This is a genomic window from Exiguobacterium sp. S22-S28 (assembly GCF_043359615.1).
Classification (GTDB): Bacteria; Bacillota; Bacilli; order Exiguobacteriales; family Exiguobacteriaceae; genus Exiguobacterium_A.
The window spans coordinates 1-57,671 of the sequence record NZ_JBHFFC010000018.1; the positions used below are offsets into that span (position 1 = coordinate 1).

52 protein-coding genes and 2 riboswitches (1 of these 54 running past the window's edge) are annotated in these 57,671 nt (G+C 48.9%); of the genes, 45 read left to right on the plus strand and 7 right to left on the minus strand.

Features of this window, described 5'->3' with window-relative positions:
- Nucleotides 1-94 precede the first annotated feature (94 nt).
- The 20 genes from ACHA8N_RS04805 (at nucleotide 95) to ligA (ending at nucleotide 22,338) form a co-directional block, all read left to right on the plus strand.
- Nucleotides 95-301 carry an NETI motif-containing protein gene (locus tag ACHA8N_RS04805; RefSeq protein WP_026833974.1) on the plus strand — a complete coding sequence of 69 codons (207 nt, stop codon included), beginning with the start codon at nucleotides 95-97 and terminating at the stop codon, nucleotides 299-301.
- Between the two features lie 224 nt (nucleotides 302-525).
- Nucleotides 526-627, plus strand: a riboswitch (purine riboswitch).
- Nucleotides 628-716: 89 nt separating this feature from the next.
- Nucleotides 717-1,208 (plus strand): 5-(carboxyamino)imidazole ribonucleotide mutase, encoded by a 492-nt coding sequence (gene purE / locus ACHA8N_RS04810; RefSeq protein WP_393964909.1) that lies wholly within the window; start codon nucleotides 717-719, stop codon nucleotides 1,206-1,208.
- On the plus strand, nucleotides 1,205-2,308 hold the full coding sequence (purK, locus tag ACHA8N_RS04815) for a 5-(carboxyamino)imidazole ribonucleotide synthase (protein ID WP_393964910.1): 1,104 nt from the start codon (nucleotides 1,205-1,207) through the stop codon (nucleotides 2,306-2,308). Before purE ends, purK begins: the two co-directional genes overlap by 4 nt.
- Nucleotides 2,305-3,600: an adenylosuccinate lyase gene (gene purB, locus ACHA8N_RS04820; protein WP_026830835.1), complete on the plus strand. Its 1,296-nt coding sequence runs from the start codon at nucleotides 2,305-2,307 to the stop codon at nucleotides 3,598-3,600. Before purK ends, purB begins: the two co-directional genes overlap by 4 nt.
- A 60-nt stretch (nucleotides 3,601-3,660) precedes the next feature.
- A complete protein-coding gene (gene purC, locus ACHA8N_RS04825) occupies nucleotides 3,661-4,368 on the plus strand; it encodes a phosphoribosylaminoimidazolesuccinocarboxamide synthase (RefSeq protein WP_393964911.1) in 708 nt (235 codons plus the stop codon).
- On the plus strand, nucleotides 4,365-4,613 hold the full coding sequence (gene purS, locus ACHA8N_RS04830) for a phosphoribosylformylglycinamidine synthase subunit PurS (protein WP_393964912.1): 249 nt from the start codon (nucleotides 4,365-4,367) through the stop codon (nucleotides 4,611-4,613). Before purC ends, purS begins: the two co-directional genes overlap by 4 nt.
- Nucleotides 4,610-5,293, plus strand: coding sequence for a phosphoribosylformylglycinamidine synthase subunit PurQ (purQ, locus tag ACHA8N_RS04835; RefSeq protein WP_393964913.1), 684 nt, complete (start codon nucleotides 4,610-4,612; stop codon nucleotides 5,291-5,293). Before purS ends, purQ begins: the two co-directional genes overlap by 4 nt.
- Nucleotides 5,274-7,493: a phosphoribosylformylglycinamidine synthase subunit PurL gene (gene purL, locus ACHA8N_RS04840; RefSeq protein WP_393964914.1), complete on the plus strand. Its 2,220-nt coding sequence runs from the start codon at nucleotides 5,274-5,276 to the stop codon at nucleotides 7,491-7,493. The genes purQ and purL overlap by 20 nt, the downstream gene beginning before the upstream one ends.
- Nucleotides 7,469-8,878 carry an amidophosphoribosyltransferase gene (purF, locus tag ACHA8N_RS04845; protein ID WP_026833967.1) on the plus strand — a complete coding sequence of 470 codons (1,410 nt, stop codon included), beginning with the start codon at nucleotides 7,469-7,471 and terminating at the stop codon, nucleotides 8,876-8,878. Before purL ends, purF begins: the two co-directional genes overlap by 25 nt.
- Before the next feature lie 19 nt (nucleotides 8,879-8,897).
- Complete coding sequence (purM, locus tag ACHA8N_RS04850) at nucleotides 8,898-9,932, plus strand: phosphoribosylformylglycinamidine cyclo-ligase (protein ID WP_028106992.1); 1,035 nt, start codon at nucleotides 8,898-8,900, stop codon at nucleotides 9,930-9,932.
- Entirely contained in the window at nucleotides 9,929-10,504 is a 576-nt protein-coding gene (gene purN / locus ACHA8N_RS04855) for a phosphoribosylglycinamide formyltransferase (RefSeq protein ID WP_393964915.1), read from the plus strand. Before purM ends, purN begins: the two co-directional genes overlap by 4 nt.
- Nucleotides 10,501-12,021, plus strand: coding sequence for a bifunctional phosphoribosylaminoimidazolecarboxamide formyltransferase/IMP cyclohydrolase (gene purH / locus ACHA8N_RS04860; RefSeq protein WP_393964916.1), 1,521 nt, complete (start codon nucleotides 10,501-10,503; stop codon nucleotides 12,019-12,021). Before purN ends, purH begins: the two co-directional genes overlap by 4 nt.
- Nucleotides 12,022-12,036: 15 nt before the next feature.
- A complete protein-coding gene (gene purD, locus ACHA8N_RS04865; protein WP_393964917.1) occupies nucleotides 12,037-13,293 on the plus strand; it encodes a phosphoribosylamine--glycine ligase in 1,257 nt (418 codons plus the stop codon).
- A 220-nt stretch (nucleotides 13,294-13,513) separates the two neighbouring features.
- A complete protein-coding gene (locus ACHA8N_RS04870) occupies nucleotides 13,514-15,253 on the plus strand; it encodes an adenine deaminase C-terminal domain-containing protein (RefSeq protein ID WP_393964918.1) in 1,740 nt (579 codons plus the stop codon).
- Nucleotides 15,254-15,320: 67 nt separating this feature from the next.
- The gene (locus tag ACHA8N_RS04875; protein ID WP_012369366.1) at nucleotides 15,321-15,635 is read left to right on the plus strand and encodes a YerC/YecD family TrpR-related protein; all 315 of its coding nucleotides are present in this window, start codon (nucleotides 15,321-15,323) and stop codon (nucleotides 15,633-15,635) included.
- 39 nt (nucleotides 15,636-15,674) lie between these two features.
- A complete protein-coding gene (locus ACHA8N_RS04880; protein WP_147512322.1) occupies nucleotides 15,675-17,054 on the plus strand; it encodes a TrkH family potassium uptake protein in 1,380 nt (459 codons plus the stop codon).
- A 12-nt stretch (nucleotides 17,055-17,066) separates the two neighbouring features.
- The gene (locus ACHA8N_RS04885) at nucleotides 17,067-17,291 is read left to right on the plus strand and encodes a hypothetical protein (protein ID WP_393964919.1); all 225 of its coding nucleotides are present in this window, start codon (nucleotides 17,067-17,069) and stop codon (nucleotides 17,289-17,291) included.
- Between the two features lie 84 nt (nucleotides 17,292-17,375).
- Entirely contained in the window at nucleotides 17,376-18,059 is a 684-nt protein-coding gene (pcrB, locus tag ACHA8N_RS04890; protein WP_393964920.1) for a heptaprenylglyceryl phosphate synthase, read from the plus strand.
- Between the two features lie 44 nt (nucleotides 18,060-18,103).
- Nucleotides 18,104-20,329 (plus strand): DNA helicase PcrA, encoded by a 2,226-nt coding sequence (gene pcrA / locus ACHA8N_RS04895; RefSeq protein WP_393964921.1) that lies wholly within the window; start codon nucleotides 18,104-18,106, stop codon nucleotides 20,327-20,329.
- A gap of 14 nt (nucleotides 20,330-20,343) precedes the next feature.
- Nucleotides 20,344-22,338 carry an NAD-dependent DNA ligase LigA gene (gene ligA, locus ACHA8N_RS04900; RefSeq protein WP_393964922.1) on the plus strand — a complete coding sequence of 665 codons (1,995 nt, stop codon included), beginning with the start codon at nucleotides 20,344-20,346 and terminating at the stop codon, nucleotides 22,336-22,338.
- Nucleotides 22,339-22,426: 88 nt separating this feature from the next.
- Here ligA and ACHA8N_RS04905 read toward each other — a convergent pair whose 3' ends face one another.
- Nucleotides 22,427-23,002 carry a class D sortase gene (locus tag ACHA8N_RS04905; protein ID WP_393964923.1) on the minus strand — a complete coding sequence of 192 codons (576 nt, stop codon included), beginning with the start codon at nucleotides 23,000-23,002 and terminating at the stop codon, nucleotides 22,427-22,429.
- A gap of 134 nt (nucleotides 23,003-23,136) precedes the next feature.
- Between ACHA8N_RS04905 and ACHA8N_RS04910 the strand changes: the two genes are divergently transcribed.
- The 3 genes from ACHA8N_RS04910 (at nucleotide 23,137) to ACHA8N_RS04920 (ending at nucleotide 26,533) form a co-directional block, all read left to right on the plus strand.
- Nucleotides 23,137-24,315 (plus strand): CamS family sex pheromone protein, encoded by a 1,179-nt coding sequence (locus ACHA8N_RS04910; protein ID WP_393964924.1) that lies wholly within the window; start codon nucleotides 23,137-23,139, stop codon nucleotides 24,313-24,315.
- Between the two features lie 175 nt (nucleotides 24,316-24,490).
- Entirely contained in the window at nucleotides 24,491-25,345 is an 855-nt protein-coding gene (locus ACHA8N_RS04915) for a MurR/RpiR family transcriptional regulator (protein ID WP_147512315.1), read from the plus strand.
- Between the two features lie 12 nt (nucleotides 25,346-25,357).
- Nucleotides 25,358-26,533, plus strand: coding sequence for an amidohydrolase (locus tag ACHA8N_RS04920; RefSeq protein ID WP_393964925.1), 1,176 nt, complete (start codon nucleotides 25,358-25,360; stop codon nucleotides 26,531-26,533).
- A gap of 61 nt (nucleotides 26,534-26,594) precedes the next feature.
- Here ACHA8N_RS04920 and ACHA8N_RS04925 read toward each other — a convergent pair whose 3' ends face one another.
- Complete coding sequence (locus ACHA8N_RS04925; protein WP_012369376.1) at nucleotides 26,595-26,786, minus strand: YwbE family protein; 192 nt, start codon at nucleotides 26,784-26,786, stop codon at nucleotides 26,595-26,597.
- Nucleotides 26,787-26,972: 186 nt separating this feature from the next.
- Here ACHA8N_RS04925 and ACHA8N_RS04930 point away from each other — a divergent pair, with 186 nt between their 5' ends.
- The 3 genes from ACHA8N_RS04930 to glsA all read left to right on the plus strand — a co-directional run bounded on the left by ACHA8N_RS04930 (nucleotide 26,973) and on the right by glsA (nucleotide 31,492).
- Nucleotides 26,973-27,833, plus strand: coding sequence for a DnaJ C-terminal domain-containing protein (locus ACHA8N_RS04930; RefSeq protein ID WP_393964953.1), 861 nt, complete (start codon nucleotides 26,973-26,975; stop codon nucleotides 27,831-27,833).
- Nucleotides 27,834-27,840: 7 nt separating this feature from the next.
- The gene (gene clpB / locus ACHA8N_RS04935; protein WP_393964926.1) at nucleotides 27,841-30,414 is read left to right on the plus strand and encodes an ATP-dependent chaperone ClpB; all 2,574 of its coding nucleotides are present in this window, start codon (nucleotides 27,841-27,843) and stop codon (nucleotides 30,412-30,414) included.
- 145 nt (nucleotides 30,415-30,559) lie between these two features.
- Nucleotides 30,560-31,492: a glutaminase A gene (gene glsA / locus ACHA8N_RS04940; RefSeq protein ID WP_147512311.1), complete on the plus strand. Its 933-nt coding sequence runs from the start codon at nucleotides 30,560-30,562 to the stop codon at nucleotides 31,490-31,492.
- Here glsA and ACHA8N_RS04945 read toward each other — a convergent pair.
- A complete protein-coding gene (locus ACHA8N_RS04945) occupies nucleotides 31,489-32,271 on the minus strand; it encodes a CHAD domain-containing protein (RefSeq protein WP_147512310.1) in 783 nt (260 codons plus the stop codon). The two genes, glsA and ACHA8N_RS04945, sit on opposite strands and share 4 nt — an antisense overlap.
- A 97-nt stretch (nucleotides 32,272-32,368) precedes the next feature.
- Here ACHA8N_RS04945 and ACHA8N_RS04950 point away from each other — a divergent pair, with 97 nt between their 5' ends.
- The 5 genes from ACHA8N_RS04950 to ACHA8N_RS04970 all read left to right on the plus strand — a co-directional run bounded on the left by ACHA8N_RS04950 (nucleotide 32,369) and on the right by ACHA8N_RS04970 (nucleotide 39,656).
- Nucleotides 32,369-33,724 carry an MATE family efflux transporter gene (locus ACHA8N_RS04950; protein WP_393964927.1) on the plus strand — a complete coding sequence of 452 codons (1,356 nt, stop codon included), beginning with the start codon at nucleotides 32,369-32,371 and terminating at the stop codon, nucleotides 33,722-33,724.
- Nucleotides 33,721-36,279 carry a bifunctional lysylphosphatidylglycerol flippase/synthetase MprF gene (gene mprF, locus ACHA8N_RS04955; protein WP_393964928.1) on the plus strand — a complete coding sequence of 853 codons (2,559 nt, stop codon included), beginning with the start codon at nucleotides 33,721-33,723 and terminating at the stop codon, nucleotides 36,277-36,279. The genes ACHA8N_RS04950 and mprF overlap by 4 nt, the downstream gene beginning before the upstream one ends.
- Nucleotides 36,280-36,430: 151 nt before the next feature.
- Nucleotides 36,431-37,576 carry an N-acetylglucosamine-6-phosphate deacetylase gene (gene nagA, locus ACHA8N_RS04960; protein WP_393964929.1) on the plus strand — a complete coding sequence of 382 codons (1,146 nt, stop codon included), beginning with the start codon at nucleotides 36,431-36,433 and terminating at the stop codon, nucleotides 37,574-37,576.
- A 6-nt stretch (nucleotides 37,577-37,582) separates the two neighbouring features.
- A complete protein-coding gene (gene nagB / locus ACHA8N_RS04965) occupies nucleotides 37,583-38,341 on the plus strand; it encodes a glucosamine-6-phosphate deaminase (RefSeq protein ID WP_147512306.1) in 759 nt (252 codons plus the stop codon).
- 214 nt (nucleotides 38,342-38,555) lie between these two features.
- Nucleotides 38,556-39,656 carry an LCP family protein gene (locus tag ACHA8N_RS04970; protein WP_147512305.1) on the plus strand — a complete coding sequence of 367 codons (1,101 nt, stop codon included), beginning with the start codon at nucleotides 38,556-38,558 and terminating at the stop codon, nucleotides 39,654-39,656.
- Nucleotides 39,657-39,784: 128 nt separating this feature from the next.
- Here ACHA8N_RS04970 and phnF read toward each other — a convergent pair whose 3' ends face one another.
- Nucleotides 39,785-40,519 carry a phosphonate metabolism transcriptional regulator PhnF gene (phnF, locus tag ACHA8N_RS04975; RefSeq protein ID WP_393964930.1) on the minus strand — a complete coding sequence of 245 codons (735 nt, stop codon included), beginning with the start codon at nucleotides 40,517-40,519 and terminating at the stop codon, nucleotides 39,785-39,787.
- 128 nt (nucleotides 40,520-40,647) lie between these two features.
- Here phnF and ACHA8N_RS04980 point away from each other — a divergent pair, with 128 nt between their 5' ends.
- The 12 genes from ACHA8N_RS04980 (at nucleotide 40,648) to lysA (ending at nucleotide 53,163) form a co-directional block, all read left to right on the plus strand.
- A complete protein-coding gene (locus ACHA8N_RS04980) occupies nucleotides 40,648-41,799 on the plus strand; it encodes an alanyl-tRNA editing protein (RefSeq protein ID WP_393964931.1) in 1,152 nt (383 codons plus the stop codon).
- Nucleotides 41,796-42,224 (plus strand): GNAT family N-acetyltransferase, encoded by a 429-nt coding sequence (locus ACHA8N_RS04985; RefSeq protein WP_393964932.1) that lies wholly within the window; start codon nucleotides 41,796-41,798, stop codon nucleotides 42,222-42,224. Before ACHA8N_RS04980 ends, ACHA8N_RS04985 begins: the two co-directional genes overlap by 4 nt.
- A 119-nt stretch (nucleotides 42,225-42,343) precedes the next feature.
- A complete protein-coding gene (locus ACHA8N_RS04990) occupies nucleotides 42,344-43,549 on the plus strand; it encodes an argininosuccinate synthase (RefSeq protein WP_393964933.1) in 1,206 nt (401 codons plus the stop codon).
- The gene (gene argH / locus ACHA8N_RS04995; protein WP_393964934.1) at nucleotides 43,546-44,919 is read left to right on the plus strand and encodes an argininosuccinate lyase; all 1,374 of its coding nucleotides are present in this window, start codon (nucleotides 43,546-43,548) and stop codon (nucleotides 44,917-44,919) included. The genes ACHA8N_RS04990 and argH overlap by 4 nt, the downstream gene beginning before the upstream one ends.
- 67 nt (nucleotides 44,920-44,986) lie before the next feature.
- Nucleotides 44,987-45,164: riboswitch (Lysine riboswitch) on the plus strand.
- Between the two features lie 113 nt (nucleotides 45,165-45,277).
- Nucleotides 45,278-46,477, plus strand: coding sequence for an aspartate kinase (locus ACHA8N_RS05000; protein WP_393964935.1), 1,200 nt, complete (start codon nucleotides 45,278-45,280; stop codon nucleotides 46,475-46,477).
- Between the two features lie 12 nt (nucleotides 46,478-46,489).
- Nucleotides 46,490-47,482: an aspartate-semialdehyde dehydrogenase gene (locus ACHA8N_RS05005; RefSeq protein WP_393964936.1), complete on the plus strand. Its 993-nt coding sequence runs from the start codon at nucleotides 46,490-46,492 to the stop codon at nucleotides 47,480-47,482.
- 20 nt (nucleotides 47,483-47,502) lie between these two features.
- Nucleotides 47,503-48,384 (plus strand): 4-hydroxy-tetrahydrodipicolinate synthase, encoded by an 882-nt coding sequence (gene dapA / locus ACHA8N_RS05010; protein WP_119923669.1) that lies wholly within the window; start codon nucleotides 47,503-47,505, stop codon nucleotides 48,382-48,384.
- Entirely contained in the window at nucleotides 48,381-49,127 is a 747-nt protein-coding gene (gene dapB / locus ACHA8N_RS05015; RefSeq protein ID WP_393964937.1) for a 4-hydroxy-tetrahydrodipicolinate reductase, read from the plus strand. Before dapA ends, dapB begins: the two co-directional genes overlap by 4 nt.
- Entirely contained in the window at nucleotides 49,114-49,821 is a 708-nt protein-coding gene (gene dapD / locus ACHA8N_RS05020; protein WP_147512297.1) for a 2,3,4,5-tetrahydropyridine-2,6-dicarboxylate N-acetyltransferase, read from the plus strand. The genes dapB and dapD overlap by 14 nt, the downstream gene beginning before the upstream one ends.
- 25 nt (nucleotides 49,822-49,846) lie before the next feature.
- Nucleotides 49,847-50,779 (plus strand): branched-chain amino acid transaminase, encoded by a 933-nt coding sequence (locus tag ACHA8N_RS05025; protein ID WP_147512296.1) that lies wholly within the window; start codon nucleotides 49,847-49,849, stop codon nucleotides 50,777-50,779.
- A complete protein-coding gene (gene alr / locus ACHA8N_RS05030) occupies nucleotides 50,779-51,837 on the plus strand; it encodes an alanine racemase (RefSeq protein WP_393964938.1) in 1,059 nt (352 codons plus the stop codon). Before ACHA8N_RS05025 ends, alr begins: the two co-directional genes overlap by 1 nt.
- Before the next feature lie 12 nt (nucleotides 51,838-51,849).
- Complete coding sequence (gene lysA, locus ACHA8N_RS05035; protein ID WP_393964939.1) at nucleotides 51,850-53,163, plus strand: diaminopimelate decarboxylase; 1,314 nt, start codon at nucleotides 51,850-51,852, stop codon at nucleotides 53,161-53,163.
- Nucleotides 53,164-53,209: 46 nt separating this feature from the next.
- On the opposite strand, the gene ACHA8N_RS05040 is transcribed toward lysA, so the two are convergent.
- The gene (locus ACHA8N_RS05040) at nucleotides 53,210-54,229 is read right to left on the minus strand and encodes a LysM peptidoglycan-binding domain-containing protein (protein ID WP_393964940.1); all 1,020 of its coding nucleotides are present in this window, start codon (nucleotides 54,227-54,229) and stop codon (nucleotides 53,210-53,212) included.
- Nucleotides 54,230-54,433: 204 nt separating this feature from the next.
- On the opposite strand from ACHA8N_RS05040, the gene ACHA8N_RS05045 reads away from it, so the two are divergent.
- Both ACHA8N_RS05045 and ACHA8N_RS05050 read left to right on the plus strand, forming a co-directional pair.
- On the plus strand, nucleotides 54,434-55,561 hold the full coding sequence (locus ACHA8N_RS05045; RefSeq protein ID WP_147512292.1) for an ABC transporter ATP-binding protein: 1,128 nt from the start codon (nucleotides 54,434-54,436) through the stop codon (nucleotides 55,559-55,561).
- Nucleotides 55,558-57,141, plus strand: a complete 1,584-nt coding sequence (locus ACHA8N_RS05050; RefSeq protein WP_147512291.1) for an ABC transporter permease/substrate-binding protein — start codon at nucleotides 55,558-55,560, stop codon at nucleotides 57,139-57,141. Before ACHA8N_RS05045 ends, ACHA8N_RS05050 begins: the two co-directional genes overlap by 4 nt.
- A 146-nt stretch (nucleotides 57,142-57,287) precedes the next feature.
- Here ACHA8N_RS05050 and ACHA8N_RS05055 read toward each other — a convergent pair whose 3' ends face one another.
- Together ACHA8N_RS05055 and ACHA8N_RS05060 are read right to left on the minus strand one after the other, a co-directional pair.
- Nucleotides 57,288-57,485 (minus strand): hypothetical protein, encoded by a 198-nt coding sequence (locus ACHA8N_RS05055; protein WP_147512290.1) that lies wholly within the window; start codon nucleotides 57,483-57,485, stop codon nucleotides 57,288-57,290.
- Nucleotides 57,486-57,593: 108 nt separating this feature from the next.
- On the minus strand, nucleotides 57,594-57,671 hold the 3' end of the coding sequence (locus tag ACHA8N_RS05060; protein WP_147512289.1) for a gamma carbonic anhydrase family protein. It continues 462 nt past the right edge of the window; the window shows 78 of its 540 coding nt (coding positions 463-540); its start codon lies off the right edge, out of view; its stop codon occupies nucleotides 57,594-57,596.

Here is a 57,671-nt window from a genome sequence, read left to right on the forward strand (position 1 = left end):
CGGTGGTTCTGGAGCATACGCTCAAGGGCCGCCGCTTTTTTATGGACTTTTTTTGGTTTTTTCATATATACAATAAGGAAGGAATGTGAGACTCATGGCAAAAAAACAAAAAATGCGCGTTGCCGTAGAAGAAAATGAAACAATCAGCGAGTGCATTGATCGGATTGATGCCATGGGTTATCGTCCGACCGTTCGACGGGAAGAACCGATTTTTGGACTTGATGCCAACGGAGAACCGTACCCTATCCGCCAACAAATCATCTTTGACTGTAAGCCGAAACTCGAATCTGAGAACGCATGAATCGAATTGTTTTTTCGCAAAGACCATCCTTTCTTTTATGAGAGGATGGTCTTTTTTAGTAGTTTTTCTTTCTGTCAGGTTGACAGCAGTTTAAATTTCCGAATGGAAAACTAACCGAATGGGAGAAATTAAGTATAAAACCGAACGATGAATTTTCAGATAATTAAATTGTTCGCCTTTGGTTGACGAATCGAGTTCAGTCTTGTTAAGATGAAGGCGTGATAGGAAGATTGAATATAACACCTCGTATAATAGCAGGGATATGGCTTGCAAGTTTCTACCCGACGACCCTAAATCGTTGGACTATGGGGTATATGGATGTTCGTCGATCGTTTTTTGGCGTACCTTTTTATACCCTAAGCCACCCTTTTAGACGTGGTTTGGGCTTTTTTTATGCAAAAAGGAGGAAACGAAGATGAGTAAGGTGGAAATCGGAGTCATCATGGGCAGTCAATCGGATTGGGTGACCATGCAGAAAACGTGTGACGTACTGGATCAATTGGACATTGCATACGAAAAGAAAGTGGTCTCCGCACACCGGACACCGGACTTAATGTTTCGTTATGCGGAATCGGCTCGGGAACGAGGATTAAAAGTCATCATTGCCGGTGCAGGTGGGGCAGCCCACCTGCCGGGAATGGTGGCAGCGAAAACAACGCTTCCCGTGATTGGTGTCCCGATTCAGAGCAAAGCACTCCAAGGCATCGATTCCTTACTCTCGATCGTTCAGATGCCAGGTGGTGTTCCGGTCGCGACCGTTGCGATTGGAGATGCTGGAGCGAAAAATGCCGGTTTGCTTGCAGCTCAGGTTCTTGCGACCGTCGATGAACGGATTGCCCGGGCTTTGGATCATATGCGGGTCGAACTGGAAGGGGATGTCATCGCTTCAGAGGTGCATCTGACATGAAACGAATCGGAATCTTAGGCGGAGGACAATTGGGGCGGATGATGGCTTTATCTGCACGCCAAATGGGATATTCGCTCATCACGCTTGATCCGACGGAGAATGCACCGTGTGCGCAAGTGGCCGATCAACAGATTCAGGCACCGTTCACGGATGTCGAGGCAGCAAAACGACTGGCTGACGCCTCGGATGTCGTAACGTATGAGTTTGAAAACATCTCACACGAAGTAGCGGAAGCCATCGGCGGTAAATTGATCCACGGTACCGAACTTCTGTTTCGGACCCAACACCGGATTCGCGAGAAGGAACTGATGGAACAGCTCGGTTACCAGGTGGCACCATATCAGGCAGTTCAGACGACCGATGATCTTCTCGAAGCGAAACGGCAGTTAGGTCTTCCCTTCGTCTTAAAAACAGCCCGGTTTGGGTATGACGGCAAAGGGCAGACGGTCATTCGAACAGAACTGGATCTAGAAACGGCCGTCGCCCGTTTTGAACCGACAGCATACGTCGCCGAAAAGTGGTTGCCGTTTGACCAAGAGATTTCCGTCATCGTCACGCGAAGCGAGCGGGAAACAAAAGTCTTCCCGGTCAGTGAAAATATCCATCAAGACAACATCCTGCATCTGTCGATCGTTCCCGCCCGCATCTCAAGCGACTTGGAGCAACAAGCGATTGACCTGGCAACGCGTCTCGCGAACGATGTCGATTTGATCGGAACACTGGCAATCGAACTGTTCGTCGTCGGTTCCGAACTGATCGTCAACGAACTGGCGCCGCGTCCGCACAACTCGGGTCATTATTCGATTGATGCGTGCGAGACGTCACAGTTCGAGCAACACATACGAGCCATCTGCGGACTGCCGCTTGGTGATACCCGCTTGACGACACCGGTCGTCATGGCGAACATCCTAGGTCAACATATCACAGCATTAGACGAGGCATTACCGATGTTATCCTCGCGGACGAAAGTCCATTTATACGGAAAACAGGACGCAAAACAGGGCCGGAAGATGGGGCATCTGAACATCTTGGCTGATTCGGTCGAAGAAGCGTTAGCCGAAGTTGCGCGCCTGCAGATATGGAAGGAGACGGTTAGATGATCGAACGCTATACACGTCCTGAAATGAAAGCGATCTGGACAGAACAGAACAAATTCGAAGCCTGGTTGAAAGTTGAGATTTTAGCATGTGAAGCCTGGAGTGAGCTTGGCGTGATTCCAAAAGAAGACGTCCAGTTGCTGTGGGAAAATGCTTCCTTTGATGTCAATCGGATCAATGAAATCGAGCAAGAGACACGACACGACGTCATCGCCTTCACACGTGCCGTATCGGAGACGCTGGGCGAAGAACGCAAATGGGTCCATTACGGACTGACATCAACGGACGTCGTTGATACGGCGTTATCGTATCTGTTGAAACAAGCCAATGATATCTTGGCGGCCGATCTTGATCGTTTCATTGAAATCTTGAAGGTCAAAGCCAACGAACATAAATATACGGTCATGATGGGACGTACACACGGCGTACACGCTGAGCCGACGACGTTTGGTCTGAAGCTCGCCCTTTGGTACGAAGAAATGAAACGCAATAAAGTCCGGTTCGAGGCAGCACGGGAAACAGTCGAATACGGCAAGATGTCGGGGGCGGTCGGAACGTTTGCGAACATCGACCCGTTCATCGAAAAATATGTCTGTGAGAAGCTTGGCACGAAACCAGCACCGGTCTCGACGCAAACCTTGCAACGTGATCGTCATGCCCATTACATGTCGACGATTGCCTTAATCGCGACATCGATTGAAAAGATGGCGACAGAAATTCGTGGTCTTCAAAAAACGGAGACCCGTGAAGTCGAAGAATTCTTCGCTAAAGGTCAAAAGGGATCATCGGCGATGCCGCACAAACGGAATCCGATCGGTTCGGAGAACATGACGGGTCTTGCCCGTGTCATCCGCGGCCATATGGTGACAGCGTACGAAAACGTCTCACTGTGGCATGAACGGGATATCTCCCACTCGTCTGCGGAACGGATCATTTTGCCGGATGCGACGGGATTACTCAACTACATGTTGAACCGGTTCGGTAACATCATCAAAAATCTGACGGTATTCCCGGAAAACATGAAACGCAACATGGACCGGACGTTTGGTGTCATCTTCTCCGGTCACGTCTTACTCGCTTTGATCGAAAAAGGTTGGTCACGTGAAGCGGCCTACGACTTCGTTCAACCGCGGGCGATGCAGGCATGGGAAGAACAAATCATGTTCCGCGATGTCTTATGGCAGGAAGCGGACATTCAACAACTCTTTACAGAAGAAGAACTCGATGCTTGTTTTGATCCAACGTATCATACGAGCCGAGTCGATGAAATCTTTGAACGGTGTGGCTTGAACTAATCAACCTGGGACGGGAGCTCGGCTCCCGTCTACATCTTAGGATCATGGGGGACGAAATCGATGCAACCACTTTATGAAGGCAAGGCGAAACGGTTATACACGACGCAGGAGCAGGATGTGCTCCGCATCGTCTACAAAGACGAGGCAACAGCATTTAATGGAGAGAAGAAGGCAGAGTTTGCCGGTAAAGGAGAATTAAACAACCGATTGACGAGCCACTTTTTTGAGGTCCTCGCAGCGGCGGGAATTCCGACCCACTTCATTGAACGGACATCGGAGCGCGAACAGCTCGTACGTCGTGTCACCATCATTCCACTTGAGGTCGTCGTGCGAAACGTCGTCGCCGGCAGCCTCAGTAAACGGCTAGGCATCGAAGAAGGAACGGTGCTCGAGACGCCGATCGTCGAGTTTTATTATAAAGATGACAGCTTAGGTGATCCGCTTGTCACACCGGCACACATTAATTTACTGAAGATTGCGACTACAAAAGAGCTTTTACGGCTTGAACAGGAAGCACATCGTGTCAATGACGTCTTGCGTCCCTACTTTGATAACAAGGGCATCACACTCGTTGATTTTAAACTGGAATACGGTAAAACACCGGCCGGCGAAGTTCTGCTGGCAGACGAAATCTCACCGGACACATGCCGGTTGTGGGATAAGGAAACGGGCGAACACCTCGACAAAGATGTTTTTCGCCGCAATATCGGATCACTCATCGACACATACCAAACACTATTCAATCGCCTAGGGGGAAACGGACAATGAAAAAGGTTACAGTAGCGGTCGCATTACGAGAAAGTATTTTAGATCCACAAGGTGTCGCGGTCAAAGGCGGTCTTAGCCAGCTTGGTTTTGTGGGGGTCGAAGAAGTTCGGATCGGCAAGCGGATTGAGTTGCTCGTTTCAGATGAGACAACAGACGCGATGATTCATGAGATGTGTCAGAAACTGCTCGTTAACACTGTGATGGAAGATTATCGTTTTGATGTAGAAGAGGTGACGACCGTATGAAGTTTGCCGTCATCGTTTTTCCCGGATCGAACTGTGATCTAGATATGTATCATGCTGTCAAAGACGCACTCGGTGAAGAAGCGGACTACGTCTTCCATACAGAAACGTCCCTTGAAGGATACGACGGCGTCCTGTTACCGGGCGGCTTCTCCTACGGTGACTATCTCCGGTGTGGCGCGATCGCTCAATTCTCACCGATCATGGAGGAAGTGAAACGATTTGCGGCAGAAGGCAAAACGGTCCTCGGCGTCTGCAACGGATTCCAAATTCTTGTTGAAGCCGGGCTTCTCCCGGGTGTCTTACACCGCAATACGGGACTGAAGTTCATGTGCCGGACGGTTGAACTGAAGGTCGAAAACAATGAGACGCGTTTTACGTCGGATTATACAGCGCAAGAAACGATTACGATTCCGATCGCACACGGAGAAGGCAACTACTACTGTGACGATGCGACGTATGCGATGTTACAGACGAACCGACAAATTGCCTTTACGTATGCCGATAACCCGAACGGATCACGCGGCGATATCGCCGGCATCACGAATAAAGCGGGGAACGTTCTCGGCATGATGCCACACCCGGAACGGGCAGTTGAGCTGCTGACCGGCGGAACCGATGGACTTAAGTTATTCACTTCACTCGTCAAACAGGGGGCACATCATGTTAAAACAACAGTCTGAACCAACGATGGAGCAAATTCAGGAACAACGAATCTACGCAACGATGGGACTGAGCGACGCGGAATATGAGATGGTCGTCAACTTACTTGGACGCCAACCGAACTACACAGAAATCGGATTGTTTTCCGTCATGTGGTCGGAGCACTGTTCGTACAAGACGTCGAAGCCGGTGTTACGTCAGTTTCCGACGACAGGTCCACGCGTCCTGCAAGGTCCGGGTGAAGGAGCCGGTGTCGTCGACATCGGGGACAATCAAGCCGTCGTCTTTAAAATCGAGAGTCACAACCATCCGTCAGCCGTCGAACCGTACCAAGGGGCAGCGACCGGTGTCGGTGGGATCATCCGCGATATCTTTTCGATGGGAGCCCGTCCGGTCGCCTTGATGAACTCGCTTCGGTTCGGTCACCTCGGTACACCGCGTGTCAATCAACTGTTTGAACAAGTGGTCGCTGGAATTGCCGGATACGGGAACTGTGTCGGGATTCCGACAATCGGAGGAGAAGTCGGCTTTGATCATTCGTATGAGGGCAATCCGCTTGTCAATGCGATGTGTATCGGCTTGATCAACCATGAAGACATTCAAAAGGGTCTCGCCAAAGGGGCGGGGAACTCGGTCATGTACGTCGGAGCCGCAACCGGACGCGACGGGATTCACGGGGCGACCTTTGCTTCAGAAGATCTTGGGGAAGATACGGAAGCAAAACGTCCGGCCGTTCAGGTCGGGGATCCGTTCATGGAGAAACTCTTGATCGAAGCCTGTCTTGAAATCGTTGGTCATCCGGCGCTTGTCGGCATGCAGGATATGGGAGCCGCCGGACTGACATCGTCGTCAGCCGAGATGGCTTCGAAAGCCGGTATGGGCATCGAGATGCATCTGGATGATGTACCGCAACGGGAAACAGGCATGACAGCTTATGAAATGATGTTATCGGAATCACAAGAACGGATGTTGCTGGTCGTTGAACGCGGACGCGAATCGGAAATCGAAGCGATCGTCAGCAAATGGGGACTTCATGCGGTGCACGTCGGAGAAGTCATCGACGAAAAAGTCCTTCGTTTGGTCCACCACGGCAAGATCGTCGCTGAAGTACCGGTTGATGCGCTCGCGGAAGAAGCACCGGTCTATAACAAACCATCCCGTGTCCCGGCATATTATGAAGAGTTCCAAACGATGGAGGAAACGTTACCAGTCGTTGACGATGTGGTCGAGACATGGCGTGCCTTGCTCAAACAGCCGACGATTGCTTCAAAACGTTGGGTCTACGACCAATACGATCATATGGTTCAAACGTCAACGGTCGTCGCACCGGGTTCCGATGCAGCCGTCATCCGGGTTCGCGGAACGAACAAAGCACTCGCGATGACGACAGACTGCAACAGCCGTTTCGTTTACCTCGATCCATTCGTCGGCGGACAGATTGCTGTCGCCGAAGCAGCCCGCAACATCGTTGCCAGCGGTGCGACACCGCTGGCGATCACCGACTGCCTGAACTTCGGGAATCCGGATAAACCGGAAGGCTTCTGGCAACTACAGCAAGCGACGGCCGGAATGGCAGAAGCGTGCCGCGTGCTCGAGACGCCGGTCATCGGCGGGAATGTCTCTTTATACAATGAATCTGCTGGCAAAGCAGTCCATCCGACGCCGGTCGTCGGGATGGTCGGTCTTCACGAACAGACTGAATGGATTACGACACAACACGTCAAGCAAGCAGGCGACGCTGTTTACCTGCTCGGAGAAACGACAGCAGAATTCGGCGGCAGTGAACTGCAATACCTGCAATTCGAAAAATCATTCGGGAAAGCACCGCAGATTGACTTAGCCGTCGAACAAGAGCGGTTACTGGCCTTGCAAGCGGCGGTTCAAGCGGGACAAGTCACAGCAATCCATGACGTGGCAGAAGGTGGTCTCGCCGTTGCCTTAGCCGAGATGACATTCGGGACGACGCTTGGTCTTGACGTGACATTTGACGGTCCGGCACTAAATCTATTCAGTGAATCGCAATCACGTTTCGTCGTGACGGTGAAGCCGGAACAGGAAGCCGCCTTCGTCCAACAGACGGGTGCTCACAAATTGGGAACAGTCACGGATCAAGACGTCCTGCAAATCAAGACAAGCGATACACTCATCGAAGCGACACGTTCAACACTGCAAGCCGACTGGGAAGGGGCGATCGCGTGTTATATGACATCAAAGGATTAAATGAAGAGTGTGGGGTGTTCGGGATTTTCGGACAACCGGAAGCGGCGCAACTTGCCTATTACGGTCTCCACAGCCTGCAACACCGGGGACAGGAAGGAGCGGGAATCGTCGCAAGCGACGGCAAACTGCTTCTGCCGCACCGCGGACAAGGACTCGTCACGGAAGTTTTTTCGCAAGAAACACTGGATTCTTTATCCGGGCACCATGCCATCGGACATGTCCGCTATTCGACGGCTGGGGGAAATACGCTTGAGAATACACAACCGCTCCATTTTAAATCACGGACGGGCGACCTGGCGCTTGCGCACAACGGGAACCTCGTCAATGCCGATTCGTTAAAACACTTACTTGAAGCAGAGGGAGCGATTTTCCAAACAACGAGTGATACGGAAGTTGTCGCCCACCTCGTCAAACGGAGTAAGTTGCCGACGCTTGAAGACCGGATTGCCGATAGTCTGGCCCGACTCGTCGGCGCGTTCGCGTTCTTGTTCTTAACGGAAGATACGTTGTACGTCGCCGTTGATCCACACGGTCTGCGGCCGTTGTCGCTCGGGAAAACACCGGACGGCGGAATCGTCTTTTCGTCCGAGACATGTGCGTTTGACATCGTCGGCGCCGAGTTCATTCGGGATATCGAGCCTGGGGAGCTCGTGACCATCACAACGTCCGGCATGTCATCGCGTCAGTATATGGAACCACATGAGCGGGCGATGTGTTCGATGGAATACATCTACTTTTCCCGTCCCGATTCGATGATTGATGGGGTCAACGTCCATACGGCACGAAAAGCACTTGGCAAAAAGATGTTCGAAGAAGCACCGGTCGAGGCAGACGTCGTCACCGGAGTCCCGGATTCAAGTATTTCCGCTGCCATCGGGTATGCGGAAGCGAGCGGCATTCCGTATGAAATGGGATTGATCAAAAACCGTTATGTCGGTCGGACGTTCATTCAGCCGTCACAAGAACTCCGCGAGCGCGGCGTCAAAATGAAGTTATCGGCGCTGCGGGGTGTCGTCAACGGCAAACGGGTCATCATGGTTGATGATTCAATCGTTCGCGGGACGACAAGTCGCCGCATCGTCGGACTGTTACGGGAAGCCGGGGCAACCGAAGTCCATGTCCGCATCACGGCACCACCGATCACCAATCCGTGTTATTACGGGATCGATACGTCCTCAAAAGATGAACTGATTTCCGCCCGCTTGACACCAAGTGAAATTTGCCGGGAAATCGGAGCCGATTCGCTTGAGTTTCTGACGGTCAACGGAATGGTCAATGCAATCGACCGCCCGTTCGATGGTCCGTTAAAAGGTCAATGTACGGCTTGTTTCACAGGCGAATATCCAACACCAATCGGTGCATTAGAACTAGAAGCCAAACTTTGAACAGATGGGGGAACAAAGCATGAGTAAACAATACGAAGCAGCAGGTGTCAGCCTGACGGCAGGATACGAATCCGTTTCTCGAATGAAAAAACACGTGGCCCGCTCGATGCGCAAAGAAGTCATGACGGGACTCGGCAGTTTCGGTGCAATGTTCGACCTCAGTCAATTGAATCTGAAAGAACCGGTCCTCGTCAGCGGCACGGACGGCGTCGGAACGAAGCTGAAGCTTGCCTTCGCCCTCGATCAGCACGATACGATCGGAATTGATTGTGTTGCGATGTGTGTCAATGACATCATCGTCCAAGGTGCGGAACCGCTCTATTTCCTCGATTACATCGCTCTCGGGAAAGCGGTTCCCGCTAAAATCGAGCGGATCGTCGCCGGTGTCGCCGAAGGTTGTGTCCAGTCCGGTTGTACATTGATCGGCGGGGAAACGGCAGAAATGCCGGGGATGTATGCAGACGGTGAATACGATATCGCCGGATTCGCGGTCGGTGCCGTCGAAAAACAAAAATTGATCACAGGAGAACACGTTCAACCGGGAGACGTCATCTTAGGTCTCGCTTCGTCGGGCGTTCACTCGAACGGCTTTTCACTTGTCCGGAAGATCGTCGCCGAAAGCGGTCTGCGGTACGAAGATGAGTTGATGATGTTCGGCAGTACGATCGGCAATACGTTGCTGATGCCGACGCGGATTTACGTCGAAGCGGTCAAAGCGGCCCTCGAAACAGAAAAAATTCAGGCGATGGTCCATATTACCGGCGGCGGTTTTTATGAAAACGTTCCACGTGTTCTTCCTGAAGGATGCGGTGCGACGTTTGATCCGAAAAAATGGCCGACATTGCCGGTCTTCGATTGGCTCGAACAAGCCGGAAACGTGCCACGTCACGATATGTACAATGTCTTCAACATGGGCATCGGTTACATGATGATCGTTAAACCGGAAGATGTCGATGCCGTCACGGCACGCCTTGCCCGTGAAAATGAGACGGTCTATACGATTGGAACAGTCACGGATGAACCGGGTGTCCGTATTCATGGAGTCGATCAATGAAAATCGCCTGTTTTGCCTCGGGAAGTGGCAGTAATGTCGAAGCATTGTTTGAAGCGATTGACCAAGGACGTCTGCAGGCTACGATTGAACTCGTCGTCTGTGATCAAAAACAAGCAAAAGTGATTGAGCGGGCGCGCGCACGCGGTTGTGATGTCTTTGTCTTCACGGCCAAAGACTATCCGGATAAACGGTCGTTCGAGCGCGAAATCGTCGCTGAACTAGAGCGACGAGACGTGGAACGGATTATCTTAGCCGGCTATATGCGGTTGATCGGGGATGTCCTGCTGTTGCATTATGCGGGGCGAATCGTCAACATCCACCCATCTCTGCTTCCGGCTTTTCCGGGAAAAGATGCAATCGGGCAAGCATTTCGTGGCGGAGTCAAAATCACAGGTGTTACAATTCATATAGTCGATGAAGGCATGGATACAGGACCGATCATGGCACAAGAAGCAGTTCGGATTACAGAGAATATGACACGGGAAACGCTCCAACAAGCGATTCAGCAGGTGGAGCACAGATTGTATCCGCAAGTCATCGAAGAGTGGATGAAAGAGGAGGCAAACGTATGAGAGCGTTAATCAGCGTATCAGACAAAACAGGTATCGTCGAACTGGGGCAGGCGATGCATGAAGCCGGGATCGAATTGATTTCGACAGGCGGGACACATCAAGTCCTTGAAGCAGCAGGACTTCCGGTCATTGGTATCAGTGAAGTCACACAATTCCCGGAGATGCTGGATGGTCGGGTCAAAACCCTTCATCCGATGGTCCATGGTGGATTGCTCGGACGTCGTGATCTTGAAAGCCACCGCGAACAGATGGCCGAGCAACAAATCAAACCGATTGATTTTGTTGTCGTCAATCTGTATCCGTTTAAAGAAACAGTCATGAATGAGGATGTCTCTTATGCGGATGCGATCGAGAATATTGATATCGGTGGACCGAGCATGATTCGTTCTGCCGCAAAAAATCATGCCGCCGTGACGGTCATCGTTGATCCGGCAGATTACGCAGATGTCATCAACGAGATTCATCTTGGTGGAACGACGTTCGAAACACGCCAAAAGCTGGCAGCAAAAGCATTCCGCCATACAGCGGCTTACGATGCCTTGATTGCGGACTACTTCTTGACGCAGACAGGCGAAAAGTTCCCGGATCAGTTGACGATCACGCTAGAGAAGGTTCAGGATCTGCGCTATGGAGAAAATCCACACCAGGAAGCCGCCTTTTACAAAACGCCGATTTACCGCGGGGCATCACTCGCTTCGGCGAAGCAACTCCACGGCAAAGAATTGTCCTACAACAATATTCAGGATGCCAATGCAGCGCTTGAGATTCTCGATGAGTTCCGCGAAGCGGCAGCCGTCGTCGTCAAACACATGAATCCATGTGGCGTCGCGGTTGGTCCGACAATCGACGAAGCCTTCCGCCGGGCGCATGCAGCCGATCCTATCTCCATCTTCGGTGGGATTGTGGCCTTAAACCGTGAAGTCGATCTCGAAACAGCAGAACAATTAAGTGGAATCTTCCTCGAAATCATCATCGCTCCTTCCTTTACGGAAGACGCGTTTACGTTGCTTGCAGCGAAGAAAAATCTTCGGTTACTCGAACTGGATGTCAAACGTGTCCAAGCGATTCGTTATACGGCAGTCGCCGGTGGCATGCTAGTGCAAGACAGTGACGATGAGACACTCGATGATGCGTCAGCACGTGTTGTAACGGACCGGAAACCGACGGCAGCTGAATGGGAAGACTTAAAACTCGCTTGGCGTGCGGTCAAACACGTCAAATCGAACGCAATCGTCATTGCGAAAGACGAAGTGACGGTCGGCGTCGGCGCCGGACAGATGAACCGTGTTGGTTCAGCAAATATTGCGATTACACAAGCCGGCGATAAAGCGATTGGTGCCGCAATGGGCTCGGATGCATTCTTCCCGATGGGGGATACGGTCGAGGCAGCGGCAGCAGCAGGAATTACAGCGATCATTCAACCGGGCGGTTCGATTCGCGACCAAGAATCGATTGATGCGTGTAACAAACACGGCATCACGATGATCTTTACGAACGTTCGTCATTTTAAACACTAAGCGGAGGCGGTCCGAGTGAAAGTATTAGTAGTCGGTAAAGGTGGACGCGAGCATGCACTCGTATGGAAATTGGCACAGGATGTCCGGATCGAGACGATTTATGCAGCACCCGGAAACGTCGGAATGACGGAAGCGGTCTGTGTGCCGATCCGGGAAGACGCAATTGAAGAATTGGTTCGGTTCGCGCGGGATGAGCAGATTGACTGGACGATTGTTGGACCAGAGGGACCGCTTGTGCTCGGAATCGTCAATGCGTTTCAAGCAGCTGGACTAAAGATTTTTGGACCGTCACGCGAAGCGGCGGCGATTGAAGGCAGTAAACAATTCGCTAAAGCCTTGATGGACCGGGCCGGTATTCCGACGGCCGACTATGCCGTCTTTACATCAGCGGTGGAAGCAAATGCCTACATCCGCAAGCAGGGGGCGCCGATCGTCATCAAAGCCGACGGCCTCGCGGCAGGGAAAGGTGTAACGGTTGCAACAACGACGGATCAGGCGATTCAGGCAGTCGATGAGATTTTTGCCGGTGACTTTGGTCAGCAGAGCAGTGTCGTCATTGAAGAATGTCTCGTCGGCGAAGAATGTTCACTGATGGCATTCGTACACGAAGAAACCGTCATTCCGATGGTGTTGTCGCAAGATCATAAACGGGCCTTTGACGGGGATACCGGTCCGAATACAGGCGGAATGGGGGCGTACAGTCCCTTGCCACAATTTGACGAACAAGCTGTGACGGAAGAAGCGATGCAACGTGTCATCCGTCCGCTCGTCGAGCAGATGGCAAGCGAAGGGATTCCGTTTACCGGCTTTTTATATGCGGGTCTGATGTTGACGAGTCGCGGACCATCCGTCATTGAGTTCAACGCCCGTTTCGGTGATCCGGAAACAGAAGTGATTCTGCCACGGCTCGAGACGGAGTTGCTTGACGTCATCATGCCATTGATGCAAGGTGACATTCCAGAAGTCGTCTGGTCGGATGAAGCGGTCGTCGGTGTTGTCATCGCGGCAAACGGTTATCCGGAACAACCGATTACGGGGCATCCTATTCACACGTCGACGATCGGCTCTGATGTTCTCATTTTCCATGCAGGAACGGTCGCAGGCGATGATGAGGTCATCTTATCAGCCGGAGGACGCGTCCTTGTCTGTGTGGCTAAAGCAAAAGACATGAAGCAAGCCGTATCGACCGTTTACCGCGGACTCGATTCGTTTGACCGGACCGGCTTCTTTTACCGGACGGATATCGCCAAAAAAGCATTTCGTACGACATGATTTGTTAACTGCAACAAGCCGGTTCCTCTCACATCATTGAGGGAGGACCGGTCTTTTTTTTGAACAACACGGCGAACGCTACTTGTCTTCCGTGGCAGTTTTGTGTTAATTTGGCGAAATGAATCGAATTGACGACGAATAAGCTTGAAACTTTTCCGGTAACATTTTAGTATAAGAACTATAAGAAAGCGTTTTCATATAAAAAGGAGGTCGAGCTTTCATGAAAAAAAATTGTGGACGGTCCCCATGGACGAAAACAGAAGTCCGCACGCATCAAGCGGTCATCAACGGAAAGCTTGCACCTACACTCGTGATTGAAAATGCGACGTACTTAAATCAAGGACTCAAAGCATGGCGGACGGCTAACATTTGGATCAGCGGCGACCGAATCATCTACGTCGGACCGGACATGCCGGAAACGGCAGATGAAGTCTACGATGCGACGGGCAAATTCATCGTCCCCGGTTACATCGAACCGCATGCCCATCCGTTTCAGTTGTACAATCCGGCGACTCTCGCAAAATTTGCGGCAGAACGCGGCACGACGACACTCGTCAACGATAATATGCTGCTTTTATTAGAACCGACGGAGCAAGCGTTTGCGCAGGTTGACGCACTGGCAGACCTGCCGACATCGATGTACTGGTGGGCACGACTCGACGCTCAAACGGAACTGGATGCCGACAGCATCACGATTGATAACCGACGGATTCAAGCATGGCTGAAGCATCCCCAAGTCATCCAAGCCGGTGAATTAACAGGGTGGCCGCGTTTGTCGCAAGGCGATGACGAGCTGTTGCAATGGATGCAGGATGCGATGAAGCTCGGCAAGCCGATTGAAGGACATTTTCCGGGTGCTTCTGCCAAGACATTGACGAAAATGGCTCTGTTCGGTGTCACAAGTGACCATGAAGCGATGACGGTCGAAGAAGCGCTGACCCGTCTTGAACTCGGCTACACGACGACGATCCGGTATTCGTCGATTCGTCCCGACTTACCGGATATTTTTGCGGGACTCGTTGAAGCGGGATTACAGAACTATGAGAAGGTGCTCGTGACGACAGATGGATCGACTCCATCCTTTTATAAAGCCGGACTGATGGACGAGACCATCCGATTGATGCTTGCCGCGGGGATTGCTCCGGAGGAAGCGTACCGGATTGCTTCGTATAACGCAGCGCGTCACTTTAACCTTGACCATCTGCTTGGCAGTATCGCACCCGGACGGATTGCGCATTTAAACATCCTTGAGGCAAAAGAGAATCCGACGCCGGTCGATGTCGTAGCCCGCGGCACCTGGGTCCGGAAAAACGATATTCCGTGTTATCCGGTCGAAGCATTGGATCGGGCAATCGATTTGATGCCGGCCTCACAGGTGGGAATTGATTTGACGGAACAAGACTTTTCCTTCAGCATGCCGGTTGGTCTTGAAATGGTCAATTCGGTCATCATGAAGCTGTATCAAGTCGAACATGATACAAGCATGCAGGTATTACCCGCCGGATGTGATGAGTCATTTTTGATGCTCATCGACCGCGAAGGCAAATGGCGTCTGAATACGGTCTTAAAAAACTTTGCGACGCATGTCGGCGGACTTGTCAGTTCGTATTCGATCAGCGGCGATATCTTATTGATCGGAAAATCGAAACGAGACATGCAGATTGCCTTTGAACGGATGAAGTCATTCGGCGGCGGTGTCGTCCTTGTCGATGAGGGGGAAGTAATCGCAGAAGTTCCATTGACCTTGATGGGGCAAACGTCCGATTTACCGCTCGAAGATTTGATTGTGCAGGAAACGGCACTTCGGGAAGCTTTGTTTGCACGCGGCTATCAGTATGAAGATCCCATTTATACACTCTTGTTCTTGGCGTCGACGCACCTGCCGTATGTCCGGATTACGCCGCAAGGAATTTATGAAGTGTTACGGAAAAAAGTACTTTTCCCGGCAATTTTGCGCTGACGCTTGAAATTTAAAACGTCGCACTTTAAACTGTTAAAGAGCAACACATGGGAAAGGGAGTTAGACGATGCAACTCGATAAATTGCGTGGAAAAGAACTCGATCAATTATTTACAGCCATCATGAAGATGGATTCATTAGAAGATTGTTATACCCTGTTTGAAGACTTAGCGACGGTCAATGAGATTCAGGCATTGGCACAACGTCTCGAAGTCGCCCGTCAGTTACGTGAAGGTAACACGTACCATAAAATCGAAAAGGCGACAGGGGCTTCGACAGCCACGATTTCGCGTGTGAAACGGTGTCTGAATTATGGTTCCGGCGGCTACGATTTGGCGCTCGCACGATTAGGTCTCGTAGAGGAGGAAGTAGCGGATAACTAACCGGTTATCCGCTATTTCTGTGAAGGAGGACGAAGCCGGATGGATTTAGCGTATCAACAAAAATTGCAACACTTCATTCGAAAACTGACGCCGATCCAGTCACTCGTCATTATTTATTTTATCGCCGTTATCATTGGCGTCATTTTACTTGGGTTGCCCTGGTCGACACAGGGAAATTACAACTGGGATTTCACGGATCTTGTCTTCATGGCGGTCAGTTGTGTCAGCGTGACGGGATTGACGACAGTCTCTGTCTCGGACACGTTCACGACATTCGGTTACTTCATGATCATGATTCTCGTGCAGGTCAGCGGAATCGGATTGATGTCGTTGCATATCGCGATGTGGGTTATCCTCGGCAAACGGATCGGTTTTCGGGAACGGCAACTCGTTGTCCGTGACCAAAACCAGACGACGATGCAAGGAGTCGTCAAATACATTCGCGAAGTCATTCTGATCATCCTATCGATTGAAATCATTGGAGCTTTGATTTTAGGCTTATATTATACGAAGTACTTTCCGACGCTGGGTGAAGCGATGTTACAAGGATTGTTTGGTTCTGTCAGTGCGACGACCAATGCCGGGTTTGATATTACCGGAGAATCGTTATTGCCGTTTCGCGGGGACTTATTTGTCGTGTTCATGCAGATTCTGTTATTGACGCTCGGGGCGATTGGTTTCCCGGTCTTGGTTGAAGTCCGGCGCTATATCTCTTACCGGGCGACACGCCAATCAACGCGTCAACCGTATCATTTTTCATTATTCACGAAATTAACGGCTTCGACGTTCTTTATTTTGGTCCTGTTCGGAACAGCCAGCCTGCTGCTGTTTGAATGGAATCAATCCTTTAAAGGGTTGCCGGTCGGTGAAAAGCTGGTTGATGCCTTGTTCCAATCCGTGACGACCCGAAACGGCGGGCTGACGACGGTCGATATCACGACCTTCTCGCAAGCCTCGATTTTCGTTTTATCGATTCTGATGTTTATCGGGGCGTCGCCCTCCTCCGTCGGGGGAGGGATTCGGACGACGACGTTTGCCGTCGCCGTGCTCAGCGTCGTTGCCTTTATCCGCGGGGAGTATGGGATTAAAATTTTTGGACGTGAGATCGGACAGTCCGATATTTGGAAAGCGTTTGTCGTCATCGTCGTCTCGACCGGCGTGACGATGATCGGGTTGATTGTCTTATTGATCTTTGAAGATGCTCCGTTCCTGGTCTTGTTTTTTGAAGCCTGTTCGGCGTTTGGAACAACTGGATTGTCACTTGGGATTACGAGTGAGTTATCCGATGTCGGCAAATGGACCTTATCGGTCTTGATGTTCATCGGACGAATCGGTGTCATTTCCTTTGTGCTATTGCTCAAAGCCAACCAGCCGAAACGGAATTACAATTATCCAAAAGAATCGGTCATCATCGGTTAAGGAGGTTGCGTCATGCAACGTGCATTTTGGATCAACTTTGGTTATATCTTCATGGTTCCGGCTTTGCCGTTTCTGGCGATCGTCAACGGACGGGCGCTCTGTTCGCCGGACTCACCGTTACTGGATGTGCCGGTGCTTGGTTTTTTCTTGGCTGAACCATGGGCGTTTGCCGTCCTCTATGCCTTTGTCGCGCTGGGTCTTGCCGCGTTGTTGACGAAACGCCAAGTCCGGACTTGAAAGGCTTATCCCATCCCGCTCTGCGCGAGATGGGATTTTGTTTTATACTGGGTACAGAGAATGAGAAGAGAGGATGGAACGAACATGTTGTTACCCTATAATGAATGGCGTCATGTCTTTAAACTCGATCCGGCAAAGGAGATTGAAGAAGAGATTCTTCAGGCGATTGCGACTTCAGGAACCGACGCTATCATCGTCGGAGGAACTGATGACATCACACTCGATGCGACACTTGATTTACTGATGCGATTGCGTCGTTATCCGGTGGCTGTTGCCCTGGAAGTATCAGAGCTCGAAGCGGCGACGATGGGGTTCGATACGTATTTGACACCAAGCGTCCTCAACAGCGGAACGCTTGAGCACGTCATCGAAAAACAAGTCGAGGCGCTGGAAGAAGTCGGTCACATGCTCGCGCATCAAGATCTCGTCGGGGAAGGGTATATCGTTCTGAATCCTGATGCCAAGGTCGCTTGCGTCACGCAGGCCAAAGAGCTCACGGATGATCAAGTGGTCGCTTACGCGCAACTGGCGGACAGCGTCTTCCGGATGCCAATCATTTATTTGGAGTACAGCGGAATCTATGGAGATCCGTCGTTGGTCGCCTCGGTCAAACGTGTCTTGAAGCAAGGCCGTCTGTTCTATGGCGGGGGAATCGATTCCGTCGAACGGGCGCAGGAAATGTTGGCACATGCGGATACAATCATCGTCGGCAACATCATCTATGAGAATTTAGAAGCAGCACTTGCGACAGTCACGGCAACACGATAAAATATAAGAACAAAAGTTCGGAATATAGAAATGAGGCTATTTAGATGTTTAATTTAAGTGAACAGCTTGTCAGCGGTCTGAATCCGGAGCAAGCAAAAGCGGTCAAACATACGGACGGACCCCTGCTGATCATGGCAGGAGCAGGATCAGGAAAAACACGTGTTTTGACACATCGCGTCGCCTATTTGATGGCTGCGAAACAAGTCGCCCCGTGGAACATCTTGGCGATCACGTTTACGAACAAAGCGGCACGCGAGATGCGTGACCGGATTTCCCGGCTCGTCGGCGGTGTCGCCAATGACATCTGGGTATCGACCTTCCACTCGATGTGTGTCCGGATGTTACGCCGGGACATCGAAAAAATCGGCTACAACCGGAACTTCACGATTCTTGATTCGAGTGACCAGCAGTCGGCGCTTAAACTTGTCTTAAAAGAACAAAACCTCGATCCGAAGAAATGGGATCCACGGTCGATGTTGTCGATCATCTCGAGTCAAAAAAACGAATTACGGAGCGCGGAGTTTTACGCCTCAATCGTCACGAACCCGTACGAAAAAACCGTTGCTGAAATCTACAAAGGGTACGAAGCCGTCTTACGCCGCAACAACGCGTTGGATTTTGACGACTTGATCGGGAAGACGACCGAGTTGTTCAAACAAAATCCGGATGTCCTGGCGTTTTACCAACGTAAGTTCCAATACATCCATGTCGATGAGTACCAAGATACGAACAAAGCCCAATATGATCTTGTCAATCTGCTCGCAGCGGCGCACCAAAATTTATGTGTCGTCGGAGACTCGGATCAATCGATTTACCGTTGGCGTGGGGCAGATATCGCCAATATCTTGTCGTTTGAGGAAGATTATCCGACAGCGAAAGTGATTCTGCTTGAACAAAACTACCGGTCTTCGAAACGCATTTTGGACGCAGCGAACCACGTCATTCAAAACAACAGCACCCGTAAAGATAAAAAACTGTGGACGGAAAACGCGGAAGGCGAAAAACTGGTGATCCATACAGCAGAAAACGAACGGGAAGAAGCGTTCTATATCGTCCAGGAAATCCGCAATGCCTTGCGTTACGGAATGAAATTAAACGATGTCGCGATTCTGTACCGGACCAATGCCCAGTCACGGGCGATTGAGGAAACGTTACTCAAATCCAATGTTCCGTACAAGATGATTGGCGGAACGAAGTTCTACGACCGGAAAGAAATCAAGGACGTCTTGGCTTACCTGCGTCTGATTTCCAATCCGAACGAAGATTTATCGTTTGCCCGCATCGTCAATGAACCGAAGCGTGGAATCGGCGCGACGACGATCGATAAATTACGTGATTTCGCGGACTTGCAGGGGGTTTCCCTGATGGAAGCGATCCGTGACATCGAATTGTCGAGCATCGCCCCGAAAACGGCAGCAAAACTGACGGACTTCCGGACGATGATTCTTGGTCTGCAACAGATGCAAGAGTTCATCAGCTTATCCGAGCTGGTGGAAGAAGTGCTTGAGAAGAGCGGCTACCGTCAAGTCTTAAAAGAAGACAAGACACTCGAAGCACAAAGCCGTCTTGAGAACATTAACGAGTTCATCACAGTTGCGCAAAACTTTGAAAAAGAAACGGCAAACGCGGATCCAGAAGAACAGACGATCATTGCCTTCCTGACCGATCTGACGTTGGTCGCCGATGTTGATTCCCTGGATGAAAGTGATCCGGGTGAACAAGTGACGTTGATGACGTTGCACTCAGCGAAGGGACTGGAATTCCCAATCGTCTTCTTGATCGGAATGGAAGAAGGATTGTTCCCGCACAGCCGTTCGCTGCAGGATGAAGATGAGATGGAAGAAGAGCGCCGTCTCGCCTATGTCGGCATTACACGCGCTGAAAAACGATTGTATCTCTCACACGCGCGAATGCGTTCGCTGTACGGTCGGACGAATGCCAATCTCGAATCCCGTTTCCTCGCCGAATTACCGGAGGAAGTGCTCGAGCGGACCGGCAAAAAACCAAAACCGTTGCCGTGGGAAGATCGTCCTGTTCCTCAAGGAAAGGCCGTCATCGGTCGGTCGGTCACGAAACCGACGGCCATGAAGACGTCCGGTGCTGAATCACTCGGCTGGAACGTTGGGGACAAAGCAGAACATGGGAAATGGGGACGCGGAACAGTCGTTCAGACACGCGGATCAGGCGACAGCTTAGAAATCGATATCGCCTTCCCGGAAGTCGGCGTCAAACGATTGCTTGCGAAATTCGCACCGATCAAAAAGGTATGAGTGGAGGCACCAAGATGACAGGACAAGTACGAATCGATGAATTGCGCCAGAAACTGAACCAGTATAGTTATGAATATTACGTCCAAGATCAGCCGACGGTACCGGACAGCACATACGATCAACTGTTGCGTGAACTGACGGAGCTTGAAACTGAAAACCCGGAGCTGATCACACCGGACTCCCCGACGCAACGTGTCGGGGCGGCTCCGCTCGACGCGTTCGAGAAGGTGACACATGACTTACCGATGTTGTCGCTCGGGAACGTATTTGATGAGACGGAGATTCGTGAGTGGGTCGCCCGGATTGAACGATCGCTCGGTCGTTCGACGACATATGTCGCCGAATTAAAGTTTGATGGTCTGGCGATTTCCTTAAAGTACGAAGACGGAAGTCTCGTCCGCGGCGCGACACGCGGCGACGGAACCGTCGGCGAGAACATCACGCAAAATCTGCGGACGATTAAAGCCTTGCCGCTGCGGTTACGTCAAAATGAAACGGTCGAGGTCCGGGGTGAAGCCTATATGCCTAAACAATCGTTCGAACGCCTAAATCAAGATCGGGCGGAACGAGAAGAGGCCTTGTTCGCCAACCCGCGGAATGCGGCAGCCGGAAGTTTGCGCCAGCTCGACTCGTCAATTACGGCGTCCCGTAATCTGTCGCTGTTCGTCTACGGTGTTGGTGTCAATACTCTGAGTGCCCGTTCGCACAGCGAAGCGATGCAACAACTGGCTGAACTCGGATTACCAACAAACAAAGAAATGAAGACGTGTGAAACGGTCGAAGAAATTTTAGCCTACATTGCTCACTGGACATTGGAACGTTCAAATCTGCCGTACGAAATCGATGGCATCGTCCTGAAAGTTGATCGTTATGACGATCAGGAAGAACTCGGTTTCACGGCGAAAAGTCCCCGCTTTGCAACAGCTTATAAATTTGCTGCGGAAGAAGTCATGACGACGGTCGAAGAAGTTGATTTCAGTGTCGGACGAACCGGGAAAGTCACGCCGCGTGCACGCTTTGCTCCAGTCGTCGTCGCGGGATCAACCGTCAGTTATGCGACACTCCACAACGCTGATTTCATTACGGAAAAAGACATTCGTCTGCACGATCAAGTCATCATCAAAAAAGCCGGCGATGTCATTCCTGCGGTCGTCAGCGTCGTCGTCTCGGAACGGACGGGGAACGAACAGCCGATTGAATTTCCGGTCCATTGTCCGGCCTGTCAATCCGAACTCGTTCGATTGGAAGGGGAGGCGGATATCCGGTGTGTCAGTCCCGAATGTCCGGCACAACTTGTGGAAGGCATCATCCATTTTGTATCGCGTCAAGCGATGAACATCGACGGTCTCGGCGAAAAAGTTGTTCGTCAATTGTATGAACACCAAGCAATCCGGACACTCGCCGATTTATACCGCCTCGATCGGGATGAATTGTTGACGTATGAACGGATGGGTGAAACGTCGGTCGACAATCTCCTGAACGCCATTGAAGCCTCGAAGCAGAACTCCTTGGAACGACTGATGTTTGGTCTCGGGATTCGATTGGTTGGTCAAAAAGCAGCTTTCTTGCTTGCAGAGCGGTTTGATTCACTGGATGGGATTGCGCAAGCAGAGTATGAAGAAATTTTAGCGATTGATGGGATTGGCAGTAAAATTGCAGACTCCGTCACGAAGTACTTTGAACATCCGGAAGCGAAAGGCTTAATCAAGGACTTAGCAGAACTCGGACTGAATCAACAATTTCTCGGACAACGGATCGATCAATCGAACGCACCGCTCGCCGGGAAAACGATTGTATTGACCGGAACACTCGAAACACTGAAACGTTCAGAAGCCGGCAAACGGCTGGAGTTGCTCGGGGCGGACGTGACCGGCAGCGTCAGTAAAAAGACGGATATTTTAGTAGCCGGAGAAAAAGCCGGTTCGAAGTTAACGAAAGCTGAGTCGCTTGGGATTGAGATTTGGAATGAAGCCCAATTGCTTGAAGAGTTGGCAAAATACGAAGGATAATATAAAACCCGTCAAACGGCTGGTTTGGATAGAAAAGGGAAGGCGACAGATTCATGCGCCTTCCCTTTTCGTATACGTATACAGTGAATCAGAGCGATTCTGTTTTGATCAAAATTCCTTGTTTAATCAAACGATTGGTCGCTGTTTCCGGAGGATCACATGTGATGAGAGTGATGGTTGCTTGCTTGACGTCTTGATTCAAGACGGAGACATCAGTTGGTTGGACAAGTTTTGAGGTCTTCATTTGGTACGTATAACGGTGACTGGTTGTCGTCACGAAGACAAGCGCGCCTGTCTTCAATTCCGGAAGGCGGTTAAAATGCAATCCTTTCGTGAAACTGCGGTGTCCCGCCAAGGCATAGTTCCCTTTTCCAGGAGCACCGGTCGCTTTGAGATGACCAATGCTTTGATCGAGAGTAGTCGTCGAAGCTCCTTCTAAGATGACCTGCTCAAAATCAAGCGACGGAATTGTCAGTAATCCGCTACCGTTCGTTGCTACAGGCTTCTTCGTTTCTTTGGCATCGACCGCTTGTAAATTTTGTGTCCACTGTTGTTTTAGTTCTTCAGCAGCCCGCGATTTTTGGTGATTGGTATAGAGCGGCCAAAGAATGAGCAGGATGCCGGCAATCAAGAGCATGAGACCTAGAAATCGTTGTCGTTTCATAAAAAAATCCTTTCATCTGCTGAAAAGCAGTGTATACTTTTTTGAAAATCAGGGGAAAACTACAGCTTCCCCGATGGAAAACTATTCTGTTATGATAGAGAGAACGATTTTAAAAACATGGGGTGCGAAAACAGATGAAATCTAAAAAAATAGTAGCGTTGACATTGACGAGTACATTATTTCTCGGCGCGTGTTCGTTTGATTTATCACAGAAAAGCGATACAAAAGAAGTTATTACAGAGAGCCAACAAGGAAAAGAAGTCCAGGCCGTCGTTAGTCCGGCGATTGATACGACTGATTCCTATTACCGGACCGTCTTACCGTTCCGGCCGAGTGTCGCCCGCGGGATGACACAAAAGCGAGTCAGTTCGCGTCTGGAGCTTGACGAAATCGAGACAGGATTGATGCGTCACTCCACTCAATTTTTTGCACCAGATAAATATTATTATCAGGAAGGACAATTGCTGGAAGCCGATCAAATTGCGCAGTGGCTTTTGCGAAAAGGGAAATCCGGCGATGGTGTCAGTGATCCGAACGGCTTGAACCCTGCGTATACGACCGGAAAATCTTACAAAGAAAAAAACCAAAAGTCTCCTTTGATTCTATCGCACATCTTGGAACAGGACTATATGTTGGAAGAAGATAAAAAACTCGAACTGGGTGGTACATCCGTTGCTTTGGTGTTAAACAGCGAATATGTTTTCCAAGACGAAAACTATGGTCCGACTTATACCGTAAAACTCGACGAGAAAAAAGTCATCGCCCAAGGCAAAAAGTTGGCAAACGAGCTGGTCAAGAAAATGCGGAAAACAGAAGGAGTAAAAACAACGCCGATTCACGTTGCTCTGTATCTTCAGGAAAGTGAAGGGTCACCGGTCTCCGGGCATTATGTCACATCCGCCTTCATCGGTCGCGGAAATCAAATCAGCGGCAATGACTGGAAAAATTACGACGAGAAATACTACTACTATCCGTCCAGTGCAGCGACAAAGGATGTTCGGGATGATGCGGCGAAATTCGATTTGTTCAAAGATCGTTTGGAAGATTACTTCCCGAACTACACCGGAATGATGGGGGAAGGTTTTTATCAGGGCGAGGAACTGAAAAAACTCGAAATTAAAATTCCCGTTCAATTTTATGGAAAAGCAGAACTTGTAGCGTTTATTCAATACGTGACCTACTTGCTCGAAAACCGTTGGGAATACAGTCGGAACGTCCCGACGACCATTACCGTCACAAATTTAAACGGGGATACGGAAGCGATGTTGTTCATCGAGCCGGACACGAAAAAGCCAATCGTTAAAATCCGTTAATGTTACGGAAGAAACAGATCTTTGCACAAGCAGGATCTGTTTTTTTGTATTGTCAGATTTCTTTGGATTTACGAAAGTCGTCTTGAGAGCGCATAATAGAGAAGAAGCATAATGCGGATCGGGCGGATTGACGCTGCGTTCGCCTGTTTTAATTCATGGTAAGGGAGCGAGTCGGATGAAAGGTGGTATTTTTTCACAAATTAGTGCCGTCCACGAAGAGTTGCCGTCTTCGTCACGGAAAGTCGCAGATTTTGTTTTAGCGCATATGAATGAGATTGCAGGAATGACGATTCATCATTTGGCAGAAGAATCGGGAACGAGTGCAGCAGCCGTGGTTCGGTTTTGCCGGGCACTCGGTTTAAAAGGATATCCGGAACTCCGGATGCGGATTTCAGCGGATACAGCACGGACAGATTTAAAAGGATACCATGATATCGAAAAAAACGAGCGCCCTGCCGATTTAGTAGAAAAGACGGTCAGCAACAGCATTCAAGCGTTACAGGATACGGCGAAACAATTGAGTGAAGTGCGGATTGCAGAAGCGACACAGGTTTTAGATCACGCACGGGCGATTTATTTTTACGGAATCGGTGCATCAAACGTCGTTGCGCTGGATGCCGCTCAAAAATGGACACGTGTCGGGAAGCTGACGATTCAGGAATCCGATCAACATCTCGTTGCGACGATACTCGCAAACGCAAGTCCGGACGATGTCTTTTTTGCGATTTCTTACAGCGGGGAGACCGAAGAAGTCGTGGAACTGATCCGCCTGGCGAAGATTCGGGGGCTGAAAATCATCAGTTTAACTCGTTTCGGAGATAATCGGATCAGTCAGCTGGCAGATATCGCACTCTGGACGTCACGTGCTCCGGAAGCTCCATTACGCAGCGCGGCTTTGAGCTCACGCCTCGCTCAGCTGTTTGCGATTGATGTGTTGTTTTTATCCTACGCGGCTGTCCATTATGATGATACGATCGAACGGCTACAGTATACACGGGAAAGTGTCAAAATGTTGCACAGTAAAAAATAAGGGGTGTACATAATGAAACAGACAGTGAAAGAGATGGTGGAGCAGTTATTTCCAGTGATGGTCGAACGGCGGCGGTATTTACATCAACATCCGGAATTGTCGTTTCATGAAGTCGATACCCCAAAATTCATTGCGGATCGATTGACGGAGCTTGGTATCGAAGTCCGGACCGGAGTCGGCGGGCGGGGTGTAGTCGGAACCATTCGCGGGGGAAAACCGGGAAAAACAGTCGCCCTGCGTGCAGACTTCGATGCGTTGCCGATTCAGGATGAAAAAGAAGTGGATTACCGATCGACCGTGCCAGGCGTCATGCATGCATGCGGACATGACGGGCACACAGCGACGTTGCTTGCGGTCGCAGAAATCCTTGCCGGTCAGAAAGAACAGTTGGCGGGAAACGTTGTCTTGATTCACCAACATGCGGAAGAAGTGGTTCCGGGCGGCGCACGGGATATGGTTGCTGACGGATGTCTGGACGGCGTCGACGTCATATTCGGAACACATCTGTGGTCGACGACGAAACTCGGAACAATCGGTTACCGGGTGGGTCCGGTCATGGCGGCGGCAGACAAGTTCGAGCTGACGTTGTTCGGACGCGGAGGACACGGCGCGAAGCCGCACGAAACGATTGATGCCGTCGTACTTGGGGCAACCGTCGTCAAGGAGCTGCAAAGTATTGTCAGCCGGCGAATCGATCCGCTTCAGCCGGCGGTCTTGACGATTGGAACACTGCATGCCGGGAATACGTTTAATGTCATTGCCGACAGTGCGGAACTGACAGGTACGGTTCGTACGTTTGATCCTGAAGTCGCCGGACAAATCGTCCATGAAATGGAACGGACCATCAAGGGGATCTGTGATGCGGCGGGGGCGACCTATTCGTTTGCGTACGAAAAAGGATATCCGGCGGTCGTCAACTATCCGGAAGAAACCAATTTATTGCGGACCGTCGCATCAGACATCATGGGTGGGGATCACGTCTTTGAAATCGCACCGACGATGGGCGGCGAAGACTTTGCTTATTATTTGCAACAAGTGCCGGGCACCTTCTTCTTTACGGGAGCAGGAGACGAAACATTTTATCCACATCATCATCCGAAGTTCGACTTTGAAGAACAGGCGATGCAGCATGCGGCTCGTATTTTAGTCGAAGTGACATTACGTTACCTCGAACACTCCGCTAATTGACGAAAAGGCACCCGCTCTCCGGCAGTTGACCGGAAAGCGAGTGCCTTTTTTGATTAAGGGGTTATAAGATTTCCTGAACCCGACCGACTTGACCATCTTCGAGACGGACTTTGATGCCGTGGGGGTGATTCGGCGACTTGGTTAACAAGTCTTTGACGATTCCTTCCGTCCGTTTGCCTGTCCGCTGATCTTGTTTTAACACGATACTGACGTGTTGTCCGATTTTGACATCGGCTCGTTTTTTTCCATCCATGTCTTGATCGCTCCTTTTTCCTAATGCTAGTTGTCAGTATATCATGGTTTTCTGAAACGAAACTTGTTTGAGGAAAATGCGTAAAGTGAAAAGAACAAAGCAACTGTTTAAAAAAAGTTTGACTATATTTGACCAATTGAGCGATCAATTTTATAATTAATGTACAGGATGAAAGTTAAGGGAGTGATGGAAGTGGCGAAAGATTATTATAAAACGCTTGGGATCGAAAAAACGGCATCGAACCAAGACATCAAACGGGCGTACCGGAAGCTTGCGAAGCAGTACCATCCGGATGTCAACCAAGAAGCAAGCGCGGACAAGCGCTTCAAAGAGATTCAAGAAGCGTTTGATATTCTTGGAGATGAAGAAAAACGGACACAGTACGACCGGTACGGCAGTGATTTTGACCGCATGAGCGGAGCCGGTCAGACAGCCGATTATGACGATTTATTCCGTCAGTTCAACGGGCGGCAGACACGTACGGGATCAGCGGGTCAATCGTTCGGGTTTGAAGACATGTTTGGTTCTTTCTTTAATCAAGAAGAAGAAACCGATGAAGAACTGGAACTGACTGTCCCGTTAAGTCACCTCAGTACGAATGAAAAGGTGACGATCAGACTGGCGACAGGCGCCATTCAAATGAGTCTTCCGACAGACGTGTATGACGGGAAAAAAGTCCGTTTGCGCGGTAAAAGCTCGTTGCGAAACCGACAAGGAGTGGCAGGCGATGTGTATGTCACGATTCATTTAAAGGATGATGACCGTTTCCGTCGTCATGAGACGGACGTTATCTCGACGATTCGTGTCTATCCGACGTTACTCGTCTTGGGCGGGGAAGTCGTCGCGGATACACTCGAAGGAAAACGGGTCAAACTGAAGATTAAACCCGGCACGAAACCGGGTTCCCGTCTCCGGATTCCTAATCGGGGACTCAGCAACCGGGAAGGACACCGCGGTGCCTTATTGGTTCAACTGGAGGTCAAACTACCGGAAATGGATTCAGCATTTTACGAAGAGTGGGAAAATCGTTTATCTGTGAAGGAGTGACGGAAAAATGGATTTTGAAAAATTAACCGATCGGGCACACGAAGCCATTGTGTCGGCACAAGCCATTGCTAAGCAACGCCGCCACAGCGAAATCACAGAATGGCATCTGTTGCTCGCGTTGATTTCGCAGGACGAAGGAATCGCCCGAATCGTCTTTGAAAAATTAGATCAACGATTGGATCAACTGGAAGCCGCTGTCAATGATGCAATCGGCCGGTTACCGGCATTGAGTCAATCATCGACGCCGCGCATCAGCAACTCGCTTCTGCAAGTATTGACAGAAGCGGAAACTGAGGCGCGACTCATGCAGGACGATTACGTGTCGGTCGAACATTTACTGCTCGGTCTCGTGAAACAATCGAGTCCTGCGACGCAATACTTGCGGAGTCAAAAAATCACAGAAGACGTATTGCGTGCAGCGATCGTCGAGATGCGGGGAAACCGGAAAGTGACGACTAAAAATCCGGAAGCGACGTTTGATGTCTTGAAAAAATACGGACGGGATCTGGTCGCGGATTTCCGATCCGGCAAAACTGATCCGGTCATCGGTCGTGATGATGAAATCCGTCGGGTCATTCGCATCCTCAGCCGGAAGACAAAAAACAATCCGGTCTTGATCGGTGAACCGGGGGTCGGTAAAACAGCGATCGTCGAAGGATTGGCACAACGGATTGTCCGCGGAGATGTACCGGAAAGTCTGAAAAATAAGCAGTTGTTCAGCCTTGATATGAGTACACTTGTCGCGGGAGCCAAATACCGCGGAGAGTTTGAAGAACGGCTTCAAGCCGTCTTGAATGAAGTTAAGGAAGCGGAAGGACAGATTTTATTATTCATCGATGAATTGCATACGATTGTCGGTGCCGGAAAAACGGACGGGGCGATGGATGCCGGAAACATGCTCAAACCGATGTTGGCCCGCGGTGAATTGCATTGTATCGGAGCGACGACGCTCGACGAATACCGGAAGTACATCGAAAAAGATCCGGCACTTGAACGTCGGTTCCAACAAGTCCTCGTCGCGGAACCGGATGTCGAAGATACGATTTCGATTCTACGTGGCCTGAAAGAACGGTTTGAGATTCATCATGGTGTCCGCATTCACGATAATGCGCTTGTCGCGGCAGCGACCCTGTCAGACCGGTATATTACGGATCGATTTATGCCCGATAAAGCAATCGATTTAGTCGATGAAGCATGTGCGATGATTCGAACGGATATGGAATCGATGCCGGCCGAATTGGATTCGTTGGTCCGGCGGGTCATGCAGCTTGAAATCGAGGAAGCAGCTTTGAAAAAAGAAACCGATGAAGCTTCACGAAAGCGACTGGATATCTTGCAACAGGAACTGAGTTCGGTCCGCGAAGATGAAAGTGCCTTACGGACCCGGTGGCAACGTGAGAAAGACAGCTCGCAAAACGTCCAACAATTACGGGCAGATCTTGAAAAGGCGAAGTTGGCTTTACAGGAAGCAGAAGGTCGGTACGATTTGAATACAGCATCCGAAATCAAGTACGGTCAGATACCGGCACTTGAAAATCAGTTGAAAGTAGCGGAAGAATCAGCGGAACACGTAGCGCATGAATTGGTTCGTGAAGCCGTGACTGACGAAGAGATCGCGGATATCGTCTCGAAGTGGACAGGGATTCCGGTCAGTCGGCTTGCCCAAGGAGAGCGGGAAAAATTATTGTATCTTGAAGATACCTTGCATCAACGGGTGTTCGGTCAAGAAGAGGCGGTTCGTCTGGTTTCGGATGCTGTCATCCGGGCACGGGCCGGCATCAAGGATCCGAACCGTCCGATCGGTTCGTTCTTATTCCTCGGACCGACGGGTGTTGGAAAAACAGAGCTTGCCAAAGCACTTGCAGCGGCGATGTTCGACAGTGAAGAACACATCGTACGGATTGATATGTCAGAGTATATGGAAAAGCATAACGTATCGCGTCTGGTAGGAGCGCCTCCCGGTTATGTCGGGTATGAAGAAGGAGGGCAGTTGACGGAAGCAGTCCGTCGGAGTCCGTATTCGGTCCTCTTGTTTGACGAAATCGAGAAGGCACACGGGGATGTTTTTAATATCCTTTTGCAAGTCTTGGACGACGGACGTTTAACAGATGCCCAGGGACGAGTGGTTGATTTTAAAAATACGATTGTCATCATGACGTCAAACATCGGCTCGAACATCCTGCTTGAAGCAGCAAAAGACGGTCACATCGATGCAGGGGAAGAAGAAGCGGTCATGAACGAATTGAAAAATCATTTCCGACCCGAGTTCTTGAACCGGATTGATGATACGATTTTGTTCCATCCATTGCAACGGGCGGAAATCGAGCGGATCATCGATAAAGCAGTCAGCAAAATGGCTGACCGTCTGTCTGGTCGTGAGATTACGATTGATGTAACGGACGCCGCGAAGACGTTGATTTTTAATGAAGCGTTTGAACCGCAGTACGGGGCACGCCCAATTAACCGGTATATTCAACGGACGATTGAAACGAAGCTTGCACGTGCTTTGATCAGTGGAGCTATCCAAGACGGCTCCCATGTTGCGATTGACACGGATGGGTTTGAGTTAGTCATTCGATGAAGAAATAAGAAAAGGTCGCCTCCTCCTTTAACGATTAAAGGAGAGGCGACCTTTTTAACGGGATGAAACAGGAAACCGAAGAACAGCATATCTCGTTTCTGTAAAGCATGATAAGCTATTAAAAACGACAGGAAGAGGGACTTCAATGAATGTAACGCAACAACAACTCGAAGAATTAATCGCTGAATGCCGTCCGTATACAGTCCTCGGACAGGTGGCCAGTTATATACCGGAACTTGCCAAATCGGAACCGACACAGCTTGGTATTGCCGTCTGTAATGCAGATGGCAGTTTTGTTTCGGCGGGAGACGCCGAAACGATGTTCACTTTACAAAGTGTATCGAAAATCATTACGTTGGCATTTGTCCTCGAGACATTTGGTGAAGACTATGTTTTCTCGAAAGTCGGAATGGAGCCGACGGGTGATGCCTTCAACTCGATTGCGAAACTGGAAGAGACGATTCCGACAAAACCGCTGAATCCGATGATCAATGCCGGTGCGCTGGCTGTTACGAGCATGTTGCCTGGAGAAAATGCTGCAGATAAATTGGACCGGTTACGTCAATTCATTGCCGATTTACTCGATATTGATTTCGAAATGGTCAAATATGATGCCGAAGTCGCCAAATCCGAATTTGAGACGACGGATTTGAATCGTGCCTTACTCTATTTCATGCGGTATCATGGGGTCATTGAAGGAAACGTCGAAGAAATCATCGATGTCTATACGAAACAGTGTGCGATTTTAACCAATTGTAAAGGACTCGCGATGATGGGGAAAATTTTAAGTCAGTCCGGTAAAACTCCTTCCGGCCATCAAGTCATTTCCCGACGTAATGCCCGAATCATCCGGGCAATCATGACGACATGCGGCATGTATGATGCGTCCGGTGAATTTTCTGTTCAAGTCGGATTACCGGGGAAAAGTGGTGTGTCCGGAGCCATCGTCGCGTGCGGTCGAAGCGATTTTGATATGGCGGATCTTGGTATCGGTATTTTTGGACCGGCACTGGATTTAAAAGGCAATTCGATTGCCGGAACAAAGATGCTTGAATTACTTGTCCAGCGCCATCCTTAACTAAAGGAGAGCTGATCGAGCCGTTTTGACAGTTTTTTCTCCAAGCGGTCGATTTCTTTTTGTTGCTCGATCCGTTGAGCAGCTGGAACGGTAAAAATTCGCCAACGTTCGAGACGATTATACGTGTCGTTGATATCGCCGAGCTGTGTTTGAATACGCTTCAGTCGATCGACGGAAGATTTGGGGACATCTGTGTACGGACGTAAATACTCGACTGTATAGCGGTAAAATTTTGTCGCGAGCCGAAGTTCATGCATCATGTGGATTCGTTTACGGCCTTCCTGATGTTGAACTTTTTCGTAGTGAAGCTTTTTTTTGTCAAATCGTTTTTCAGCCGTTTGCAACAACTCTTGTTCATCCATTCGTTTTAATTGTTTGGTCAAGCGGCCGGCCAAAAATCGCCGGACGGACCGGTCGAGCTCATCGGAAATCAGCAGGTGCATCGTTTCAAGCAACGTAGCCCGCTTGCCTTGAAGTTGAAGCGCCAAATGCTCGGCAAATAACTGTTCAATGGGAGAATCGACGGGTTGTTGACTCAGTTGGACGTCCAAATCCCGGACTTGACCAAAAGCAGCCATCAAACGTTTCCAAATCAAATAAATCGGTTCTTCCGTTTGATCCAACAGTTTAGCGAAAGTAATCAGCTTACGTAAACGGATCCGTGCCTGATGAACATCTTCCGGATTGTTAAACGTTTGCGCCTCTTTGGCATAATGATTAAACGTTGACCATGTTTCAAGTAACTCAAACGTCAAATTTTCAGCATCACGATGCTTCATATGAATCCCTCCTTCAATCATTTACGTAGAATAAAAAATAAACCTGAACAGTTTAATAAAAAATAGGGTGTCTATTGCCCCGAAATGTGGTGGAACAATGTTAGAAACAACTACGCTGTCGGGAAAGATTCAACAATTCATGAAGATTTTCTTTCCCATCCTGGTCACACAGGTAGCGTTTTACTTAATTAGTTTTTTTGATACGGTCATGGCAGGTCGATATGGTTCAGCAGATTTAGCCGGAGTCGGAGTCGGAGCCAGTTTATGGGCGCCGGTCTATACGGGATTGACAGGGATATTACTCGCAGTCGCTCCGCTTGTTTCGCAAGCGATGGGAGCGAGAAAAGAACGGGAAGTCAAACGAATCGTGATTCAGGCTCTATATGTGTCCGTCGCTATCATCGTACTGACACTTCTGCTTGGACTGGTGTTCGTTAATCCGATTTTGCATCAAATGGAATTATCGGATGAGGCGCGTCACGTCGCCCGCGTCTATCTCATCATGTTGGGTTTTGGTATCATTCCGATGTTCGTTTTCTTCGTCCTGCGCACTTTAATTGATTCGCTGGGCAAATCGAACATCACGATGACATTATTATTATTCTCTTTACCCGTTAATGTCGCTTTCAATTATCTGTTTATCTTCGGAAAGTTTGGTTTTCCGGAACTTGGTGGAATCGGAGCCGGTGTTGCGACAGCAATCACGTATTGGATTTTATGTATCGCAGTTGTCGGTGTCGTTTTAAAAGGTGAACTTTTTCAACGGCTTGGGATTCTCAGACGCTTTTATAAGCCAGATGTCAGCCGGATCAAAGAACTGGTTCTGCTGGGTGCTCCGATTGGCTTAGCTATTTTTTCCGAAGTCAGTATCTTTTCAGCCGTCACGTTGTTACTTGGTGCCTACGGCGATGTCGTCATTGGCGCGTATCAAGCAGCGATTAATTTTGCTTCGTTTGTGTACATGATTCCACTCTCGGCAGCGTCGGCCTTAACGATTACCGTCGGATTTGAGATGGGGGCGAAACGGGTCAAAGACGCCGTCCAGTATGTGTGGATCGGTTTATTGCTGTGTTTGGTCGTGTCGTTGTTTTCCGGTGGATTGCTGTATGTGCAAAACGAACAAATCGCAGCGCTTTACAGCAATGATCCTGCTGTCATCAAAATGGCGGCACATTTCATGATTTTAGCGATATTCTTTCAGTTGTCTGATGCGGTTGCCGCGCCGACACAAGGCGCTCTTCGCGGATTCAAGGATGTAAACGTCACGTTTATTTTAACCATTACAGCGTACTGGGTTATCGGTCTTCCGCTTGGCTTTTACTTCGAGCGGTTTACAGCACTCGGACCAGACGGATATTGGTGGGGATTGATCATCGGACTCGCTGTCGGAGCAAGTCTCCTCTTGCTCCGCTTGATGCATCTGGTCAGAAAATCAAAGGAGGTCGTAAAATGAGATTCAATAAACAACGTCTGTTGACGGTGGCGAAAATCATTTTGCCGATTATCTTGATTGCCTTCATTTTTTATCAAGGACAAAATGAATTGAAAAGCTTATCGTTAAAAGAATCGATTCGGGCGATTCAGCAAATTCCATCCTGGGAATTTATTCTGTTGATTTTGGCGGGACTGGCTGCCGTCGCAACGATGTTCTTTTATGATTATTTTTTATTGCGCTCTCTCCAAGTGAAAGTTCCGCTTGGCTTGATTTTTCGGGCGTCCTGGATTGCCAACTCGTTTAACGGTATTATCGGCTTTGGCGGACTGGCGGGAATAGGGGTCCGGACGGCGCTTTACCGTCCGTTCGTAGAAGGAAGCCGGTTACTCAAAGCCATTGGTTGGATGGCTCCGACTTTAATCAGCGGGTTGTCGATTTTATCGGCTTTGTCGTTAGTGAATGTCTTTCCGGCATTTGAAGTATTGGAACTGAAGAAATGGCTTTGGCCGGTTATTATCGGTGTTGCCTTCTTTTTCCCGGTCTATCTGTTGTTTACGTTCCGACGGGGAAGCAGCAGTATCCGACCGTCATCGATTGCCCTGTATTCCCTTGTTTCGCTCGCGGAATGGTTCAGTGCCGGTGTGGTTGTTTATTTCATCTTAGCGGCACTTGGAACAGACGTCAGTTTCTCAAAAGTCATCGGTGTCTTCATCATCGCTGCGACAGCCGGTTTGATTTCGATGGTTCCGGGGGGATTCGGCTCGTTTGACCTTGTCTTTTTGATTGGTATGCAGCGTGCAGGTGTCGAAGAAGGTATCGTGTTGACCGGTTTATTGATTTATCGTCTGGTCTATTACTTGATTCCGTTCGTCATCGGTGTCATCTTCTCGGCCCGCGAATTCAGCGGACCCGTCGTCAAGATGATCGAAGATAAACCGATTGTTGGTCCGTCCGTCGAGGTCGGCGGTGTCATTTGGCGTCTTCAGTTACGGTTTTTAAGTAAGGTGCGGCACTTTACGTTAGCCTTGATTACCTTACTCGCAGGCATCACGATTTGGGGTCTTGCCATCCTGCCGCCGAATTCCACGCAGTATGAGTATCTGGAAGGACGTTTGCCCCACGAATTGTTGCTGCTTGCGAACAGTTTCTTTCTGATGGCCGGCTTATTGTATGTCTTGCTTGCCCCGTCTCTGTACCGACGGACGAAACGATCACTTTATATGGTCTATGGAGTCTCCGTTTTCGCTTTAATCGGAATGGCGTTGCGTGGATTTAATTTAATCTCCTTATCCGTCGTTCTGATTGTCTTGGTGTTGGTCACAATGTCAAGAAACGCTTTTCATCGTGAACGGACGTTGATTACGACGACACGTTTAATTCGGTCGGCAGGGGCATGGGTATTATACATCGGCGGGTTCGTCTTTTTCGGATACGCTTTTTATACACTTGGTTCGGCGGACGGAACGAAAGTATATCCGGCACACGAAATCTTTATGTTTGCAGTGAGTGCGACGATTTTTGCACTGGTTTACTTGCTCGTCTTTATCCGTTTATTCAACACATTCAACCAACCGATTCTCGGGGAAAAATTGGATTTACAAAAAGTAAGGAATGTCCTGATGGAAGAAGGCGGAAACTACTTAAGTCATCTCGCTTTTTTAGGTGATAAACGCTTTTTCTTCTCGGAGTCCGGACGTTCGTTCATTCAGTTCAGTCAAACCGGCAACCGGATCATGATGCTTGGCGATCCGAGTGGGAATTCTGAGGAACACTCGCAATTGATTGCTTGTTTTTTGCGACGTGTCGAGGACCTTGGATACATTCCGAATATCTATCAGATTCAAGCACAAAACATGTCGCTGTATCATGATTTCGGCTTTAATTTCTTTAAGCTTGGAGAAGAAGCGATAGTCGACATGACGACATTTACGGTTTCCGGAAAAAAACGGGCTGGCTTACGATCCATTAAAAACCGATTTGAGCGTGAAGGGATGACGTTTGAAGTGCTCTCTCCTCCGTTCAGTGAATCTTTGATTCAGCAACTGCAGGAGGTTTCAGATGAATGGCTCGGCAGTAAATCTGAAAAAGGATTCTCCCTCGGTTATTTCGATGTGTCTTATCTGAATCAAGCCCCAATCGGTATTATGCGCGATGCAGGAAACGAGATGCTTGGTTTCATGACGTTCATGCCGGCTTATCAAGAAGGTGTCCTGTCGATTGATTTGATGCGTTTTCGCCCGGAAGGTCCAAACGGAATCATGGATGCGATGTTTATCCGTCTGTTTGATTATGCGACGGAGCAGGGCTATCATACGTTTAACATGGGAATGGCTCCGTTGTCTTCGGTTGGTGAAGACGAGACATCTTTTTGGCAGGAACGGGTGGCAGCCGATGTCTTCAATAATATTCGTTACATGTACAGTTTCACCGGCTTAAGACGTTATAAAGAGAAGTACGATCCAAAATGGGAAGGTCGTTATCTTGCGTATCGGAAACGTCAGTCCTTGACGCTTGCTATTTTGAAAGCGACCCGTTTGATTTCAAAGAAGAAAGATCGCATTTTATTACCGTAATGAGCAGAAGATTCCGATGGTCACGTCGGAGTCTTCTTTTTTGAATAATCATTTAAATGTATAAAGGTCTATACAACTAGAATAAATGGCAGTATACTGGACATGCAGAAGTTGAAAGTAGCGGAATTCAGAGAAGAAAGGAAGAATACCTATGACAAGTATCATCCATGCAGAAATTTATACAGGACAAACTGTCATTCAAAGTGGGTTTATCCGGTTTTGTCAAACGATTCAAGAAATCGGAGCGATGACCGACTATACGGCACAGGATGAAGAGGTTATTGATCTCAAAGGAAAACGAATCATTCCGGGAATGATCGATGTGCACATTCACGGTGGATATGATGTCGACACGATGGACGGGGACCGAGAGGCTTTAGTCCGTTTGAGTGAGGCGATGCTCGCAGAGGGTGTGACGTCATTTTTTGCAACGACGATTACACAAGACTGGGAACAAATCACGTGCGCTCTTCAAGCAGCGCGGGACGTCATTGAGACCCGTCAAACGACCATTGAAGGCATTCATCTCGAAGGACCTTTCATTAATCCTGATTATGCAGGGGCACAACCTCTTGCATTCATCGTCGAACCGGACGTCGAACAGTTTTTAAAATGGCAACAGGCTTCCGGGAATCACATTAAGCTCGTGACCTATGCTCCAGAACGTTCCGGGGCACGTGCTTTCGAAACCGCAGTTCGAGAAACGGGAGCGGTTCCGTCGGCCGGACATACCGATGCGACCTTTGAGGAAAATCGTACAGGCAATGTAACGCACGGAACGCATCTCTATAACCAGATGCGTGCCCTGCACCACCGGGAACCGGGGACGGTCGGCTATTGTTTGTTGGAACGGACAGTATTTGCAGAAATCATTCCGGATGGAATTCACAGTTCGAAAGAAATGGTGGAATTCGCTTACCGGATGAAGGGACCGGAGCGGTTGACGATCATCACAGATGCGATGCGGGCGAAAGGACTATCTGACGGAGCGTATGAACTGGGCGGGCAGGCGGTAGAGGTAAAAGAGGGGGCAGCTCGGTTGATGAACGGAAGCTTGGCGGGAAGCGTCTTGACGATGGATCAAGCTTTACGGAATATCATCGCTTTTACCGGTTGTTCACTGGAACAAGCGGTACAGATGACATCAGTCAATCAAGCAGAAGAGTTCGGATTAACGCAAAAAGGACGGCTTGAGCAAGGGAAAGATGCCGATTTTGTTGTACTCGATACCGATCTGAACGTCGAACAAACGATACATCGTGGGATAATCCATCATTTCCAAAAACGAGAGGGGTAAAGATAAATGAAATGGATGATAGTAGAAAAAGGCGAGGAACTGGCGAACGTTTCTTATCAACTGATTAAACAAGAAATAATGAGACATCCGGAAGGACTGACGATTGGTCTTGCGACCGGAAGCTCTCCACTCGGTGTATATGAAGAATGGCGCAAAGACCAGCCGGACTGCCGGCACGTAACGACCGTCAACTTGGATGAATACGTCGGACTGGCACCGGATCATCCGCACAGTTACCATACGTTCATGAACGAACACCTGTTTAACAGCATATCGTTTAAACAATCCCACCTTCCAATCGGGAATACAGTGGATCCGGTTCAGGAAAGTGAACGATACGAACAGCTTGTCCGAAAGCTCGGAATTGATTTACAACTGCTCGGTATTGGATCAAACGGTCACATCGCCTTTAACGAACCCGGAACACCGTTTGATGCCAAAACACATGTCACGGAATTGACGGAATCGACCCGACAAGCCAACCAACGATTTTTTGATGAACTGAAAGATGTCCCGGTGAAAGCCATCACGATGGGAATCGGAACCATCATGGAAGCGAAAAAAATTCTGCTTGTTGCGTCAAGCGCACGGAAAGCGGAAGCTGTACGCGATATGATGGAAGGACCGGCAACGACTGAATGCCCGGCTACCATTTTGCAACGTCATGCGGATGTCATGGTCGTTTTGGACGAAGAAGCAGCCGGTCTGTTGTCGGAAGAAGCAAAACGAACCGGACGTGCAGCGTATATGAATTTTATGAAATGAATCGAACAGATCAACTCGTCTTTGATGAGAGCGGACTTAAAAAAACCGCTTTTATGAAGGACGGGTTTTCTTGTGTTGACTCTTAAATCGTGTGATAGGGCAATGGTGAATCACATGATTTTAACGGAAACGTAAATTGACTTTTTAATAAAAGTACGGATAATGGAGAATAGTGAACTTTACAGAAAATTTACATGAAAATGAGGGCTTACGGATGCAGACGAGATCAGCAAGAAAGAAGCAACCGAGTGCTGGCAAGATGTTCATCAAAGTGATTGCGGCCTTGGTATTACTTTTGACTGTTATCGGTTCCGGTTACGCGGGAGCGGTTTTCATAAAAACGCAGGAAACATTGGCACGTACACAAATCAAGATTCCGGGATCAAAAGTCAGTTCAAAATACGACGATGTTCCATCCGAATCGTTTTTGATTTTAGGGACGGATGAAACAAAAGCAAGTAAATCAAGAAAGGAGCCGGCACGGTCGGACGTCATGATTGTCGGGGTCTTGAATAAAAAGACCGAGCAATTGGTGCTAACCAGCATTCCACGGGATTCGCTCGTCAATATCGATTATTCGAAATACGACGTCCCTTACGGAAAGACCGGTATTGAACAAGACAAGATTACGCACGCCCATTATTTCGGTTCGATGGATCAATCGAGCTCATATAATGGAATTAAGCTGGCACGCGAGACGACTGAAAATTTACTTGGTATTGACATCAATCATGTTGTTAAAGTGAATTTCCAAGGGTTTGTTCAGTTGATTGATGCCTTAAATGGTGTGGACGTGGATGTCCGCTACGCCTTCAAAGAACAGGATTCAGCCCGTAAGGCAGGAACGATTACGGTCGATAAAGGTATGCAACATCTGACAGGGGAACAAGCATTGGCGTATGTACGAAATCGTCATGATGATCCGCTCGGAGACATCGGTCGGGGACAAAAGCAGATGCAGGTCATTCAAGCGGTAGCGAAAGAAGCAGCAAGCTTCCGTTCGCTTGGCGCCTACCGTGACATCTTAGATGCTGTTGGAGACAACGTCGAAACAAACTTAGGACCAAACGATTACCTTCGTTTAGTAGATTTTACAACTGCGTTACGCAATACGACCGAGTATCAGCTCGCGGGTGAAGGATATATTGGAATCAGCGGCAAATGGGAGTACCATTTGGATCCGAATCAACTCGACCGCGTCAAATCAAACTTGATGAAGGCGATGCAAGGACAGGAAGTATATCCAATCAAGGATGAGACGGAAACGCCGGTAGACACAGATTCGACGACAGTAGAGCCAACAACCATTCAATAACTGTTTAAAACAGACAGTTCTCAAAAGCACACGTTTCAGATACTTTCTTGGAAAGCATCCTGAAACGTGTGCTTTTTTTATTCAAAAACAGGAGAGGAATTGAATCCCCTCCTGTTTTCAGATAAGAATCAGCGTTGTCGTTCCATTTCGACCGTAAACGTATACCGGTCACCACGGTATGCTGAGATGACATATTCAAACGGTTGATTGGTCGCAAGGAAAGTTAACTGTTCGACGGACAAAACCGGAGAATTGACGGATAATCCCAAGTGCTGGGCTTCTTCCTTTGTCGCAAGACGTGATTCAAAAGTCTGGCTGGCACGACCGAGATTAAGCCCGCTTGCCTCGGCAAAGGCATAAAGGGAAGTGATGGCGACTTCTTGGTTTAAACCCGGCAACAACTGTTCCGGAATATACACGGTCTCTAGTGCAAGCGGCTGATTGTTTGCAATCCGTAACCGTTTCAACTCGTATACGTTCGCGCCTTCACGGATACCGAGTTTATTGGCAATCGTCATTTCAGCGGCGATCATTTGATACGACAACAGTTCACTCGTCGGCTCCAATCCAAGATGCTCCATCTCTTCTGAAAAACTGGTCAACCCAGACAATTGCATGACGATTTTTTTATTGGCGACGAACGTGCCGCGCCCTTTTTGACGGATCAGATAGCCGGCATTCACTAAATTCGAAATCGCTTGACGGACCGTCATTCGGCTGATTTGATGGGCCTCTGCGAATTCACGTTCGGACGGAATTAAATCACCTGGCTGTAACAGACCGTTCTCGATTTGTTGTTTTAAAGCAGCTTCGATTTGGTAGTAGATTGGAAGTGGTGAATTTTTATTGATATGCTGAATCACGGCATTTCGTCCCTTCGCGGTCGATAGTCTTTCATCTAGTGTACTAGGAAATAGACATGTCGACAAACGATTGCACGTGATTTGTGGCATAATAGAAGCAAATTCAGTGTAAAAAAGGTGGAATGAAGATGCGTTCTGAACAAATTTATCCAGACGTCCGGACTTTCGAATCGATCGTGACGGGTACAAAAGAAGAACAAGGATATTGGGTGACATTAGAACAAAGTTACTTTTATCCGGAAAGTGGGGGACAGCCTGCCGATCGGGGCACGCTAAACGGTATTCCTGTTTTGGATGTCCAGATTAAAGAGGGATACGTTTGGCATCGTCTGGCAAGTCCACTCCTTGAAACCGAAGTGCAAGGTGAAGTCGATGATGACATTCGAACGGATCATGCGGCGCAGCATACGGCGCAACATGTCATTTCCGCAATTCTTCAAGACGAATTCCAAATCAAGACGGTCAGTTTCCGGACCGGCACGGAAGAATCGACTCTTGATCTCGATCTCGATACCTGGGACGACACACTTCAAAATCGTCTGGAAGAACGGTTACGGATGGTGATTCAAGCTAAACTGCCGATCACGGCAACAGAGTATACAGAAGAAGCGGCACTCCAGTTACCCTTACGAAAAACACCACAGGTCACAGGCGAAATTCGAGTCGTTCAGATCGGAGAACTGGATTATAGTGCTTGTGGAGGGACGCATCTTGCCTCGACATCGGAACTGGAACTGATTTTATTCACGGGACTGGAAAAGGTGCGGGGAAATATCCGCTTAGCGTATGTGGCAAAAGATCGGGCGTTCCGATTACTGACGACCGAACGGCGTGCCTTAGCAGAGGCGGCACGGACGTTGTCCGCTAAAAAAGACCAAGTTCATCTTGTTGTGGATGAATTGAAGCAGGAGCAAGTACGTCTGAATCGTCAAATTGGACAGACTGAAGATATGCATGTCAAAACGGTCTTAAAACAAATCCTGACTACGGACGAATCGATTCTCACCGTGCGACATGACCAGGAGGACATCCGCTTTTCAGAAAAGCTGGTGAAAGCCTTGGCAGAAGCAGGGCGGACAGGATTCGTTTGGAACGAGACAGCTAAAAAATTATTCATGTGCAGTTCCGGTTCCATTCATCTCGGACAATTTGCCAAAACACATTTAAAACAGTTTAATGGACGTGGTGGTGGAAGTGAAAACAATGCTCAGGCATTATTCCAGACCCACGAAGAGGCACAAGCTTATATCGAAGCAGTAAAGGAGGAATTACATACATGACAGTAATTCAAGTGAAAACAGCAGAGCAGCAACAAGCGGTTCGAATGATCCGTGAACGGGTTTTTGTCGAGGAACAAGGCGTTCCTCGTAATTTGGAATATGATGCTCATGATGAAACAGCGATTCATTTGCTCGTACTCGATGAGCAGAATCGTCCCGTCGCAACAGGGCGGACCCGCCCGTATGACGAGCAACGGATGAAGGTCGAACGCGTCGCGACACTTGCTGCGACAAGAGGAAAAGGGTATGGCGGCGAGCTGATGCAGGCGATGGAACGGATTGCCCGCCGTGAAGGTCGGATGATTTTAACACTCGGTGCCCAGGTGCAGGCGATTCCTTTTTATCAAGGGCTTGGTTATGCGATTGTTTCCGATGAATTTGATGATGCCGGCATCCCGCACCGGACGATGGAGAAAAAAATTTAACGCTGTTTTTTAAGAAATCCTGAAAAAAGGGTTTCTTTTTTTGAAAGTCTATGTATATATATAATTCATAGTGAATTTTTATACAGACAGATACAGTCGAATTCAAGGAGGAAATAAGAATGACAAAACAAAAATTGATTTTAGCGTATTCCGGTGGACTCGATACTTCAGTTGCCATCAAATGGTTGAGCAAGGATTATGATGTCGTCGCGTTATGCATGGATGTCGGCGAAGGAAAAGATTTATCGGTCATAAAAGAGAAAGCCTTACTCGTCGGTGCGATTGAATCCATCGTTCTTGATGTCAAAGAAGAATTTGCTAATGAATTTGTTTTGCCAGCCCTTCAATATGGTGCTCATTATGAAGGGGCCTATCCTTTGATTTCCGCCCTATCCCGTCCGTTGATTGCTGAAAAGCTGGTCGAAGTGGCTCATGCCCACGGCGCCACAGCAGTCGCCCACGGCTGTACCGGAAAAGGTAACGACCAAGTCCGGTTTGAAGTTTCGGTCGCAGCACTCGATCCGTCACTCGAAGTCATTGCGCCTGTTCGTGAATGGAAATGGTCACGGGAAGAAGAAATCGCCTATGCGAAAGAAAACGATGTGCCGATTCCAATCAATCTCGACAGCCCGTATTCAATTGACATGAACTTATGGGGACGCAGCAATGAATGTGGAGTCCTTGAAAATCCATGGACAGAGCCGCCGCAAGATGCTTATGCCTTGACGGTCGCACCGGAAGACGCACCGGATCAAGCAGAAGAAGTCATCATCGGCTTTGAAGCGGGCGTGCCGGTTTCGATTAACGGAACAGCGCATCCGCTGGCGAAACTGATTACAGAACTGAATATCATCGCTGGCGCACATGGTGTCGGACGGATTGATCACGTCGAGAACCGTTTGGTCGGGATCAAGTCACGTGAAGTCTATGAATGCCCGGGCGCAACGGTCTTACTCAAAGCGCATGCAGCACTCGAAACAATCACGTTGACAAAAGACGTTGCTCACTTTAAACCGATTCTCAGCAAACAATATGCAGAAACCATTTACAACGGATTATTCCATGCACCACTTACAAAAGGACTTAAAGCCTTCTTGACGGCAACGCAACAGGATGTGACCGGTGAAGTCCGTGTCAAACTGTATAAAGGGAACGCGATCGTCACAGGACGTCAATCGACAGTTTCGTTGTATGACGAGAAACTCGCGACTTACACAAAAGAAGATGCCTTTGATCACGAAGCAGCGAAAGGATTCATCAAACTGCATGGTCTTGCGATTGCGACACATGCCAGCGTCCATCGTCAGGAAGGCGTGAAAAAATGACGAAACTATGGGGCGGACGGTTTACGGAAAGTGCTTCCGCTCAAGCGGAGGCCTTCGGCGCATCGATCTCATTTGATCAAAAATTGGCGGCTGTCGATTTACAAGGCAGCCTGGCCCATGCACAGATGTTGTACGAACAAGGGATTCTCGAGGAAACGGAATGGCAACAAATCGAAGCCGGACTTAATCATTTACAAACGACGATTGACCAGCATGTCTATTCACTTGCTGATGAGGATATCCATATGAACCTCGAGCGGTTATTGACGGAACAGATTGGTCCTGTCGCCGGTAAGCTGCATACAGCGCGCAGTCGAAACGATCAGGTCGCAACTGATCTTCATCTCTGGATGGAGCAGCATGTTTTAGAACTCCTGTCGAGTCTTCGCAATCTGCAATCCGTCATCACGGAACAAGCGGAGCAACATGTAGAGACGGTCATGCCCGGCTATACCCATCTGCAACGTGCCCAACCGATCTCGCTCGCGCATCACTTGCTGGCTTACTTTTGGATGTTTGAGCGTGATGCCGAGCGACTGACGGATAACTTGAAGCGGGTCCGGATGTCACCACTTGGTGCCGGTGCACTCGCCGGAACGACTTTCCCGATCAATCGGTTCAAGTCAGCCGAGTTGCTTGGGTTTGCACACGTCTATCCCAACAGTTTGGACGCCGTCTCGGACCGGGACTTCGTCATTGAATACCTTGGGATCGCGTCGACGGTCATGATGCACCTGTCACGGTTCTGTGAAGAAATCATCATCTGGGCGTCGCAAGAATTTTCGTTCATTGAGCTGTCCGATGCGTTTTCGACGGGATCAAGCATGATGCCGCAGAAAAAGAATCCGGACTTCGCGGAATTGATTCGCGGAAAGACAGGACGGGTATATGGAAACTTGATGGGGTTCTTGACGACGATGAAAGCATTACCACTCGCTTACAATAAAGATATGCAAGAAGATAAGGAAGGCGTCTTTGATACGGCTGATACGGTTTTACAGTCGGTTCAGATTTTTACCGGGATGCTCGAATCCGCTACGTTTAAGACAGAAGCGCTCAAGAAGGCGACAATGCAAGACTTCTCGAATGCAACGGAACTGGCCGATTACCTTGTCACAAAAGGCATTCCTTTCCGGGAAGCGCATGAAATCGTCGGCAAAGCCGTCCTGCATTGTGTCCAAATCGGCTGTTTCTTGAAGGATTTGACACTTGAGACGTATCAGACATTCCATCCGGTCATTACGGAAGATGTCTATCCATTGCTCGATCCGGTTCAAGCCGTCGCACGACGGGGCAGTTACGGCGGGACAGGTTTTAACGCTGTTCGCGAACAACTGACCCAAGCGAAGCAGATCCTTCAAAAATCATAAAAAATCAAAAAAGTTTGGCAAATCACTGGATTTAACAAAAAATGTTTGCTATAACTGTAACTAACAACCGACAGATAGAGGCGCGGATGACATCAGTAGCAACACTTACAAAGGCAAGCATGCCAAGTGATGTGAAAGGGGAAATCCGCCGAAGTGAACAAGAAAATGCTTTTTCTTGGTTGCTGGTACAACGGTTAAGATCCGTTGTACTGCCGAAACCCACGTTTCGGAGCGCTATCTTACGTAAAAGAACGAGTGACACTGTCATCGTTTGTCCGATCGTGATAACGACGGGCCGTAGGAACGCTCCTACCGGCCCGTCGTTTTTTTCTGTTTCGGGACAAAAGGAGATAGGATTGTGACAACTGTACTTAAATTTGGTGGTAGTTCGGTTGCGACTGTCGAACAGATTCAGTCTATTGCGAATTATTTGAAGAATCGGACGGATCAAGGCGAAAAATTAGTCGTCGTCGTGTCGGCGATGGGGAAAATGACAGACTCCTTGATTGCGCAAGCTCAAGCAATCACGGATCGACCGGAACGGCGCGAACTCGATCGTCTGCTTGCAATCGGTGAAGAACAGACGATTTCGTTGCTCAGCATCGCCTTGAACTCACTCGGGACAAAGGCCTTGTCTCAGACGGGCGCACAAGCAGGCATCAGTACGATGGGACTCCACACGAAAAGTAAAATCAAACAAATTGACGGTGAATTACTCCGGAAAAAACTGGAGACCTACGATGTCATCATCGTCGCTGGTTTCCAAGGGGTCAATGAACTGGGGGATGTTACGACACTGGGGCGCGGCGGATCGGATACGACAGCCGTCGCACTGGCAGCCGTTCTCGATAAACGGTGTGAAATCTATACGGACGTTGACGGCGTTTATACGGCTGATCCACGGATTCATGCAGCAGCACAGCCGATTCCGCACATTTCATACGATGAGATGATGGAAATGAGTGCTCTCGGATCAAAAGTCATGGAGATGCGGAGTGTCGAGTTAGGTAAAAAATACGGTGTACACATCTTTGTTGGGAAAACACTTGAATCGGAAAGAGGGACTTGGATCATGGAGGCAACGGAAACGATGGAACAAAAAGCGGTCACAAGTGTCAGTGTGACAAAAAACGTCATGACGGTATCGATCAAACACGTACCACAGACAAACTCAGCGGTCGCAGATATCTTTGAATTGTTATCAGGACGTCACGTCAACATCGATATGATCAGTCAGACGACGTTTGACAGTGACATTTTCCTCTCGTTCTCTTGTCCGCTCGACGAAGAAGAGTTTTTGGAAGAAGCCCTGCAGGATATCATCAATCGTTTCCCGACCGTCAAAGTCGACCGTCATAACCAACATGCCAAGTTATCGGTCGTTGGAATCGGAATGCGTGACGCAACAGGCGTCGCTTCGAAATTATTTGCGACATTCCGGGCGGAAAACATCACGTTTTATCAAGTCACGACGTCAGAAATCAGCATCTCGTATACGATTGCGCAAGGCGACATCGAACGGACCGTCGCAGCAATCGCCAATGCGTTTGACCTGTAAGGAGGAAACCATATGTATCATGTAGCAGTCATTGGAGCAACAGGCGCCGTTGGACAAAAAATGTTGCAAGTCTTGGCGGAACTCGACTTTCCGGTTCGTCAAATTTCAGCTTACGCTTCAGCTCGTTCTGCCGGAAAAACCGTTCAGTTCAAAGGACAAGACGTCACGATTCAAGCATTATCGGAGCAAATCACAGAAGACGGCATCGATGTCGCACTGTTCGCAGCAGGCGGAACGATCAGTGAACAGTATGCCCCATTACTCGCTGCAGCAGGAACACTCGTCGTCGACAACTCAAGTGCTTTCCGGATGCAGGCGGATATCCCGCTCGTCGTACCGGAAGTAAACCCGCAGGCAATCGGTCCGAATGATCGATTGATCGCCAATCCGAACTGTTCGACGATTCAATCCGTCGTTGCCCTGGCACCACTTCAGCAGTTTGGTTTACAGCGTATCAACTATACGACGTATCAAGCGGTCTCCGGTTCGGGTCAAAAAGGAATTGAGGATTTGGCCCGCGGCAGCCGCGGCGAAGAACCGGTTAATTATCCGCACCCGATTCACGATAACATCCTGCCGCATATCGATGTGTTCTTACCGGATGGGTATACGAAAGAAGAGCAGAAAATGATTGATGAGACACGCAAAATCTTCCGCTTACCGGAGTTGCCGGTCAGCGCGACATGTGTCCGCGTCCCGGTCACGAACGCTCATTCCGTTGCGATCAACGTGACGTTTGAGCAGGAGACGACGGTCGAAGTGATCCGCGAAGCATTGCGTCAAGCACCCGGCGTCGTCTTGGTCGATGATGTCAGTCAAAATCAGTATCCGATGCCGCTTGATGCCAGTGGAACGGATGACGTATACGTCGGACGGATTCGACAGGATCAGAGTCTTGCGAACACATTCCACATCTGGTGTGTTGCCGACAACATTCGAAAAGGGGCTGCTTCGAACGCCGTCCAAGTGGCGCGTCAAGCACTTGAAAGTTCAATCCATTCTTAAGAAACGGGGAGGAATCCGACATGTTTAAAGGAGCAGGAACAGCACTGGCAACACCGTTCACGTCAACGGGTGAACTGGATTTAACCGTATTTGAACAACTCATCGAACAACAACTCGCGGCAAACATTCAAGCACTGGTCGTCGGTGGGACGACAGGAGAAGGATCGACGCTGACGAATGAAGAGTTCGAGACGTTACTGAAAACGGCGGTCCGTGTGACGGCAGGACGCGTGCCTGTCATTGCCGGAACCGGAACGAACAATACGGCGCAGACAATCGAAAAGACACAAGCGGCGGAACGTCTTGGTGCCGATGCAGCGATGCTCGTGACACCGTATTACAATAAAACTTCACAAGCCGGGCTCGTAGCGCATTTCACGGCTGTCGCGGATGCGGTTTCGCTTCCAATCATGCTGTATAACGTCCCGTCACGTACGGGGGTAGCGATTTCAGTTGAGACTGCCGTGACGCTTGCGAAGCATCCGAACATCCAAGCGTTCAAAGAAGCGAGTGGAGACGTCAGCTTCATGGGTGAACTGATGACGGCTTTACCAAACGACTTTGCCGTTTTCTGCGGCAACGACGATCAAATTCTTCCGTACATGGCATGGGGGGCACAAGGCGTGATTTCCGTCTTGTCGAATCCGTATCCAGCTGAGACGCAAGCCTTGGCAGAAGCGCTGCTCGCAAACGATTACGACACGGCACGCCGGATTCAGAGTGATCTGATGCCTGTCATTTCCGCCTTGTTCAGCGACGTCAATCCGATTCCTGTCAAAGCAGCACTTGAAGAAATCGGAATTGCCGTCGGGGCTCCGCGTCTGCCGCTCGTCCGTCAGTCGGAAGCGGGACATGCGCACCTGCTTGAGACGATGCGGAGTTATAAAGGAGTGGTTGGATGAAACTCGCCATTCACGGATACGGAGCGACCGGACATTACGTGCATGAACTGGCACCGGATGCCGTCGTCGCTGTCATCGACAAAACGAAAACGGCGGAACGTGTGCCCTCATACGGCACGCTCGCCGAAATGACGGAATCGGTTGATGCGATCATCGATTTCTCACACCCGAGCTTGTTGCCGGATCTACTGGATTACGGCATGAGAACGAAGACACCACTCGTCATTGCGACGACCGGTTTCTCGGAAGCCGAACTGCAGACGATTCGCGACGCCTCAAAGCAGATTCCGATTTTCCAATCGTATAATATGTCGTTTGGGATCGCGATAATGCAACAGTTGTTGAAAACACTCGTTCCGCTTGCCGGAGCTTTTGACATCGAACTGCTTGAGAAACACCACAATCAAAAAGTTGATGCACCGAGCGGGACGGCGGAGCTGTTGCTCCGGACAATCCAGGATTTACGAAATGTCCAACCGGTCTACGAACGGGAGTCGACCCGTGAAAAGCGGGAACCAAACGAAATCGGGATGCACTCGATGCGCGGGGGAACGATTTTCGGCGAACACGAAGTGTTGTTTGCCGGCGTCGATGAGTTGATCGAAATCAAACACACGGCGTTATCCAAAAAAGTATTCGCTTCAGGTGCCATCAAAGCGGCGGAAGCACTCATTCAAAAATCAGCGGGACTCTATACATTGGAGACGCTCTACACACAGGAGGATTCACATGTTATTAACTGATGCTTATGAAATTGCGAAGTTCATTAAAGATGCGAAAAAACAAACGCCCGTCAAACTGTACGTCAATGGTGACTTGGCAGGATTGACGATTGAAGGAGCAACGGCATTCGGGACCGATCAATCCAAAATTTTCTTCGCCGATGCAGGACTTGCTTCAACTTTCTTAGAAGAGAATGCAGACCGGATTACGGAAGTGCACGTCGAATATGACCGTCGCAACAGTGCCGTTCCCATGCTCGATACACGTCATTTAAATGCCCGGATCGAACCAGGTTCATGGATTCGTGATCATGTCGTCATCGGCGACAATGCGGTCATCATGATGGGGGCAATCATTAATATCGGTGCATCGATCGGAGATGGTACAATGATTGATATGAACGCCGTCGTTGGTGCACGCGGAACGATTGGTAAAAACGTTCATGTGGGTGCCGGTGCAGTGGTCGCAGGGGTCCTTGAACCACCTTCAAAAACACCGGTCATCATTGAAGATGGTGTCTTGATCGGAGCGAACGCCGTCATCTTAGAAGGTGTCCGCGTCGGAAAAGATGCCGTCGTCGCAGCGGGCAGTGTCGTCACAGAAGACGTTCCTGCCGGTAGCGTAGTGGCTGGTACACCAGCACGCGTGATCAAACAAAAAGATGCAAAAACAGCAGAGAAGACGCAATTGGTGGACGATTTACGTTCACTCTGATTGACGTCGAAGAGGAGGAAAACACATGGCAGTGGATACACAGTATGGAGAAGCAATTTGGTTAGACGGGGTTTTTCATGATCCAAAAGAGGCAAATACGAGCGTCATGTCCCATGCGATTCATTATGGAAGCGGATTTTTTGAAGGCATCCGTGCGTATGCGACACCGGATGGTCCGGCAATCTTCCAATTGACGGAACACATTGAACGATTGTTCCGCAGTTGTGCGTTCTATCACGTGACGATTCCTTATACAGTGGAAGAACTTGTCCAAGCGACGATTGATCTTGTCGCCAAAAATGGCTTTGAATCTTGTTACATCCGCCCGTTTGTTTTCCTCGGTACACCGTGGCAGGCACTGATGGCAAAAGATACGACGGTTCACGTCGGGATTTCTTGTTGGGAGCTCGGTGAATACTTTGATAAAGGTACCGGCATCCGTGCGAAGGTCGCTTCATACCGTCGCGTTTCGTCCACGATGATGCCGATGCAAGCAAAAGCTGCCGCGAACTACATGAACTCGCAACTCTTAAAAGGGGAAGCACTTCGTGATGGATTTGATGAGGCGATTGCCCTTGATATGAACGGAAATGTCAGTGAAGCGAGTGTCGCTAACTTGTTTATGTTGAAAAACGGCACGATTTATACACCTTCACTCGACTGTTCGGTTCTGGACGGTATCACACGTCAAGTCATCATGCGTCTTGCTCAGGATCAAGGGTATCCTGTCGTCGAGCGTCATATCGGTCGTGATGAGTTATACGTCGCAGACGAAATCTTCTTGACGGGTACAGCTGCAGAAATCACTAGTGTCGGTGAAATTGATCATATCGTCATCAACGGCGGAACACGGGCTGTCGCAGATGAGTTACTTGGTCTTTACCGTCAAGCGGTCTCGGGTCAATTGCCACAATATGCGGCATGGTTGACTTACGTGACACCTGCCATCGCAGAATAATGAGTTCACGAACTGTCGTTACAATCGATCGGGAAGCGGTGCGGCATAACGTCGCATCGGTTTTCGCCCGGTCCAATAAGCAGATTTTTGCCGTGGTCAAAAACAATGCTTATAACTTAGGAATGATTGAGATGGTCGCCACATTGATGGAAGCCGGTGTTCAGCATTTCGCAGTGGCAGAAGTCTACGAAGCAATTGAAATCAAAACGAATTTTCCAGACAGTTATGTCCTGGCGATGAATCCGGCGTCGCATTTTAAAGAAGTCCGGTTGCATGGAGTAGCACTTGGAATTCCTTCACTCGACTGGCTGAAACGTCATCAGGCGGAGTTATCAGGAATTGAACTTCATCTAAAAGTAAATGTCGGGATGAACCGTTTTGGTGTCAGTTCGCTTGAAGAAGCGTTAGTGGTACTTGAGACAGTGCGCGAACAGGAGCTTATCCTGACGGGGCTCTACACGCATTTCCCATTGGCGGATGAGCCGGGAGCCGATCATGATGGTCAGGTCGAACGATTCCTCGAAATCGGGAATCCGTTACAGGAGAAACACACGTTCACGTACATTCATGCCGAAAACAGTGCGACGATCGTCAAACATGATCCTCGTCTCGCTTTTTGCAACTATGTCCGCCCCGGTATTTTCTTGTTCGGTTACTCACCGATTGAAAAAATGGACTGGCTCGTGCCATCCCTCCGGATGACGACGGAAGTCGTTGAGATTCGTCAAGTGGAGGCAGGGGAACACGTTGGCTACGGTACGTCGTATACGGCGCCGGAAGCAATTCGCGTCGCTGTTCTGCCGGTTGGATACGGAGACGGGGTCGTCCGCGGACGCTCATCGCTTCCGGTCATCATCAACGGGAAAAGATATCCGATCATCAGCAAATTGTTCATGAGTCATACATTCATCGCCATCGATTCGACGGTTCAAATCGGTGACAAAGTTGTACTGTACGGGGACGGCATCGAAATCGATGATATCACCCGGACCGGAACAGCTAATAATTCGGAGCAGATGTGTGCCCGCTCGTGGCGTTTGACACATCGTTATTTATAAGGGGGAATCCAGATGTACGGAAGCCAATATTTGACGGAACAAGAGAATGAATTACAAATCGATGGTGTGGCGGCAACGGCGCTTGCGAAACAATACGGGACACCGCTTTATGTCATGGCAGAGCGTGAATTGACAGACCGTCTGGCGACCGTACGGGATGCCTTTTTAGAAAAATATCCGAACACGTATGCCTCGTTTGCTTCTAAAGCCTTAACGATTGGTGCCGTATATCAGCAAGTCGTCCAGCACGGACTTGGAATCGATGTCGTAACGGGCGGCGAACTGTTTATTGCCCGCAAAGCGGGTGTACCGGCCGAACGGATCTATTTCCACGGCTCGAACAAGTCGACACAGGATTTACGTTATGCCGTCGAAGAAGGTGTCGGTAAGATTGTCATCGACCATTACGGCGAAATCGCCCAACTCAATCAGATTGCCGCAGAAGCGTGTCAAACGGTCCACGTCCTGATTCGGATCGTGCCGCAAGTCATTGGCGGGGCTCACACGAAAATTCAGACCGGTGGTGTCGACACGAAGTTCGGTTTTTCGACGCATGACGAGTCGTACCTGGAAGCGGTGGAAGCCGTTTTAGCAGCGGAACATCTAGTGTTACTCGGCATTCATTGTCACGTCGGTTCGCAAATTCAAGAAATCGAGCTGTTTGAACGGACAGCCCGGACGATGATCGGGTTTGTCGAAACGATTCGTGAACGGACAGCGTTTGTTGCAAGTGAAGTCAATCTTGGCGGCGGATTCGGTATTGCCTATACGCAAGCGGATCAACCACTTGATTTTGAACAGACGATGGAGCGGGTGATGTCGATCATCGACGAAGAGACGTCACGTCTCGCCATCGATCGTCCACGAATCGGCATTGAGCCGGGACGTTGGGTCGTCGCGAATGCAGGAACGACCCTCTATACCGTCGGGGCGATTAAGGAAGTACAAGGTGTTCGAACGTATTTGTCCGTCGACGGCGGAATGGCGGACAACATCCGTCCTGCTTTATACGGAGCGGTGTATGAAACGGTCATCGCCAATCGAATCCAGGGAGAGACACGTCACGTAACAGTTGTCGGTGCAGCGTGTGAATCAGGAGATTTAGTCGCGGAGTCAGCTGATCTAGCGGAACCGGTCAATGGAGATACACTGGCTGTGTTCGGAACAGGTGCCTACAACTATTCGATGGCGAGCAACTACAACCAATTTCTACGGCCGGCCGTTGTTTTCGTTAACGCCGGAGAGTCCCGTGAAGTCGTGCGTCGACAGACGTATGCCGACTTGATCCAGTGTGATCTCGGACTGGAAAATATTCCATCCTCTTAAGGAACCAAAAACACCTTCGTCTTTAACGGACGAAGGTGTTTTTTAGTTATTTCGGAATGACAAGAACTTGTCCGACTGAAATCAAATTGACATTGGTGATCTTGTTGGCACTGGCGAGAGCGGTAACAGTGACGCCATATTTCGTTGCGATGGAATATAACGTATCTCCGGCCTTCACCGTGTAAGTGACGGTCGCAGGTGGCGGCGTAGTGCCCGGAATGACGAGAACTTGACCAACGTTAATCAGATTATAGTTCGTGATATTGTTGGCTTTCGCAAGAGCTGAAACGCTGACATTGTATAGATTGGCGATTTTGTACAAGGTATCACCTGATTTAACGGTATAGGTTTTACTGCCGCTTGGAGGAAGTTGCAGTAATTCAGAAATCGTGACGAATTTGTAGCCTTTCGCTTTGAGTTGCGAAATCATTGAGGGGAGAGCGACTGGAGTACCCGGCGCTCCTACACCGGTGTGCATCAAGACGATGGAGCCCGGTACGACGTTCGGCACGACACGCGCCAGGATGGCGGTCGAACTGATACCTTTCCAGTCTGTCGTGTCGATGTTCCATTGAATCGTTTTGGTGTAACCGGCGTTTCCGACGGCAGCGAGGACCGCACTGTTACTGGCACCAAACGGCGCACGGAAAATCGGTTTAGTCGTCCGGCCGGTCAGTGATTTGATCAATGTCTCGGTTTTGGACAGTTCGCTTGTCATTTGAGCTGCGGTTAACTTCGTAAAATCGGGGTGCGTGTAAGAGTGATTCCCGAGTTGATGCGTCGGGGTGGCAGTTGCAATGTTTTTGATCAGTTGAGGGTGATTGTTCGCCCCTGCACCGGTCAGGAAAAAGGTGGCTTTGACGTTGTTACTTTTCAAGATACTGAGAATCTTCGTGATATTGCCACCATCTGAACCGTCATCAAAGGTCAGTGCGACGACTTTACTCGTCGTCGATCCTTTCGTGACAAATGTCGAACTCGCTGCATCTGCTGTCAAACCATAACTGAAGAAAGGAAAAAGCGACATTAACATAATCATGATGATCCGAATCCACTTGCTGTGCATGTGTAGTTCGCCTCCTTTTTCTTGGATGACGCTGCCTCGTTTGTCTCTACTTATCTCTTACCCTTTCTCAGTAAAAAAACTAAAAAAGAGGGAAATAATTCCCGATTTTTTACGGATTCAAACTGAAAAAATTAAAATAATTGTTTAATCATGAAATGAACAGGGAAAACATGGTATATGGAAATAGTAAAAGGAGTGGAATCGATGATCGAATTTAAAAACGTTGGGAAGCAATTTAAAGATAACGTTGTCTTAAAAGGCTTGACCCTCGAAATCAAAGAGGGTGAACTGGTTGTCTTTATCGGACCAAGTGGTTGTGGGAAAACGACGTCCCTCAAAATGATCAACCGATTGATTGAGCCTTCATCAGGTACGATTTTAGTGAACGGAAAAGACATCATGAAAACCGATACGATTGAATTGCGTCGTCATATGGGATACGTCATCCAACAAACCGGTTTATTTCCACATATGACGGTTCGGGAAAACATTCAATTGATTGCCGGTCTTGAAGGGAAAGATCATGATCAGATGGACCTCCGGACGGAAGAGTTACTTCAGATGGTCGGTCTCGATCCAAAACAATTTATTGATCGTTATCCGAGTGAACTCAGTGGTGGACAACAACAGCGGGTCGGTTTTGCCCGAGCGTTGATGAATGATCCGGACGTCATCTTAATGGATGAACCGTTCAGTGCCCTTGACCCCGTCACACGTAATGACCTCCAAGAAGAGTTATTCAATCTCCAAGAAGAAGTCAAAAAAACGATTGTATTCGTCACCCACGATATGGATGAAGCGATTAAATTAGCCGATCGGATTTGTATCATGCGTGATGGGGAAATCGTTCAATTCGATACACCGGAAGAAATCCTGCGTCACCCTAAAGATGAATACGTCGAATCATTTATTGGGAAAAACAAGATTTGGAGCAGTCCGGCGTTCATCAAAGCAGAGGACATCATGATTGAAGATCCTGTCTCGATCAGCGGGAAACGAACGTTGTTACAAGGTATTGAAATCATGCGTGGACGGAAGGTCGACAGTCTGTTGATTACGGACCGCGACCGGATCCTGCAAGGAATCGTCAAGTTGAAAAATATTCAAACGGCACCGGATAAAGGCGTACGGATTGAAGACGTCATGGAAGGTGAACTTGTCGCAGTCGATGAACAAGACTCGTTGCTTGATGTACTTGAAGTCATGAACCATGAAGAAACAGGTTATTTACCCGTTACCAACAAATTGGGCCAATTACGTGGATTAATTACAAGAAGTAGCTTGCTTTCCGTCTTGAGTGAGCAGTTCATTCAGGAGGAGGAAGTACAATGAATGGATTTTTAGATTATGTGCAAAACAATACCGGTCAGATTTTTGACTTATTACTCGAACACTTACAGTTAACTGTGTTTGCCGTCGTCATTGCGGTCGTTCTCGGTATTCCAATCGGTATTCTGATTACACGGTATCAACGGTTTGCCAAACCCGTACTCGCCTTGACGAGTGTCGTCCAAGCCGTCCCTAGCCTTGCGTTACTTGGATTCTTGATTCCATTTATCGGGATTGGGTCAACACCAGCCATTATCATGGTCGTCTTGTATTCACTTCTCCCGATTGTCAAAAATACGTATACAGGTTTATCAAGCATTCCAGGAGATATGTTGGAAGCTGCAAAAGGGATTGGATTGACCGAACGCCAAGTTTTAGGAAAGGTACAGATTCCGCTTGCGTTACCGATCATGATGGCTGGAATTCGGATTTCTGCCGTGACGGCTGTTGGTCTGATGACGATTTCCGCCTTCATCGGTGCCGGTGGACTTGGTTATCTTGTCTTCTCGGGTATCCAGACCGTCGATAATAACCAAATCCTTGCCGGAGCGATTCCCGCTGGTATCTTAGCCCTTGCGATCGACTTCATCGTCAGTCGAATTGAATATTCTGTCGCACCAAACGGAATTCAACTGGCAGACGGTCGGATTAAAAATAAAGCGCGTAAACGCCGGAAAGCGATGACAGCCGGAAAGAAAATTGCGATTGTGAGTATCATTTTCCTATTGATTGGCGGAACGGTCGCGTACTCGTTCTTAAAAACGGATAAAATCGTCATCGGTTCAAAAAACTTTACCGAACAATTGATTTTAGGAAACATGTTAGCGGACTTGATCGAGGAAAAAACCGATCTTGAAGTCGAACGCCAACTCAATCTTGGTGGAACGAAAGTTGCCTATGGTGCTTTAGAAACGGGTGAGATTGATGCCTACGTCGAGTATACAGGCACGTTATTGATCGATGTCTTGAAACAAGATGTCGAGACGGATCCGAAAGCCGTTTATGAAAAGGTCAGCAAAATGATTCCTGAGAAAAGCCAAGTCGATGTTCTCGATTCAATTGGTTTTAACAACACGTATGCGTTAGCAATGACAAAAGAAGATATTGAAAAGTACGACTTAAAAACGGTATCCGATATGGCAGCGGTCAGTAATCGTCTTATCCTCGGATCGACGATCGAATTCGCGAACCGTGAAGATGGATACCTCGGATTAAAAGAGAAATACCCTGATATGAAATTCCAAGATGTTCAGCCGGTTGATGGGGGACTTCGTTACACCGCATTGACGAATGGAAAAACGAATGTCATCGATAGTTTCTCGACAGACGGATTGTTAAAAAAGTTTGATTTGACGGTCCTAGAGGATGATAAAGAGTTTTTCCCACCGTACTATGCAGTCCCGATTGTGCGTCAAGAAACACTGGAAGAACATCCGGAACTGAAAGAAGTCTTGAATCTGTTGAAGGATAAAATCACAGATGAAAAGATGCAAGAACTGAACTTTAAAGCGGATGTCGAAAAAGAGCGTCCGGAAGATGTGGCACGTGACTTCTTGATTGAAGAAGGATTAATTAAAAAGTAACAAAAAGAGAGCCGAGGCGGGAATCCGCTTCGGCTCTTTGTTATGCGCGCTGACGCGCTATATCGTTTTGGAAAATAGGTAATCCTGATTAGATCATTATTTTTTGATTCGACTAGCGAGCCAAGCGCGAACTGTACTTTGTTGAATCATACAAGTTCTTCCTCTCTTGATTGAATTATTTCTAAACTAAAAGATTTTTGCTCGGCATCATTAACAATACGTGCTTGAAGCTCTTCTGTCAACCAATCTGTTTCATGCTCTAGCAAAGTAGGTAAACCGTAACTTGGATTGTTCGTAGATGAAAACAGCTCAACCATTAACCGTTCTTCGAATAATGGAATCATTTCAAATCCCCCTCAGTCTAGGTTCATGTCTTACACCTGTAGTGTAATCGATGGATGTAAACGATGTAGCAGGGAATTGTTAAAAACAGGTGAACTTTGTAAACGTTTTCACATTGTCGTCAAATCTTCTTGAACCGGCTCACATTCCGCAGCATACTGTTGACCACGCTTTATATATTTTCGAAT

Bases quoted from the DNA above. Each gene is read 5' to 3' on its own strand.
- ACHA8N_RS04805 (WP_026833974.1), top strand. From the start codon at position 95: ATGGCAAAAAAACAAAAAATGCGCGTTGCCGTAGAAGAAAATGAAACA.
- purE (WP_393964909.1), top strand. From the start codon at position 717: ATGAGTAAGGTGGAAATCGGAGTCATCATGGGCAGTCAATCGGATTGG.
- purK (WP_393964910.1), top strand. From the start codon at position 1,205: ATGAAACGAATCGGAATCTTAGGCGGAGGACAATTGGGGCGGATGATG.
- purB (WP_026830835.1), top strand. From the start codon at position 2,305: ATGATCGAACGCTATACACGTCCTGAAATGAAAGCGATCTGGACAGAA.
- purC (WP_393964911.1), top strand. From the start codon at position 3,661: ATGCAACCACTTTATGAAGGCAAGGCGAAACGGTTATACACGACGCAG.
- purS (WP_393964912.1), top strand. From the start codon at position 4,365: ATGAAAAAGGTTACAGTAGCGGTCGCATTACGAGAAAGTATTTTAGAT.
- purQ (WP_393964913.1), top strand. From the start codon at position 4,610: ATGAAGTTTGCCGTCATCGTTTTTCCCGGATCGAACTGTGATCTAGAT.
- purL (WP_393964914.1), top strand. From the start codon at position 5,274: ATGTTAAAACAACAGTCTGAACCAACGATGGAGCAAATTCAGGAACAA.
- purM (WP_028106992.1), top strand. From the start codon at position 8,898: ATGAGTAAACAATACGAAGCAGCAGGTGTCAGCCTGACGGCAGGATAC.
- purN (WP_393964915.1), top strand. From the start codon at position 9,929: ATGAAAATCGCCTGTTTTGCCTCGGGAAGTGGCAGTAATGTCGAAGCA.
- purH (WP_393964916.1), top strand. From the start codon at position 10,501: ATGAGAGCGTTAATCAGCGTATCAGACAAAACAGGTATCGTCGAACTG.
- ACHA8N_RS04870 (WP_393964918.1), top strand. From the start codon at position 13,514: ATGAAAAAAAATTGTGGACGGTCCCCATGGACGAAAACAGAAGTCCGC.
- ACHA8N_RS04875 (WP_012369366.1), top strand. From the start codon at position 15,321: ATGCAACTCGATAAATTGCGTGGAAAAGAACTCGATCAATTATTTACA.
- ACHA8N_RS04880 (WP_147512322.1), top strand. From the start codon at position 15,675: ATGGATTTAGCGTATCAACAAAAATTGCAACACTTCATTCGAAAACTG.
- ACHA8N_RS04885 (WP_393964919.1), top strand. From the start codon at position 17,067: ATGCAACGTGCATTTTGGATCAACTTTGGTTATATCTTCATGGTTCCG.
- pcrB (WP_393964920.1), top strand. From the start codon at position 17,376: ATGTTGTTACCCTATAATGAATGGCGTCATGTCTTTAAACTCGATCCG.
- pcrA (WP_393964921.1), top strand. From the start codon at position 18,104: ATGTTTAATTTAAGTGAACAGCTTGTCAGCGGTCTGAATCCGGAGCAA.
- ligA (WP_393964922.1), top strand. From the start codon at position 20,344: ATGACAGGACAAGTACGAATCGATGAATTGCGCCAGAAACTGAACCAG.
- ACHA8N_RS04905 (WP_393964923.1), bottom strand. From the start codon at position 23,002: ATGAAACGACAACGATTTCTAGGTCTCATGCTCTTGATTGCCGGCATC.
- ACHA8N_RS04910 (WP_393964924.1), top strand. From the start codon at position 23,137: ATGAAATCTAAAAAAATAGTAGCGTTGACATTGACGAGTACATTATTT.
- ACHA8N_RS04915 (WP_147512315.1), top strand. From the start codon at position 24,491: ATGAAAGGTGGTATTTTTTCACAAATTAGTGCCGTCCACGAAGAGTTG.
- ACHA8N_RS04920 (WP_393964925.1), top strand. From the start codon at position 25,358: ATGAAACAGACAGTGAAAGAGATGGTGGAGCAGTTATTTCCAGTGATG.
- ACHA8N_RS04925 (WP_012369376.1), bottom strand. From the start codon at position 26,786: ATGGATGGAAAAAAACGAGCCGATGTCAAAATCGGACAACACGTCAGT.
- ACHA8N_RS04930 (WP_393964953.1), top strand. From the start codon at position 26,973: ATGGAAGTGGCGAAAGATTATTATAAAACGCTTGGGATCGAAAAAACG.
- clpB (WP_393964926.1), top strand. From the start codon at position 27,841: ATGGATTTTGAAAAATTAACCGATCGGGCACACGAAGCCATTGTGTCG.
- glsA (WP_147512311.1), top strand. From the start codon at position 30,560: ATGAATGTAACGCAACAACAACTCGAAGAATTAATCGCTGAATGCCGT.
- ACHA8N_RS04945 (WP_147512310.1), bottom strand. From the start codon at position 32,271: ATGAAGCATCGTGATGCTGAAAATTTGACGTTTGAGTTACTTGAAACA.
- ACHA8N_RS04950 (WP_393964927.1), top strand. From the start codon at position 32,369: ATGTTAGAAACAACTACGCTGTCGGGAAAGATTCAACAATTCATGAAG.
- mprF (WP_393964928.1), top strand. From the start codon at position 33,721: ATGAGATTCAATAAACAACGTCTGTTGACGGTGGCGAAAATCATTTTG.
- nagA (WP_393964929.1), top strand. From the start codon at position 36,431: ATGACAAGTATCATCCATGCAGAAATTTATACAGGACAAACTGTCATT.
- nagB (WP_147512306.1), top strand. From the start codon at position 37,583: ATGAAATGGATGATAGTAGAAAAAGGCGAGGAACTGGCGAACGTTTCT.
- ACHA8N_RS04970 (WP_147512305.1), top strand. From the start codon at position 38,556: ATGCAGACGAGATCAGCAAGAAAGAAGCAACCGAGTGCTGGCAAGATG.
- ACHA8N_RS04980 (WP_393964931.1), top strand. From the start codon at position 40,648: ATGCGTTCTGAACAAATTTATCCAGACGTCCGGACTTTCGAATCGATC.
- ACHA8N_RS04985 (WP_393964932.1), top strand. From the start codon at position 41,796: ATGACAGTAATTCAAGTGAAAACAGCAGAGCAGCAACAAGCGGTTCGA.
- ACHA8N_RS04990 (WP_393964933.1), top strand. From the start codon at position 42,344: ATGACAAAACAAAAATTGATTTTAGCGTATTCCGGTGGACTCGATACT.
- argH (WP_393964934.1), top strand. From the start codon at position 43,546: ATGACGAAACTATGGGGCGGACGGTTTACGGAAAGTGCTTCCGCTCAA.
- ACHA8N_RS05005 (WP_393964936.1), top strand. From the start codon at position 46,490: ATGTATCATGTAGCAGTCATTGGAGCAACAGGCGCCGTTGGACAAAAA.
- dapA (WP_119923669.1), top strand. From the start codon at position 47,503: ATGTTTAAAGGAGCAGGAACAGCACTGGCAACACCGTTCACGTCAACG.
- dapB (WP_393964937.1), top strand. From the start codon at position 48,381: ATGAAACTCGCCATTCACGGATACGGAGCGACCGGACATTACGTGCAT.
- dapD (WP_147512297.1), top strand. From the start codon at position 49,114: ATGTTATTAACTGATGCTTATGAAATTGCGAAGTTCATTAAAGATGCG.
- ACHA8N_RS05025 (WP_147512296.1), top strand. From the start codon at position 49,847: ATGGCAGTGGATACACAGTATGGAGAAGCAATTTGGTTAGACGGGGTT.
- alr (WP_393964938.1), top strand. From the start codon at position 50,779: ATGAGTTCACGAACTGTCGTTACAATCGATCGGGAAGCGGTGCGGCAT.
- lysA (WP_393964939.1), top strand. From the start codon at position 51,850: ATGTACGGAAGCCAATATTTGACGGAACAAGAGAATGAATTACAAATC.
- ACHA8N_RS05040 (WP_393964940.1), bottom strand. From the start codon at position 54,229: ATGCACAGCAAGTGGATTCGGATCATCATGATTATGTTAATGTCGCTT.
- ACHA8N_RS05045 (WP_147512292.1), top strand. From the start codon at position 54,434: ATGATCGAATTTAAAAACGTTGGGAAGCAATTTAAAGATAACGTTGTC.
- ACHA8N_RS05050 (WP_147512291.1), top strand. From the start codon at position 55,558: ATGAATGGATTTTTAGATTATGTGCAAAACAATACCGGTCAGATTTTT.
- ACHA8N_RS05055 (WP_147512290.1), bottom strand. From the start codon at position 57,485: ATGATTCCATTATTCGAAGAACGGTTAATGGTTGAGCTGTTTTCATCT.